The 57671-nt window shown below is 70.3% G+C and carries 51 protein-coding genes and 1 tRNA gene (1 of these 52 running past the window's edge); 25 read left to right on the top strand and 27 right to left on the bottom strand.

The window, feature by feature from the left end; genetic code table 11:
• On the top strand, nucleotides 1–133 hold the 3' portion of the coding sequence (locus tag ACFUPX_RS28235; protein WP_383328518.1) for a PAS domain-containing protein. The gene continues 4274 nt to the left of window position 1, outside the view; only the last 133 of its 4407 coding nucleotides appear in the window; the start codon falls outside the window, past its left edge; its stop codon occupies nucleotides 131–133.
• Between the two features lie 93 nt (nucleotides 134–226).
• Here ACFUPX_RS28235 and ACFUPX_RS28230 read toward each other — a convergent pair whose 3' ends face one another.
• The 9 genes from ACFUPX_RS28230 to ACFUPX_RS28190 form a co-directional block, all read right to left on the bottom strand.
• Nucleotides 227–1876: a long-chain fatty acid--CoA ligase gene (locus ACFUPX_RS28230; RefSeq protein WP_383328515.1), complete on the bottom strand. Its 1650-nt coding sequence runs from the start codon at nucleotides 1874–1876 to the stop codon at nucleotides 227–229.
• Between the two features lie 391 nt (nucleotides 1877–2267).
• Nucleotides 2268–2831 carry a SigE family RNA polymerase sigma factor gene (locus tag ACFUPX_RS28225; protein WP_383328512.1) on the bottom strand — a complete coding sequence of 188 codons (564 nt, stop codon included), beginning with the start codon at nucleotides 2829–2831 and terminating at the stop codon, nucleotides 2268–2270.
• 238 nt (nucleotides 2832–3069) lie between these two features.
• On the bottom strand, nucleotides 3070–3963 hold the full coding sequence (locus ACFUPX_RS28220) for a DUF1906 domain-containing protein (RefSeq protein WP_383328509.1): 894 nt from the start codon (nucleotides 3961–3963) through the stop codon (nucleotides 3070–3072).
• 51 nt (nucleotides 3964–4014) lie between these two features.
• A complete protein-coding gene (locus ACFUPX_RS28215; RefSeq protein ID WP_383328506.1) occupies nucleotides 4015–5181 on the bottom strand; it encodes a lipid-transfer protein in 1167 nt (388 codons plus the stop codon).
• Nucleotides 5178–5615: a MaoC family dehydratase gene (locus ACFUPX_RS28210; RefSeq protein ID WP_383328503.1), complete on the bottom strand. Its 438-nt coding sequence runs from the start codon at nucleotides 5613–5615 to the stop codon at nucleotides 5178–5180. The genes ACFUPX_RS28215 and ACFUPX_RS28210 overlap by 4 nt, the downstream gene beginning before the upstream one ends.
• 151 nt (nucleotides 5616–5766) lie before the next feature.
• Nucleotides 5767–6978: an acyl-CoA dehydrogenase family protein gene (locus ACFUPX_RS28205; RefSeq protein WP_383328500.1), complete on the bottom strand. Its 1212-nt coding sequence runs from the start codon at nucleotides 6976–6978 to the stop codon at nucleotides 5767–5769.
• Between the two features lies 1 nt (nucleotide 6979).
• Entirely contained in the window at nucleotides 6980–7888 is a 909-nt protein-coding gene (locus ACFUPX_RS28200; protein ID WP_383328497.1) for a bifunctional MaoC family dehydratase N-terminal/OB-fold nucleic acid binding domain-containing protein, read from the bottom strand.
• Nucleotides 7885–9183, bottom strand: a complete 1299-nt coding sequence (locus tag ACFUPX_RS28195; protein ID WP_383328494.1) for an acyl-CoA dehydrogenase family protein — start codon at nucleotides 9181–9183, stop codon at nucleotides 7885–7887. Before ACFUPX_RS28195 ends, ACFUPX_RS28200 begins: the two co-directional genes overlap by 4 nt.
• 218 nt (nucleotides 9184–9401) lie before the next feature.
• Nucleotides 9402–9713 carry a hypothetical protein gene (locus ACFUPX_RS28190; protein WP_383328491.1) on the bottom strand — a complete coding sequence of 104 codons (312 nt, stop codon included), beginning with the start codon at nucleotides 9711–9713 and terminating at the stop codon, nucleotides 9402–9404.
• Nucleotides 9714–10084: 371 nt separating this feature from the next.
• On the opposite strand from ACFUPX_RS28190, the gene ACFUPX_RS28185 reads away from it, so the two are divergent.
• Entirely contained in the window at nucleotides 10085–10957 is an 873-nt protein-coding gene (locus ACFUPX_RS28185; protein WP_383328488.1) for a bifunctional DNA primase/polymerase, read from the top strand.
• Between the two features lie 92 nt (nucleotides 10958–11049).
• On the opposite strand, the gene ACFUPX_RS28180 is transcribed toward ACFUPX_RS28185, so the two are convergent.
• From ACFUPX_RS28180 to ACFUPX_RS28165, 4 genes are all read right to left on the bottom strand, one after another.
• Complete coding sequence (locus ACFUPX_RS28180; protein ID WP_383328485.1) at nucleotides 11050–11694, bottom strand: sensor domain-containing protein; 645 nt, start codon at nucleotides 11692–11694, stop codon at nucleotides 11050–11052.
• A 295-nt stretch (nucleotides 11695–11989) separates the two neighbouring features.
• Nucleotides 11990–12226 carry a hypothetical protein gene (locus ACFUPX_RS28175; protein WP_383328482.1) on the bottom strand — a complete coding sequence of 79 codons (237 nt, stop codon included), beginning with the start codon at nucleotides 12224–12226 and terminating at the stop codon, nucleotides 11990–11992.
• Between the two features lie 209 nt (nucleotides 12227–12435).
• Nucleotides 12436–12520: transfer RNA gene (locus tag ACFUPX_RS28170), tRNA-Ser, on the bottom strand.
• Nucleotides 12521–12562: 42 nt separating this feature from the next.
• The gene (locus ACFUPX_RS28165) at nucleotides 12563–14014 is read right to left on the bottom strand and encodes a S1C family serine protease (RefSeq protein WP_383328479.1); all 1452 of its coding nucleotides are present in this window, start codon (nucleotides 14012–14014) and stop codon (nucleotides 12563–12565) included.
• A gap of 186 nt (nucleotides 14015–14200) precedes the next feature.
• Between ACFUPX_RS28165 and ACFUPX_RS28160 the strand changes: the two genes are divergently transcribed.
• The 3 genes from ACFUPX_RS28160 to ACFUPX_RS28150 all read left to right on the top strand — a co-directional run bounded on the left by ACFUPX_RS28160 (nucleotide 14201) and on the right by ACFUPX_RS28150 (nucleotide 16811).
• Complete coding sequence (locus tag ACFUPX_RS28160) at nucleotides 14201–15013, top strand: glycerophosphodiester phosphodiesterase (RefSeq protein WP_383328476.1); 813 nt, start codon at nucleotides 14201–14203, stop codon at nucleotides 15011–15013.
• A 62-nt stretch (nucleotides 15014–15075) separates the two neighbouring features.
• On the top strand, nucleotides 15076–15693 hold the full coding sequence (locus tag ACFUPX_RS28155) for an ATP-binding protein (protein ID WP_383328473.1): 618 nt from the start codon (nucleotides 15076–15078) through the stop codon (nucleotides 15691–15693).
• Nucleotides 15694–15845: 152 nt separating this feature from the next.
• Nucleotides 15846–16811, top strand: a complete 966-nt coding sequence (locus ACFUPX_RS28150; protein WP_383328470.1) for a DUF5926 family protein — start codon at nucleotides 15846–15848, stop codon at nucleotides 16809–16811.
• Nucleotides 16812–17015: 204 nt separating this feature from the next.
• On the opposite strand, the gene ACFUPX_RS28145 is transcribed toward ACFUPX_RS28150, so the two are convergent.
• A complete protein-coding gene (locus tag ACFUPX_RS28145; RefSeq protein WP_383328467.1) occupies nucleotides 17016–17585 on the bottom strand; it encodes a hypothetical protein in 570 nt (189 codons plus the stop codon).
• Between the two features lie 57 nt (nucleotides 17586–17642).
• Nucleotides 17643–18320: a bifunctional DNA primase/polymerase gene (locus tag ACFUPX_RS28140; RefSeq protein WP_383328464.1), complete on the bottom strand. Its 678-nt coding sequence runs from the start codon at nucleotides 18318–18320 to the stop codon at nucleotides 17643–17645.
• 547 nt (nucleotides 18321–18867) lie between these two features.
• Here ACFUPX_RS28140 and ACFUPX_RS28135 point away from each other — a divergent pair.
• Both ACFUPX_RS28135 and ACFUPX_RS28130 read left to right on the top strand, forming a co-directional pair.
• On the top strand, nucleotides 18868–20301 hold the full coding sequence (locus tag ACFUPX_RS28135) for a PP2C family protein-serine/threonine phosphatase (protein ID WP_383328461.1): 1434 nt from the start codon (nucleotides 18868–18870) through the stop codon (nucleotides 20299–20301).
• A 99-nt stretch (nucleotides 20302–20400) separates the two neighbouring features.
• Nucleotides 20401–21897, top strand: coding sequence for an aminopeptidase P family protein (locus tag ACFUPX_RS28130; RefSeq protein WP_383328458.1), 1497 nt, complete (start codon nucleotides 20401–20403; stop codon nucleotides 21895–21897).
• Between the two features lie 80 nt (nucleotides 21898–21977).
• On the opposite strand, the gene ACFUPX_RS28125 is transcribed toward ACFUPX_RS28130, so the two are convergent.
• Entirely contained in the window at nucleotides 21978–22511 is a 534-nt protein-coding gene (locus tag ACFUPX_RS28125; protein ID WP_383328455.1) for a carboxymuconolactone decarboxylase family protein, read from the bottom strand.
• Nucleotides 22512–22558: 47 nt separating this feature from the next.
• On the opposite strand from ACFUPX_RS28125, the gene ACFUPX_RS28120 reads away from it, so the two are divergent.
• Entirely contained in the window at nucleotides 22559–23995 is a 1437-nt protein-coding gene (locus ACFUPX_RS28120) for a PLP-dependent aminotransferase family protein (protein WP_383328452.1), read from the top strand.
• A 42-nt stretch (nucleotides 23996–24037) separates the two neighbouring features.
• Here ACFUPX_RS28120 and ACFUPX_RS28115 read toward each other — a convergent pair whose 3' ends face one another.
• Nucleotides 24038–24484 (bottom strand): ATP-binding protein, encoded by a 447-nt coding sequence (locus ACFUPX_RS28115; RefSeq protein WP_383328449.1) that lies wholly within the window; start codon nucleotides 24482–24484, stop codon nucleotides 24038–24040.
• Nucleotides 24485–24753: 269 nt separating this feature from the next.
• Between ACFUPX_RS28115 and ACFUPX_RS28110 the strand changes: the two genes are divergently transcribed.
• The 9 genes from ACFUPX_RS28110 (at nucleotide 24754) to ACFUPX_RS28070 (ending at nucleotide 34955) form a co-directional block, all read left to right on the top strand.
• Nucleotides 24754–25575, top strand: coding sequence for a hypothetical protein (locus tag ACFUPX_RS28110; RefSeq protein ID WP_383328446.1), 822 nt, complete (start codon nucleotides 24754–24756; stop codon nucleotides 25573–25575).
• Between the two features lie 189 nt (nucleotides 25576–25764).
• Nucleotides 25765–26496 carry a YcnI family protein gene (locus ACFUPX_RS28105; RefSeq protein WP_383328556.1) on the top strand — a complete coding sequence of 244 codons (732 nt, stop codon included), beginning with the start codon at nucleotides 25765–25767 and terminating at the stop codon, nucleotides 26494–26496.
• Between the two features lie 80 nt (nucleotides 26497–26576).
• On the top strand, nucleotides 26577–27230 hold the full coding sequence (locus ACFUPX_RS28100; protein ID WP_383328444.1) for an SCO family protein: 654 nt from the start codon (nucleotides 26577–26579) through the stop codon (nucleotides 27228–27230).
• Complete coding sequence (locus tag ACFUPX_RS28095; RefSeq protein WP_383328441.1) at nucleotides 27227–27706, top strand: copper chaperone PCu(A)C; 480 nt, start codon at nucleotides 27227–27229, stop codon at nucleotides 27704–27706. The genes ACFUPX_RS28100 and ACFUPX_RS28095 overlap by 4 nt, the downstream gene beginning before the upstream one ends.
• 14 nt (nucleotides 27707–27720) lie before the next feature.
• Entirely contained in the window at nucleotides 27721–29796 is a 2076-nt protein-coding gene (locus ACFUPX_RS28090) for a copper resistance CopC/CopD family protein (RefSeq protein WP_383328438.1), read from the top strand.
• Between the two features lie 11 nt (nucleotides 29797–29807).
• Entirely contained in the window at nucleotides 29808–31067 is a 1260-nt protein-coding gene (gene efeB, locus ACFUPX_RS28085; RefSeq protein WP_383328435.1) for an iron uptake transporter deferrochelatase/peroxidase subunit, read from the top strand.
• Nucleotides 31068–31256: 189 nt separating this feature from the next.
• The gene (gene pheA, locus ACFUPX_RS28080; RefSeq protein ID WP_383328432.1) at nucleotides 31257–32192 is read left to right on the top strand and encodes a prephenate dehydratase; all 936 of its coding nucleotides are present in this window, start codon (nucleotides 31257–31259) and stop codon (nucleotides 32190–32192) included.
• A gap of 652 nt (nucleotides 32193–32844) precedes the next feature.
• The gene (gene serS, locus ACFUPX_RS28075) at nucleotides 32845–34134 is read left to right on the top strand and encodes a serine--tRNA ligase (protein WP_383328429.1); all 1290 of its coding nucleotides are present in this window, start codon (nucleotides 32845–32847) and stop codon (nucleotides 34132–34134) included.
• Nucleotides 34131–34955, top strand: a complete 825-nt coding sequence (locus tag ACFUPX_RS28070) for an HAD family hydrolase (RefSeq protein ID WP_383328426.1) — start codon at nucleotides 34131–34133, stop codon at nucleotides 34953–34955. Before serS ends, ACFUPX_RS28070 begins: the two co-directional genes overlap by 4 nt.
• Before the next feature lie 309 nt (nucleotides 34956–35264).
• Here the strand turns inward: ACFUPX_RS28070 and ACFUPX_RS28065 are convergent, their stop codons facing one another.
• The 4 genes from ACFUPX_RS28065 to ACFUPX_RS28050 are packed head-to-tail and all read right to left on the bottom strand — an operon-like array spanning nucleotide 35265 to nucleotide 38806.
• Complete coding sequence (locus ACFUPX_RS28065; protein WP_383328423.1) at nucleotides 35265–35984, bottom strand: ABC transporter permease; 720 nt, start codon at nucleotides 35982–35984, stop codon at nucleotides 35265–35267.
• Nucleotides 35985–35995: 11 nt separating this feature from the next.
• Complete coding sequence (locus ACFUPX_RS28060) at nucleotides 35996–36907, bottom strand: ABC transporter ATP-binding protein (protein WP_383328420.1); 912 nt, start codon at nucleotides 36905–36907, stop codon at nucleotides 35996–35998.
• Nucleotides 36904–37809 (bottom strand): ABC transporter permease, encoded by a 906-nt coding sequence (locus tag ACFUPX_RS28055; RefSeq protein WP_383328417.1) that lies wholly within the window; start codon nucleotides 37807–37809, stop codon nucleotides 36904–36906. The genes ACFUPX_RS28060 and ACFUPX_RS28055 overlap by 4 nt, the downstream gene beginning before the upstream one ends.
• A complete protein-coding gene (locus ACFUPX_RS28050) occupies nucleotides 37799–38806 on the bottom strand; it encodes an ABC transporter ATP-binding protein (protein WP_383328553.1) in 1008 nt (335 codons plus the stop codon). Before ACFUPX_RS28050 ends, ACFUPX_RS28055 begins: the two co-directional genes overlap by 11 nt.
• A 254-nt stretch (nucleotides 38807–39060) precedes the next feature.
• Between ACFUPX_RS28050 and ACFUPX_RS28045 the strand changes: the two genes are divergently transcribed.
• From ACFUPX_RS28045 to ACFUPX_RS28015, 7 genes are all read left to right on the top strand, one after another.
• Nucleotides 39061–39912, top strand: coding sequence for a M24 family metallopeptidase (locus ACFUPX_RS28045; RefSeq protein ID WP_383328414.1), 852 nt, complete (start codon nucleotides 39061–39063; stop codon nucleotides 39910–39912).
• Entirely contained in the window at nucleotides 39909–41690 is a 1782-nt protein-coding gene (locus ACFUPX_RS28040; protein ID WP_383328411.1) for an SDR family oxidoreductase, read from the top strand. Before ACFUPX_RS28045 ends, ACFUPX_RS28040 begins: the two co-directional genes overlap by 4 nt.
• Before the next feature lie 44 nt (nucleotides 41691–41734).
• Nucleotides 41735–42655 carry a metal-dependent hydrolase gene (locus ACFUPX_RS28035; protein ID WP_383328550.1) on the top strand — a complete coding sequence of 307 codons (921 nt, stop codon included), beginning with the start codon at nucleotides 41735–41737 and terminating at the stop codon, nucleotides 42653–42655.
• 59 nt (nucleotides 42656–42714) lie between these two features.
• Nucleotides 42715–43668 (top strand): MerR family transcriptional regulator, encoded by a 954-nt coding sequence (locus ACFUPX_RS28030; protein ID WP_383328547.1) that lies wholly within the window; start codon nucleotides 42715–42717, stop codon nucleotides 43666–43668.
• 180 nt (nucleotides 43669–43848) lie between these two features.
• Nucleotides 43849–44397: an RNA 2'-phosphotransferase gene (locus ACFUPX_RS28025; protein ID WP_383328544.1), complete on the top strand. Its 549-nt coding sequence runs from the start codon at nucleotides 43849–43851 to the stop codon at nucleotides 44395–44397.
• Between the two features lie 65 nt (nucleotides 44398–44462).
• Entirely contained in the window at nucleotides 44463–45386 is a 924-nt protein-coding gene (locus ACFUPX_RS28020) for an LLM class flavin-dependent oxidoreductase (protein WP_383328408.1), read from the top strand.
• A gap of 61 nt (nucleotides 45387–45447) precedes the next feature.
• Complete coding sequence (locus ACFUPX_RS28015; protein ID WP_383328406.1) at nucleotides 45448–46350, top strand: Cof-type HAD-IIB family hydrolase; 903 nt, start codon at nucleotides 45448–45450, stop codon at nucleotides 46348–46350.
• On the opposite strand, the gene ACFUPX_RS28010 is transcribed toward ACFUPX_RS28015, so the two are convergent.
• The 6 genes from ACFUPX_RS28010 to hisC all read right to left on the bottom strand — a co-directional run bounded on the left by ACFUPX_RS28010 (nucleotide 46347) and on the right by hisC (nucleotide 57085).
• Entirely contained in the window at nucleotides 46347–47408 is a 1062-nt protein-coding gene (locus ACFUPX_RS28010; RefSeq protein ID WP_383328403.1) for a M23 family metallopeptidase, read from the bottom strand. The two genes, ACFUPX_RS28015 and ACFUPX_RS28010, sit on opposite strands and share 4 nt — an antisense overlap.
• 208 nt (nucleotides 47409–47616) lie before the next feature.
• A complete protein-coding gene (locus ACFUPX_RS28005) occupies nucleotides 47617–49353 on the bottom strand; it encodes a GAF domain-containing sensor histidine kinase (protein ID WP_383328400.1) in 1737 nt (578 codons plus the stop codon).
• A 103-nt stretch (nucleotides 49354–49456) separates the two neighbouring features.
• Nucleotides 49457–53083, bottom strand: a complete 3627-nt coding sequence (cydD, locus tag ACFUPX_RS28000) for a thiol reductant ABC exporter subunit CydD (RefSeq protein WP_383328398.1) — start codon at nucleotides 53081–53083, stop codon at nucleotides 49457–49459.
• Between the two features lie 142 nt (nucleotides 53084–53225).
• Nucleotides 53226–54230, bottom strand: coding sequence for a cytochrome d ubiquinol oxidase subunit II (gene cydB, locus ACFUPX_RS27995; protein ID WP_383328395.1), 1005 nt, complete (start codon nucleotides 54228–54230; stop codon nucleotides 53226–53228).
• A 14-nt stretch (nucleotides 54231–54244) separates the two neighbouring features.
• Entirely contained in the window at nucleotides 54245–55783 is a 1539-nt protein-coding gene (locus tag ACFUPX_RS27990; RefSeq protein ID WP_383328392.1) for a cytochrome ubiquinol oxidase subunit I, read from the bottom strand.
• 222 nt (nucleotides 55784–56005) lie between these two features.
• Complete coding sequence (gene hisC, locus ACFUPX_RS27985) at nucleotides 56006–57085, bottom strand: histidinol-phosphate transaminase (RefSeq protein WP_383328389.1); 1080 nt, start codon at nucleotides 57083–57085, stop codon at nucleotides 56006–56008.
• Between the two features lie 385 nt (nucleotides 57086–57470).
• Here hisC and ACFUPX_RS27980 point away from each other — a divergent pair.
• The coding region (locus ACFUPX_RS27980; RefSeq protein WP_383328386.1) for a LacI family DNA-binding transcriptional regulator at nucleotides 57471–57671 on the top strand (201 nt) is incomplete at its 3' end.

Genomic DNA, 57671 nt, shown 5'->3' with positions numbered 1-57671 from the left:
CGCCGCCGTCGACGAGACGGAGCTGCCGCGCCTCGCGGCGGGGGAGACGGTGCTGTTCCTCGCGGAGCGCTCGACGAGCGACGAGGTGCAGGGCCGGATCGTGGACCTGCTGGCGAAGATCGGCACGAATTAGAAGATCGGTACGAACTAGAAGATCGGTACGAACTGACTGACCGCATGGTGATGCGCCGCTCCCGTGGGAAGCGGCGCATCACGGTCACTTCTTTCAGAGCTTGGTGACGTCCAGGTCGCCGTCCGCGTACTGCCTGCGCAGCACCTTCTTGTCGAACTTGCCGACGCTCGTCTTGGGCACGGCCGGCACGATCGCCCAGCGCTCGGGCAGCTGCCACTTGGCGATGGAGCCCGCGAGGAAGTCACGCAGGGCCGCGTACTCGAGGCTCGCGCCCTCCTTCAACACGACCGTGGCGAGCGGGCGTTCGCCCCACTTGTCGTCGGGGACGGCGACGACCGCCGCCTCCGCGACATCCGGGTGAGCCATGATCGCGTTCTCCAGCTCGACGCTGGAGATCCACTCGCCGCCCGACTTGATGACGTCCTTGGCGCGGTCGGTGAGCGTGAGGAAGCCGTCGGGGGTGATCACGCCGACGTCGCCGGTCTTCAGCCAGCCGTCCGCGCTGAACTTGTCCTCGGGCTTGAGTGCCTCGCCGCCCGCGCCGCCGTAGTACGCGCCCGCGATCCACGGTCCGCGCACCTCGAGCTCACCGGCCGCCTCGCCGTCCCACGGCAGGTGCTCGCCGCCGGGGCCGACCAGGCGCGCCTCGACTCCGGTCGGGAAGCGGCCCTGGGTGAGGCGGTAGGCGAACTCCTCGTCCGTGCCGATGGACTTGGCCGGCGGGCGGGCGACCGTGCCGAGCGGGGAGGTCTCCGTCATGCCCCAGGCGTGGCAGACCCGCATGCCCAGCTTGTCGAACGCCTCCATGAGCGAGGGCGGGCAGGCCGAGCCGCCGATGGTGACCTGGCCCAGCGAGCTGACGTCGCGCGGCTTCGCGGTGAGTTCGGCGAGCAGGCCCTGCCAGATGGTGGGGACGGCGGCGGCGTGCGTGGGCCGCTCGGTCTCGATCATCTCGGCGAGCGGGGCGGGCTGGAGGAAACGGTCCGGCATCAGCATGTTCACGCCGGCCATCAGCGTCGCGTGCGGCAGGCCCCAGGCGTTGACGTGGAACTGCGGGACGACGACGAGCGTGGTGTCCGCGTCCGTCAGCCCCATCGACTCGCTCATGTTGACCTGCATCGAGTGCAGGTAGATGGAGCGGTGGGAGTAGACGACGCCCTTGGGGTCGCCGGTGGTGCCGGAGGTGTAGCACATGGCGGCGGCCGTACGCTCGTCCAGCTCGGGCCAGTCGTACGTCGTGGGCTTGGCGGCGAGCAGGTCCTCGTACTCGTGCACCCGCGCCTGGATCCCGGCCAGCGGCGAACGGTCGCCGGGCCCCGTGACCACCAAGTGCTCGACGGTCGGCAGCTGCGGGAGCAGGGGCGCGAGCAGCGGGATGAGGGAGCCGTTGACGATGATGACGCGGTCGGCCGCGTGGTTCACGATCCAGGTCAACTGGTCGGCGGGCAGCCGGAGATTGAGGGTGTGCAGGACGGCGCCCATACAGGGGACCGCGAAGTAGGCCTCGACGTGTTCGGCGTTGTTCCACATGAAGGTCGCTACGCGCTCGTCGCCGTCGACCCCGAGGTCCTCGCGCAGTGCGTGCGCCAGCTGGGCGGAGCGTTCGCCGATCTCACGGAAGCTGCGGCGCTGCGGAGCGGCCTCGCCGGTCCATGTGGTGACCTGCGACGACCCGTGCACGGTCGTCCCGTGCCGGAGGATGCGGGTGACGGTCAGTGGTACGTCCTGCATCGTGCTCAGCACGGCGTCCTCCCGGTGGGCGCGCGGCATTCATCCAGGGCGGCTCCCGGATGACCTACCTGGCAGTAGGGCTCGCCAGATTCTTGCCGCATACCGCACGGTATGTCACTAGTGCGGGAGAAGAAAGGTCCGGCAGAGCTGCGGCGATCACCGCGGCGGGGCGTGTGGCGGTCGCTGCGGCGGGCTCGCGGCGGTCACCGTGGCGGGGCGTGTGGCGGTCGCTGCGGCGGGCTTGGGGAGAGCATCTCGGCAGGGCGTGCGGCGGTCACTGCTGCGGGCTCGCGGCGGTCACCTGGCGGGGCGTGTGGCGGTCGCTGCGGCGGGTTTGGGGCGGTCACCGTGGCGGTCGCTGCGGCACGCTTGCGGCGGGTCACCGTGGCGGGGCGCGCGGAGATCACCGGACCGGTGTGAGTTCCGGGTCCTCGCGCAGCTTGCCGAGCGCACGCGAGACCGCGCTCTTGACGGTGCCGACGGACACCCCGAGCACCTCGGCCGTCTGCGCCTCGCTGAGGTCCTCGTAGTACCGCAGGACGACCATGGCCCGCTGCCGCGCGGGCAGCTTCATGATCGCGCGCCACATCGCGTCCCTGAGCACCTGCTGCTCCGCCGGATCCGCGACCGGCGTCGCGTCGGGCTCGGGCAGCTCGTCGCACGCGAACTCGTCGACCTTGCGCTTGCGCCACTGCGAGGTCCGGGTGTTCAGCAGGGCCCGGCGCACATAGCCGTCGAGCGCCCGGTGGTCCTGGATCCGGTCCCACGCGACATAGGTTTTGGTGAGGGCCGTCTGCAGCAGATCCTCGGCGTCGCTGGGATTCGCGGTCAGCGAGCGTGCGGTACGCAGCAACACGGGCTGACGTGCCCGTACGTACGACGCGAACGACGGATACGCCGAAGGACTCGCTGTCCGCGTCGCGGCCTTCGATGCGCTGGTGCACAAAGGCACCATGGATACGGTCATGGCTCCACGCTAGAAGCGCCCCCTACTTCAGCGGATCGGCCGCAGGTCCCTAAGCCGTGTCCGCCTCAGGTTGTACGCGGGGTGGTAACCCCACCTCCTGAAGGTGGAGGAGAGGGAGCGGACCCCTGAGGGTTCACCCCTGAGAAGGGCACGCCCGGCAGCGCTCGACCGTGCGGCCGGTGCGGCTTGGACTCGGCTTCGGGTCCTGCTCCGGTCCGGCCCCGGCCGACCCGCCGCCCTAGCTGATCCGGGCCACCGGCGCGTGCACGAGGTTCCGGTCGATCATCAGCGTGCGCCCGCCGTGCTTCTCCTTCACGTTCCCCGCGTACTGGTGAATACGCCGCGCAGGGTGCCACGCGCCCCGCCGGAGCACGGGCTCGCGGTACAGATGCGGCTTCGTGTGCCACCGCGCGAACCACATCACCGCCGGCAGATCCCGCACCCCCGCCCGCCGCGCCGCCTCCATGTGCCGTACGCCGGAACTCGCACTGCTGTAGAACCCCGGGACGTACCCCAGCCTGCGCACCTCACGGTCCCAGGCCCGCACGAACGCCAGCGTGGTGCCCGCGCACTTCTTCTTCCGGTAGGTGTACGCCTCCATGTCCAGATAGAGCGGGCTGAGCTTCCTCATCCCGAGCGCCTTCGCCTTCCGTACCGCGTCCCGCCCCTCCTTCGTCCCCTTTCGCCAGGGGTGCCGTCCGATGCGTACGTCCTTCTTGTGCTTCGCGGTGACACAGGGCGACTGCGAGCCGACGTACACCGGCAGCACCTTCCACCCCATCCCCCGCACCGAGCGCATCCAGCCCCGGGTCAGGTTCGGCTGGCGGTGGCACGCCCGGCCCCGGCCCGCGTAATACACGCCCACCGCTTGGTAGTCGGAGGACGACCAGCGGCGCATCGTGCCGACGGGCGGTGCGAGGCAGGTGTCGAAGGCCCACCCGCGGAAGGTCGAGATCCCCGCCGCCCAACCGGCCGCACGGCCCCCTGCCCCGGCCCCGCCGTCCCCGGGTCTGCCCACGGCCCCGCCCCCGCCCCCGGGTCTGGTCGCGGCGCCGGTCGGTGGCACCCCCACGGCCAGGGCGGCGAGGGCGACGGCGAGGACAAGTCCCATCATCAGTTTTCGGCAGCGCATACGCCGAGTGAAGGGCCCTGGGGCCGCGCCCCGTCCGGGACACGCGCGCGTTCAGCCGTCCGCCGCCAGAATCAACCCCGAAGTGGGGACACCGGTGCCCGCGGTGACGAGCGTGCGCGCGGCGCCCGGTATCTGGTTCACGGACGTGCCCCGCACCTGTCTGACCGCCTCCGCGATGCCGTTCATCCCGTGCAGATACGCCTCCCCGAGCTGCCCGCCGTGTGTGTTCAGCGGCAGCATCTCCTCGGCCACGAAGTCCGCCGCCTCCCCCGGCCCGCAGAAGCCGAACTCCTCCAGCTGCATCAGCACGAACGGCGTGAAGTGGTCGTAGAGAATCCCCACGTCGATGTCACCGGGCGCGAGACCGGAACTCCGCCACAACTGCCGTGCCACCACGCTCATCTCGGGCAGCCCGCTCAGATCGTCGCGGTAGAAGCTCGTCATCTGCTCCTGTGCCCGGCCCGCTCCTTGGGCCGCCGCCGTGATCACCGCCGGTGGGTTCGGCAGATCGCGGGCCCGCTCCACGCTCGTCACGACGATCGCCTGACCGCCGTCGGTCTCCTGGCAGCAGTCCAGGAGCCGCAGCGGCTCGACGATCCAGCGCGACGCGGCGTGGTCGGCGAGCGTGATCGGCTTCCCGTGGAAGTAGGCCGCGGGGTTGGTCGCCGCGTACTTCCGGTCGGTGACCGCCACGTGGCCGAAGGCATCGGGAGTGAGGCCGTAGGTGTGCAGATAACGCTGGGCCGCCATCGCCACCCAGGAGGCGGGGGTCAGCAAGCCGAACGGCAGGGACCAGCCGAGCGCCGCCCCCTCCGCCGACGGCTCCCGGTGCTGCACGCCCGAACCGAACCGCCGCCCGGAGCGCTCGTTGAACGCGCGGTAGCAGACGACGACTTCGGCCACTCCCGTCGCCACGGCGAGCGCCGCCTGCTGGACGGTCGCGCAGGCCGCGCCTCCGCCGTAGTGGACGCGTGAGAAGAACGTGAGCTCTCCGATCCCGGCCGCCTGCGCGACGGTGATCTCCGGGTTCGTGTCCATGGTGAACGTGACCATGCCGTCCACGTCGGCGGGGCCGAGCCCGGCGTCGTCGAGCGCGAGGCCCACCGCCTCCACGGCAAGTCTGAGCTCGCTGCGCCCCGAGTCCTTGGAGAACTCGGTGGCCCCGATCCCGACGACGGCCGCCTTCCCTCCCAGGTGATCACGCGTACGTGCGCTCATTCCGCACCCCCTGCCGACGCCCCGCCCGACGCCCCGCCCCACGCCCTGCCCGGGACCGGAACCGTGACCGTGACCGTGCCGGTGACGTGCTTGCCGATGCCGTTGGCCCCGACCACCTTCACCGTGGCCGTATCGCCGTCGACCTCCTGCACGGAACCGGTCAACACCATCGTGTCCCCCGGATAATTGGGCGCTCCCAGCCGGATCGCCACCTTGCGGAGGACCGCCCCGGAGCCGAAGTGATCCGTGATGTACCGGCCCACCAGGCCGTTCGTGGTCAGGATGTTCATGAAGATGTCGGGGGAGCCCTTCTCCTGGGCGGCCACCGCATCGTGGTGCACGTCCTGGTAGTCCCGCGACGCGATCGCGCCGGAGACGATCAGCGTGCGGGTCACCGGGATGGTGAGCTCCGGCAGCACGTCACCAACCCTCACACCGCCTCCCCCTGCCGCATTCCGCCTCACGTCCGCCCCTCCTCCCACCGGATACCGCCCCACGTCTCGCGCCTGCGCCACCGCGTCCGCCTCCGCCTGGCGCATACCGTCCCCCGTCATGTCTCTCCTCCCACGGCATCCCGACCGCCCGTCATGCCATCTCCTCCTGCGCGTTGTCCGCGTCCCGCGCACCGTCCCTGGCGTGCGGGTTGTCCCCGGCCCGCGCGTCGCACCCGTCCTGCACGCCCTGCGCGTCCCCCGACTCCCCCGCGTCCCCCGTGTCCCCCGCGATCAAGTCACCTATCTCCTCCAGGACTTCGCTCCCGCACCCCAGGTACGCGTCCAACTGCCGCCCCCACAGGAAGTGCCGGTGCACGGGGTGGTCCAGGTCGGCACCCATGCCGCCGTGCAGATGCTGGCCCGCGTGCACGACGCGCTTGCCGCCCTCCGAGGCCCACCACGCGGCCGTCAACGCATGCGTGCCGTACGGCAGCCCGGCGTCGCGCCGCCAGGCGGCCTCGTACGCCGTGACCCGTATCGCCTCGGTGTCCATATGGGCGTCGGCCGCCCGGAGTTGAACCCCCTGCTTGGCCGCGAGTGGCCGGCCGAACTGCTCCCGCTCGTTCGTGTGGGCCACCGCACGGGCCAGCGACCCCGCGCACACCCCGGCCTGCAACCCGGCGAAAGCGGTCCGCGCGCTCGCCAGGACGTCGTCGTACGCCCCTGCCCCTCCGATCAGCTCCCCGGGTGCCCCGTCCAGGACCAGCCGCCCCGCCGCCCAGGGGGCGGTCAAGTCGACGGGCTCCGTCTCCGCGTCCGCCACCCGCACCCTCCACAGGCTGTGGCCGCCGTCCGGCCCGGGTTCGCGCACCGCCACCAGGACCTCCGTGGCGTCCCGAAGCCATGGCACCCACGGCACGACCCCGGTCAGCGTCCCGGTCGCTGCCCCCTCCGGTGCCCCGCTCGATCCACCGCCCGGCCGCTCCTCCACGGCGGCCACCACGCCACCCCGCGCCGGAAACGCCCCCGTCGCGACCGCCGTCCCGTCCCGCAGCCCCGGCAGCAGGCGCCCCCGCTGCTCCTGCGTGCCGTGCGCCGCCACCGCGAGCAGCCCGTAGACACAGCTCGCCGCGAACGGCACCTGCGCCGTCACCCTTCCCTGCTCCTCGAGCAGCAGCACGAGCCCTAGCAGACCGACGTCCTCCACCGCACCCGGCAGCCCCGCCGCGCACAGCGCCTTCCACAGCTCGGCATCCGACCCGGTGCCCGCCGCCGAGAGCCGCTCCGGCGTGGACAGATCCCCGAAGATCTCCCCGGCGAGCTCACGTGCGGCCGCCTGCTCCTCCGTGGGGGTGAAGTCCATGTCAGACCTCGCCCCCCGCCATTGCCTCGACCGCCCGGAACACCGGGAGCTCCAGCTCCTTGTCCACCTGCTGGAATTCGAGCCGCACCGGCTGCCCGATCCGCACCTTGTCGCTGGGCACGCCCACCACGTTGCTGACCATGCGCACGCCCTCCGCCAGGTCGATGAGCGCGACGGCGTACGGGGGATCGAAGGCGGGGAAGGGCGGGTGGTGCATGACCACGTACGAGTAGACCGTGCCCTCGCCGCTCGCTTCGACCGTGTCCCATGCGAGCGAGCCGCACGCGTTGCAGCCGGGCAGCCAGGGGAAGCGCAGTGCCCGGCAGCCGCCGCAGCGCTGGATCAGGAGCTGGTGGCGGGCCACGCCTTCCCAGAACCCGGCGTTGTCCCGATTGATCACGGGGCGGGGCCTCTTGCCCTGCGGTTTCTGTCGCGCGGGCGCGTACTTGAGGATGCGGAAGCGATGCGTCCCCGCCGGCTCACCGCCCGCTCTGACGTCCATCCGGGTCGTGACGAAATGCCCCGTGCCCAGCTTGGTCGTCTTGCGCTCCGACACCGACTCGATGACCGCGTCGAAGGTGATCTCGTCCCCCGGCCGCAGCGGGCGCAGATACTCCTGCTCGCAGTCCGTGGCGACGACCGAGGTGTATCCCGCTCCGTCCAGGAGCTCGAACAGCTCGTCGTAGGCCGCCGAGCGCCCCTGGTGCCCGGAGAGCCCGCCCATCGTCCAGGCCTGGAGCATGGTCGGCGGCGCGATCGGGTCCGCGCCCGCATAAGCCGAGTTGGTGTCCCCCATGGCCTCGCACCAGTGGCGGATCATCGGCTCGTTGACCGGGTCCTTGCCCGCGCCCGACGTGGCGGCCGCCCGCCCCTCGAACACCTTCAGCGTCTCGTACGAAAGATCGGTCACCGCCGTCCCCTCCGCATCCCGAGCCGCATCGTCGCCACGATCTCCCGCTGCACCTCGCTCACCCCGCCCCCGAACGTATTGATCTGCGCCGCCCTGTTCATCCGCTCCAACTCCCCCTCACCGCCCGTGGCGAGCGCCAGGGACCCGGGCGAACCGGCCCGCACCAGCCCCGCCTCGCCCGTGACTTCCTGACATATTCGGTACACCTCCACGGCCGATTCGGTTCCCACGAATTTCACGCCGCTCGCGTCTCCCGGCGCCAGCACACCCGCCCCGACATCCCCTACCAAACGCCAGTTGAGCAGGCGCGTTGCGGCGAGCCGGGCCTGCGCTTCGGCCAGCCTGGAACGGATCCACGGAGCGTCAATCCGGCGCTCGCCCGTCACCGGATCGGGTGTGCGGGCGAAGGTGAGGGCCGCGTCGTAGAAATCCTCGGCCTGCATTCCGATCGCGGCGAGCGCCACCCGCTCGTGGTTGAGCTGGTTGGTGATGAGCCCCCAGCCGCCGTTCTCCTCGCCGACGAGGTTCGCGGCGGGCACACGGATCCCGTCGTAGTACGTCGCCGTCGTCGTCAGGCCGCCGACGGTCTCGATCGGCGTCCACGAGAACCCGGGCGCGGTGGTCGGCACGAGGATGATCGAGATGCCTTGATGCTTGGGGGCGTCGGGGTCCGTGCGGCAGGCCAGCCATATCCAGTCGGCGTTCTGGGCGTTCGACGTAAAGATCTTCTGCCCGTCGATGACCCAAGACCCATCGAGCCCCTCCGCCGCGCCAGGCCCTTCCGTCTCGCCGAGCCCCTCCGCCGCGCCAGGCCCTTCCGTCTCGCCGAGCCCCTCCGCCTCGCCGGACCTCTCCGCCGCGCCGGGCCCCTCCGCCTCGCGCACCGCCCGCGTACGCAGCGAGGCCAGGTCCGTCCCCGCCGACGGCTCGCTGTATCCGATCGCGAAGACGAGGTCACCGCTGAGGATGCGCGGCAGGAAGGAAGCCTTCTGCTCCTCGGTGCCGTACTTCATGAGGGTCGGCCCGACGGTGTTCAGAGTGACCATCGATACGGGCGCGCCCGCGCGATAGGCCTCGTCGAATAAGACGAACTGCTCGTCGGGGCCCCGCCCCTGCCCGCCGTACTCGACCGGCCAGCCGAGACCGAGCATCCCGTCGGCCCCGATGCGCCGCAGCAGTCGGCGCTGCCCCTCCACGTCGCCCCCTTCGGGCGGCCCTCCCGGCATCAGATCATGGAAGTACGCGCGCAGTTCGGCGCGCAGCTGCTGTTGGCGTTCGGTGGGGGCGAGGTGCACGGCGGCGGCCTCTCCTTCGCGTACGGGCGTCGCACCGACAATGGTTTCTGACTGTCCGTCAGAAACTGTCGTGGTGTCAAGAGATCACCCCGGATGCGAGGTCGGGGCAGATCGGCCGACCCCGGACACGCCTGCGCGGCGGTGCAGATGCACCGCCGCGCAGAACGCCACACACCCCATCGAGCCGGCCCCGGGAGCTGCCCCCGAGGGCCGTCACGTCACCAGAGGTTGGTGAAGTTGACGGCGAGGTTCTCGTTCGACTGGTCGATGGCCGTGAAGGCCGAGCCGTTCACCTGGGCGGTGTTGTTCTGGTTCGAGGCGCCTGAGCCGACGGCCTGCTGCTGCGACGTGGACGAGTTGCCGCTGTTGTTGCCGCCGACGCCGCTGCCGTTGACGGTCGCCACTCCCGCATTCGATCCGTCGTTCGCGAAGGCGCCGTTGTCGGCCATCGCGACACCCGAGAAGAGCGCGGCCGCCAGGGGCAGGGCTGCGGCGGCGGCGATGACGCGGGCGGTACGGATGCTTGCCATGTGAATTCCTCCAGAACGGGTGGTGCGCACCGGCGATGTACCGGAAGCACCTGAAGTACGGCTTGTTCCAAGGCGGTTGGCCTACCGCCCCAGGGGTTCTGCACGACGTCGCGACTCCAGAGTTGCCCACCGAATCCCCGGCGAACCACCCCGGAAGCCGCGATTCCCCCGCAAGCGTGAGTACAAGGCGATAAACGTGCCCGGCGCTCTCAAAGCCCCAGCTCAGCCCCCGAAGCCCCGCCCAAACCCAGGCGCCGCACGGGCTGAGGCGTTCCGCCGCTCCGTGAAGATCAGAGGTCGCGCCCGCGTGTCGCCCGCGCGCCGCGCACGCCCCTCTTCCTTTCTTCGAACGCTTGTACGAAAATGAAGCCATGGCCACCATCGACCGCCATGCCACAGCACTCGCACTCGCTCACGCCCTCTCCGCCGCCGAGCGCGGTCTCGCCGTCATCCCGCTCTCCCGCACCAAACTGCCGGCGCTCCGTTCCCCCCACCACGAGCAGCCCGAACCGACCCCCTGCCACGGCGAATGCGGGCGTCCCGGCCACGGCGTGTACGACGCGTCGACCGAGCCGCGCCGCATCCGCGCCCTCTTCGCCGCCGCCCCCTGGGCCACCGGCTACGGCATCGCGTGCGGGCTGCCGCCGCACCATCTGATCGGCATCGACCTGGACACCAAGTCCGGTACGGACGCTCCGGCGGCCCTGCGGGAACTCGCGCTGCGCCACCTGTTCACGATCCCGGCCACGGTCGTCGTGGCGACGCCGAGCGGTGGCCGTCACATCTGGCTCGCGGGACCGCCCGACGCCGTGATCCCCAACTCGGCGGGCCGCCTCGCCCCGGGCATCGACATCCGGGGAGCGGGCGGCTATCTCGTCGGCCCCGGTTCGCGCACCGAGTACGGCGTCTACAGCGCCGTGGCGGGCACCGCCCACCTCCCTCCGGCGCACTGCCCGCCCTCCCTCCTTCGCCTGCTCACACCTCCGCCCCGCATCCATCAACCCGCGCTCCCGCACGTGCCGGCCCCGGTGCAACGGGGCCAGGGCCTGGTCCAGTTCGTGCTCGCCGCACACGAGGGCCAGCGCAACACCCGCCTGTTCTGGGCCGCATGCCGCGCCTACGAGAACGGCATCGGCGAATCCCTGACCGACGACCTCGCCGATGCCGCGCTCCGGGTCGGCCTCACGGAGCGCGAGGCGCGCTCGACGATCGCGTCGGCGGCGCGGCTTACGGGACACGCGTAAGGCCCCAGAGGACGTCGTAAGGGGCGTCCGCAATGGCGGACGCCCCTTGCGACGCTGATGACGTGACGTGCTCCCCGACGGCTTCCCAGCCACTACCCGAGCATCGACCGCACCGCCGCACGGTCGATGTTCGTCAGGGCGCGGACCAGCTTCGGGGTGAGGAAGACGATGGCGAGGCCGAGCAGGGACGCCCCCGCGATCTGCACCGGCGACTCCAGGTAGAACGCGTGGCGCTCGCCGCCGGAGGTGTAGTCGAACACCCGGTATCCGGGCCAGTCCACGTAGCGCGGGAACACCCAGGAGTACGCCGGAAGGAGCGCGACCACCCAGCCGGTGACCAGGAAGGTCACGCTGAGGACGAAGGACGCCACCCGCGGCGGGAACATCACGACCTGGAAGAGCAGCGCCCGCCAGCCCGCGCCGTCCGAGAGCCGCGCCCGCATCCCCGCCCACGCACCCGCGTCCCGCGGCGTCCGCACGGCGGCGGGACCGGCGACCTCAAGCCCCAGCTGCGTCCGCGCCCGCCCCCGCTCGGCGGCCCCGAGCCCCTGCGCCCCGGCCAGTGCGGCCGCGAGGACCGGCAGTCCGAGCACGGTGACGAACAGGCCCATGCCCAGCGCGAACATCGTCACGGCGAAGGTGAAGCCCACGATGGCGATGGGGAGCGACGCCACGGTGTAGCCGATCTCCCGGTACGTGGAGGCGGCGAACGGCGCCCGCCACAAGCCCGGAGCCACCGGGGACTCCGCAGAGCCCGCAGAGCCCATAGAGCCCGCAGATGAAGGAGCGGTGGGAGCGGCGGCGTACGGCAGTGCGCTGGTGCTCATGACGGGCCTCGAATCTTTCGCGACGGGGAAGTGCCGGTGACGTGCCGGGGACGTGCCGTGCTGACGTCCTCTACGTTCGCGAATTCGAGCGGCCCGCGACATCCGGTGACCCGCCCTCTTGGGGGTGTCGCTGGCACCACCCCCTGGGCATGGGAAGGGGGTGCCTCTCCGTGAGAGACACCCCCTGGCCGGACGGGAAGAACCGTCAGCCGTTGTAGTTCGAGTCGAAGAGCCCGTCGAGAGCGGTCCCGTCGCGGTGCCCACCTTCCGCCTGACCGGCGGTGGTGATGCCGTAGGGGCCGCCCATGTTGGTGAAGGACTGACCCGCGTAGCGGCCCTCGGTCATGGTGGTGCTCGGACCGTCGGACGCGACGGCGGTGCCTGCTGCCAGGAACCCGGCGACGGTGGCGACGGCGAGGGCGGATGCGATGCGCTGCAACACGGTTATCTCCTTTTGGGGTGATTCCAGTGATCTTCTGCAGCGAAACGACACCTCACTTGGCCCGCGCCTTCTCCCAGGCTCGCCGAGCAGCGGCCACGTGGAGTACCAGGTTCATCCACGGTGATCCCCTCGCCCACGAGCGACCGCCGGCCCCCTGGAAAAGCGAGAGCCTCCGACCAATCCTGCTGGTCAGAGGCTCTCAATCACTGCGGTGGGTGTGGGATTTGAACCCACGGTGACTCTCGCCACGACGGTTTTCAAGACCGTTCCCTTAGGCCGCTCGGGCAACCCACCCCGCACCACCGCTCGCGGCGGTGCGGGGACAAGAGTAGCGGGTCAGCTCTCGCCCTTGCGCTGGCCCAGGACCACGTCGGCCTTGTGCTCCTTGCCGTCGCGTGTGTACGTGATCTGGACGGTGTCGCCGGGCTTGTGGGTCCAGATCTGGCCGATCAGGGTCGGGCCGCTGTCGATCACCGTGTCGTCCAGCTTCGTGATGACGTCGCCGGGCTTGAGGCCCGCCTTGTCCGCGGGGCCGTTCGGGGTGACCGCCTGCGAACCGCTCGCGCCCTCCCGGGAGATCGTGGCGCCGCCGGAGTTCTCCTCCAGGGCGACCGAGGCACCGATCACGGGGTAGACGGCCTGGCCGTTCTTGATCAGCTGCTGCGCGACGTTCTTCGCCTGGTTCACCGGGATCGCGAAGCCGAGGCCGATGGAGCCGGACTGGCCGCCACCGCCGCCGAGGCCGCCGCCGCTCTCCGCGGGCTTGATCGCCGAGTTGATGCCGATGACCGCGCCGCCCGCGTCGAGCAGCGGGCCGCCGGAGTTGCCGGGGTTGATGGAGGCGTCGGTCTGCAGGGCGCTCATGTACGAGCTCTTGCTGCTGGCGCCGTCGCTGGAGGTCACCGGGCGGTCCTTGGCGCTGACGATGCCGGTGGTGACCGTGTTCGAGAGGCCGAAGGGGGCGCCGATGGCGATCGTCGAGTCGCCGACGGCCACCTTGTCGGAGTTGGCCAGGGGGAGCGGCTTCAGGTTCGAGGGCGGGCTCTTGAGCTTGATGACCGCCACGTCATAACCCTCGGCACGCCCGACGACCTCGGCGTCGTACTTCTTGCCGTCCGAGAACGTCGCCGCGAGCTTCCCGCCGTCGGCCGCGGAGGCCACCACGTGGTTGTTCGTGAGGATGTGGCCCTGCTTGTCGTAGACGAAGCCGGTGCCCGTGCCGCCCTCTCCGTTGCCACCCTGGGCCTCGATGGTGACGACGCTGGGCAGCGCCTTGTTCGCGATGTCGGCGACCGTGCCGGGGTCGCGCTTGAGGTCGGCCGGGGTGTCCGACGCGGACACCGTGGTCGAGCCCGTGCTGTTGTCGTTCCGGTCTGCGGCCCAGAAGCCGATGCCGCCGCCGACACCGCCGGCGACCAGGGCGGCCACGAGCACCGCGGCGATCAGGCCACCACGCCGGCCCGCGGGCTTGGGTCCTTCCGGGTGCTGCGCCGCGTACGACGCGCCCCACCCGGAGCCCGAACCTCCACCCTGCGCGTACGAAGGAACCGCGGGCGGCGGCGGAGGCGGCCAGGCTCCGGCTCCGGAGGCGTGCGGGGGCGCACCCGCGGCGGCGCCGGAGTGCGCGGGAGCCTGATGCGCCGACGGATCATGCGATCCCGCCGCGGACGGCGCCGCGGGGTGGGGGGCGGGCGGAGCGGGCTCGGCGGAAGCTGCGGGATTCTCCACCGGCACAGGAGGCGCTGACGGGGCCGGGGGTACCTCGTTGCCCTCGTTCTCGGTGCTCACAGCTCTTCTCCTCGGTCCACGCTGTCGTTCTCGGTCACGGCCTGGCTGTGCCCAACTGTCCATGTGTCTGCAGTCAGCTTTTCCCATGGGCTGTCAGGGCACCATAAGCCGATCCTGTGGATCCGGCTCTGTGTGCGCCACCCCTTGGGCACACGTGCGGGTACCCCGTGATGGCACCATGACGCGGTGACCCTCGCACGACAGCACCAGATCCAGGTCGTCGCCCACCGCGGAGCCTCCGAAGACGCCCCCGAGCACACACTGGCCGCGTACAAGAGAGCGGTCGAGGACGGCGCCGACGCCCTCGAATGCGATGTACGCCTCACTGCGGACGGACACCTCGTCTGCGTCCACGACCGCCGCGTGAACCGCACGTCGAACGGCCGGGGAGCGGTGTCGGCCCTGGAGCTTGCCGACCTCGCCACGCTCGACTTCGGCTCCTGGAAGCGCCACCACGGCGAGGCCGACGAAGGCCCCGACTGGGAGGACACCTCCGTCCTCACCCTGGAGCGTCTCCTCGATCTTGTGGCCGAAAGTAACGCTTCGGGGCGCAACGTCCAGCTGGCCATCGAGACCAAGCACCCCACCCGCTGGGCGGGCCAGGTGGAGGAAAGGCTGCTCCTTCTACTGAAGCGCTTCGGTCTGGATTCGCCACCCGCCGACGGCCCCTCTCCCGTACGTGTCATGAGCTTCTCGGCGCGCTCCCTGCACCGGGTGCGGGCCGCGTCCCCCACCCTGCCGACGGTCTATCTGATGCAGTTCGTCTCGCCGCGCCACCGCGACGGCCGCCTTCCCGAAGGCGTTCGCATCGCTGGCCCGGGCATGCGGATCGTCCGTAACCACCCCGCCTACGTGGCCAAGCTCAAACGCGCGGGCCACCAGGTACACGTGTGGACCGTCAATGAACCCGAGGACGTGGAGCTCTGCGTCGAACTCGGCGTCGACGCCATCATCACCAATCGCCCCAAGCAGGTGCTGTCCCAGTTGGGCCGCCGCTAACCGTCACATCGACGGTTACGGGGTGTACACCGGCGCGTTCGGTCCGTATTCGATCGTTACGAGTGCGTCACCGCACAAGGAGTGGCCGGTTTCCGGTCCAGTCCATTGGGGCATTCACACCGTGGCGTGGGGCGAAGGAGGTCTCGGGGGTGGCGTTGGTGGTGGCACGGGAGGTGCCCGCGTCGTCGAGCATGGCCGTACCCCATGGCCCTGCGGGCGTGGGAGAAGCAAGGCACCGGATGCGCGATCAACTGCGCGGGAACGGGGTGCCGGAATCGGTCGTCGACGATGCCGTACTGATCCTTTCGGAATTGCTCAGCAACGCCTGTCGGCACGGCAGGCCGCTGGGCGAAGGAATGGTCGGCGACGGTGATGTCCGGGCCGCGTGGTGCGTGGACCCGACAGGCCGGCTGACGGTCGAGGTGACGGACGGCGGTGGCCCGACCCGTCCCGTTCCGGCCACGCCCTCGGTCACCGCGCACGGTGGCCGCGGGCTCAACATCATCACGGCACTCGCCGACGCGTGGGGCGTGCGTGACGACACCCACGGCGAGGTCACGGTCTGGGCCGCCGTACATGCGGGGCACCGTCACGAGGACTTCGCTACGCGCGTCGCGGCTCCCTCGGGCGCCGCGATACCCGACCTCGCGTACGCGGAGCCCTTCGACGACCTCGACTGACCCAGGTCGTGAACTCGACCGGACCCAGGTCGCGAACTCGGCTGACCCAGGCTGATTCCCGGCACCCCTCGGATGAGCGGCTAGGCTCGCGCCCGTACGCCCAAGACGTACGAAGAGCCACGCTGTAAAGCCGCATCCGGGAGACACCCAAGATGGCCAAGAAGCGCCCTCAGACCAAGGGCAAGCAGCCGCAGCCGACGGACGGGCAGGTCCCTGTCGTCGGTGCCCGCGAACCCTGCCCCTGCGGTTCGGGCCGCCGTTACAAGGCCTGTCACGGCCGGGCCGCCGCGCACGCGGTGACCGAGCTGGTGCACCGCCCCTTCGAAGGCCTGCCCGGCGAGGGCGACTGGGTGGCGCTGCGCGAGCTCGTCCCGGCGGCGACCGTCGAACTGCCCCTCAAGGGCGGGCTGCCCGAGGGCGTGCCCTCCGTCTCCCTGGCGACCGTCCTGCCGATGGCCTGGCCCGCGCTGCGCCGCGACGACGGCTCCGTCCTGCTCGGCCTGCAGAACGACACCGCGTCCGGCGACATCAGCCGCGACCTCGCCGACACCCTCCAGCGCGCCCTGACCGCCGAGCCCGGCTCCCCGGTCCAGGCACGCCGCGCCCCCGCCGACGGGCCGCGCCTCCAGGACGTCCTGGACCCCGAGGGCGCATTCGAGCCGATCGTGCACGCGGGCTTCGAATTCTGGGTGCCGGATTCGGAGAACGCCTCCACGGAGGTCTCCGCGTCCCTGGAGCGGGCGAACGCCGCCGCGATCCCGACCGTGAAGCTCTCCGGCGTGGACTCCGCGTACTGGTGCGAGACCCCGGACAAGAACCACCTGCGCTGGGTCATGCCGCACCCCGAGGAGCGACTCCTCGACGCGCTCTCCCGGCTGCACGCGGCCGGTAAGTCGAGCCTCGGCGAAGGGACCCGCCTGGTCGGTTCCTTCCGTGCGCACGGCCTGACGGTGCCGGTGTGGGATCTGCCGAGCGGAATGGGCGCCGAGGACATCGAGAAGCCCGCCGCCGAGTTCGCCGAGCGGCTCGCGACGGCGCTCGACAGCGATGCCCCGCTCACGCCGGAGGAGCGCCGGGCGCGCGGCGGTCTCACCAACCGCCAGGTGACGCTGAGCTGACCCACCAGTCAGTCGGAGGGAAGGGGTGACTCCTGTCACAACTCCCCGTCGTCGCAGGTAAATCCCTGTCTGGATATCCGAGATCGAATTTGCCCAGAGCAGATCTCTTGTTACCGTTCAGGTAGCCCGGTTGCTGGTGCATCCCCCGTCGCCAGCAACCGGGCGCTTCCATGTCAGGCCTGATGTCCGGCCTGACCTGCGCGCTCAACTGGCCTTCGGCCGCCCGGAGTTGCTCCCGGAGCGCAGGAGCAACGGTCCGCCACTCCCGTCGGCGAACTCCACGACCGCCGAATACGCATCGGCATTCCCCGCCGTACGCTCCCGCGGTGTCTCGCACGCCCCCGGCTCGTCCGCCGCGCCCACCGCGCAATGCATCTCGACGGTGCGCCCGCCCGGACCCATGACGGTCAGTACGGCGCTCAGCTCATCACCGGTCGTGTTGCGGTAGTAAGTGCGCCCCCAGGTGTCGCGCCCCTCGGCCAGGACGCACGTCTGGGCTTCGATGCCGTTGGGGGAGGCGAGTTCGGGACCGCACCGGGAAGACCGGCCGTCCGAAGTCGCGCCCTTCGTAGAGGACCGTTTCGAATTCACGTCCTCCGTAGAGGGCTGTTTCGCGTCACGATCCGGCGCCGCCCCCGATGCCGCGTCCGCGGACCGCTCCGACGGCTTGGCCTCGGCGTCACCGTCGCCCACGGGCCCCGCGGCCGCGCCGGCGAGCGGCAGGAGAGCCGTGATGGCCACGACGCCCATGAGCGCGATCAGGCGGGGGTTCATGGGCCCTGACTTTAACGACGTTTGGTGGGCGCCCGGCTCGCCGCGCGCCCATTTCCCCTACAACTCGGGCGCGCTCACACCCGTACGAGTGAGCGCGTCGACCACCGCGTCCACCACGGCCTCGACATCGGGCACCCACGGCGCCGCCGAGCCGGGCAGCGGGGCCCGCTCCCAGTGCACCGGGCCCTGCCCCGTCTCCGAGGGCGGAAGGGCGATGTATCCGCCCTCTCCGTGAAAGCGCAATGAGCCCGGTACGTAGTCCTTGGCGTACAGCAGTTCGCCCAACTGCTCCATGGAGTACGGCGCGACGAGGAGGAAGAGACGGGCGGGGGTCGCCACGACCGGGCCGAGCCTGATGCCCATCTGGTCGAGCGCGGCCAGGGCACGCGCGCCCGCGATCGCGGGCAGGCTGACGGCGCAGGGGGCGCTCGCGCCGGTGGCGAGCACGATGGGCGCGTCCGGGCGGTTCGTCCACCACCAGTGCACCATGCGCTCGTCGGTCGTCGCGGTCAGCAGACCGGGGTCGAGGGGATGAGCTCCTGGCACCGTGCAGTCGGGGTCGGGGCAGGCGCAGCGGGTGCCGTCTCGCCGGTCGAGTCCGACACCCGGCACCACCGGCCACTTCCATGCGGTCGCAAAGGTCAGGGCCGCGCCGATCAGACCAGGACTCTGGTCAGACTTCCTGCCGATGAGCCTGGACAGGAGCCTGCGTCGCCTTCCGAGGATCTCGCGCATGAGCGCTCGTTCCTTTCCGTTTACACGCCGAGGAACACGGCGGGCCACATCACACCATGTGTGGATCACTTCGCTGTGCGTAGAACTGGCGCATCACACCCCAGCCTGCGGCATGGGGAACCCCTAGGGGCCGAGCGTTAGCGTGGCGTGGGGTGGCGGTGCCTGGCGTTTGCTGTCCCGCGTACTTACGTACTTGATCGCCGCCTCCCCCACGGGAGGATGGGGCACGGTCGTCGTGAGTTAAGACGCCCGGTTCCGTCACCAGGTTCCGGGCTGATCTCAACTGCCCCTGGTCATCACCGAGTACGTACCCATCACGGCCGCTGTGACGCGCCTCCCGTGCCTGACGGCCTGGGAGGGCCCCTTGTTGAACAATCCCAGTCGATCGCAATAGAACGTCGCCTCAAGCACTTTTGAGCCAAGTTACCAAGATCGCCAAAGCGCCCCAGAATTCCCACGGACACCAGGAATCCCGGCTGGACAATGCTGGACATCCCCTCATCAGTGCGTGTAGATGTGGAGAACATTGCTAGCGGCGCAGAATGACATGGGGGTTTGCGATGCTATTGAGCAATACGCACCGGCCGGAAAGCCGTCAGCCATGAACGCTCCGCACCTCCCGAAAGTGGCCGGAATCGATTCAACTGTTCCGCCACAAGACCACACTGTCGCGCCAGCCCCACAGGCCCAAGGCGCCCCGACCCTCATGATCCAGGACCGGCTCGCGGGCTGGGTCTCCGATCTGACCACCTTGCAGGAGCTCACCGAACGCCTGGCCCGCACCGCCACGCTCGACGAAGCACTGCACGAACTGCTGCGCGCCGGAGCCGCCCTGGTCGGCGCCCGCCGCGGTCTGCTCGTCCTGGAGCCCGCAGACGGCCTCGGACCCGACACCACCGTCGGCCTCGGCCTCGCCCGCGCCGACCTCGGCCACATCGAGACGGTGCCCCGCGCCGCCACCGCCTGCGGGCGGCTCCTGGACGCGCCGCCCGCGCCGCCCGGCTCCGAGACCGAGATCGTCAACGCCGATCTGCTCGCCGACAGCAGCCTCGACCCCCGCCACCGCGAGGTGGCCACCCGTCTCGGCTACGGCGCGAGCTACGCGCTGCCCCTGTCCACCGAGGCGGCGGGCCGGATCGGCGCCGCGGTCTGGCTGTACGACGAGGCGGCGGAGCCCGGCGAGCGACAGCGGCACCTCGTGGGCCTCTACACACGCCAGGCGGCCGAACACCTGGCGCGGCTGATCGAGCTGGACCGCGCCCGCACGACGGAGGCCACCCTGCGCGAGGAGCTGCTGCCCTCGCGCCTGCCGCGGGTCGCCGGAGTGCGGCTCGCCGCCCGGCACCGCACCTCCGCGCGTGGGGGCGGCGACTGGTTCGACGCGCTGCCGCTGCCCGATGCCGCGCTCGGTCTCGCGGTCGGGTCCGTCACCGGGTCCGGGCCCAGCGCCGTCGCCGCGATGGGGCGCCTGCGGGCCTCCTTGCGGGCGTACGCCGTGATGGAGGGCGAGGACCCCGTCGCCGTCCTGTCCGATCTGGAGCTGCTGCTTCGGCTCACCGAGCCCGCGCGGTCGGCGACGGCGCTCTTCGCGTACTGCGAGCCCGCCCAGCGCAAGATCATCCTGGCCGGGGCGGGACACAGCCCGCCCCTGGTGATCGGTGAGCGGCGCACGGAGTTCGTGGAGACCTCGCTCTCGGCGCCGCTGGGGATGCTCGCCTGCTGGGAGGCGCCGAGCGTGGAGTTCAAGACGGAGCCGGGAGAAACGGTGCTTCTCTATACGGACGGGCTGCTGCACCGCACCGGCGACCCGATGGACCGGGCCTTCGCGCGGCTGCACGCGGCGGCCGCGAGCGTGCCGAAAGCGGTGCGCGACGACCCGGACGCGCTCGCCGACCACGTCCTTCGGACCGTGCTCCCGGACGGGCTCGACGCGGTCGACAGCGACGAGGACGTGGTTCTCCTCGCGGCCCGTTTCGAGTGACCCCCGCAATACGCCATGTAATGGGCCTTCCGGCTCTGGGCCCCCTTCCGTACGCCCGTACGATGGAGGGTGCCCAGTGTCGTACATAGGAGGCAGATCGTGTCGGAGGAGCTCATTCCGGAGAACCCGGAGAACCCGGAAGACCTGGAGATCGAGTCCGAGGAAGAGCCGATCAAGCAGCGCAAGAACGGCTTGTACCCGGGCGTCTCAGACGAGCTCGCCGAGAACATGAAGTCCGGCTGGGCCGACACGGAGCTGCACGACCTGCGGCCGATCGCCCAGGCCGAGCACACCGCCGCCCGCCGTGCCGCGCTCTCCGCGCGCTTCCCGGGCGAGCGTCTGGTGATCCCCGCGGGCAATCTCAAGACCCGCTCGAACGACACGGAGTACGCCTTCCGCTCCTCCGTCGAGTACGCGTACCTGACCGGCAACCAGACCGAGGACGGCGTCCTCGTCCTGGAGCCGAGCGACTTCGCGGACGGCACGAGCGGCCACGACGCCACCATCTACCTGCTGCCGCGCTCCGACCGCGAGAACGGCGAGTTCTGGCTGGACGGCCAGGGCGAGCTGTGGGTCGGCCGCCGCCACTCCCTCACCGAGGCGGAGACGCTCTACGGCATCCCGGCCTCCGACGTGCGCGAGCTCGCCGGACAGCTGCGCGAGGCGACCGGCTCCGTCCGTGTCGTGCGCGGCTTCGACGCGGGCATCGAGGCCGCGCTGACCGACAAGGTCACCGCCGAGCGCGACGAGGAGCTGCGCGTCTTCCTCTCCGAGGCCCGTCTGGTCAAGGACGAGTTCGAGGTCGGCGAGCTGCAGAAGGCGTGCGATGCGACCGCCCGTGGCTTCGAGGACGTCGTCCGCGTCCTGGACAAGGCCGAGGCGACCAGCGAGCGCTACATCGAGGGCACGTTCTTCCTGCGCGCCCGCGTCGACGGCAACGACATCGGCTACGGCTCGATCTGCGCCGCCGGCCCGCACGCCACGACGCTGCACTGGGTGCGCAACGACGGCGCCGTGCGCTCCGGAGAGCTGCTGCTGCTCGACGCCGGTGTGGAGACGCACACGTACTACACCGCCGACGTGACGCGGACGCTGCCGATCAACGGCCGCTTCGACGAGCTGCAGCGGAAGATCTACGACGCCGTGTACGAGGCCCAGGAGGCCGGCATCGCGGCGGTGCAGCCCGGCGGCAAGTACCGCGACTTCCACGACGCGGCGCAGCGCGTGCTCGCCGAGAAGCTCGTGGAGTGGGGCCTCGTCGAGGGCCCGGTCGAGCGCGTCCTTGAGCTGGGTCTCCAGCGTCGCTGGACCCTGCACGGCACCGGTCACATGCTCGGCATGGACGTCCACGACTGCGCTGCCGCGCGCCGCGAGACGTACGCCGACGGTGTCCTTGAGCCGGGCATGTGCCTGACCGTCGAGCCCGGTCTGTACTTCCAGGCGGACGACCTGACGGTTCCGCAGGAGTACCGCGGCATCGGCGTGCGGATCGAGGACGACATCCTCGTGACGGCCGACGGCAACAAGAACCTGTCGGCGGCCCTGCCGCGGCGGGCCGACGACGTCGAGGCGTGGATGGCCGAGCTCAAGGGCTGAGCTGCTTCTTAAAGAGCTGCTTCTTAAAGAAGGGGCCGGGCATCCTGCGGGTGCCCGGCCCCTTCGCGCTCTCACGGGGCCTAGCGCTCATCCTCGCCCGCCACCTTGGCGGTGCTCAGGGCGATGCGGTTCCAGGTGTTGATGGTGAAGATCAGGGCCAGTACGTGGCCCAGCTCCGTCTCGTCGAACTGCGCCGCCGCGCGGGCGTAGACGTCGTCCGGGATGCCGCCCTGGTGGACGAGCGTGACGGACTCGGTCAGGTCGAGGGCCGCCTGCTCCTTGTCCGTGAAGAAGTTCCTGGCCTCGCGCCATACGCCGACCATGTGCAGCCGCGCCTCGTCCTCGCCCGCCTTGCGCGCGTCGGAGGTGTGCATGTGGAGGCAGTACGCGCAGCCGTTGAGCAGCGATGCGCGGATCTGGATCAGCTCGACCAGGGCCGGGTCGAGTCCTTCGCGGGCGGCGGCGTCGAGTCCGATGACCGCCTTGAAGGCCTTGGGGGCGGCCTTGGCGAAGTTGAGGCGGGGGGTGTGCGTGTGGGGCGGCGCGGAGGTCCGAGCGGCGGTCTGACCGGCAGTCTGCGTGGTGGTCTGCGTGGCGTTCTCGTTGTTCGTCATGACCATGAACCTACGGGTCGCAAAGACCTCGGTTAGGGTGCATTCTCATGCCGGAATCATGGGTCAATTTGGCCGAGCGCATCGGGAGTGACCTGCACCTGGAGCTCTCCGGGGCAGGAGGCCGCCGCGCCGTCCTCATCCGCGCGCTGCGTGACGCCGTGCGCGAGGGACGGCTCGCTCCGGGGACGCGGCTTCCGCCCTACCGCTCCCTCGCCGCCGATCTGGGCATCGCCCGCAATACCGTCGCCGACGCCTACGCCGAGCTCGTCGCCGAGGGCTGGCTGACCGCGCGGCAGGGGTCCGGCACGCGGGTGGCCGACCGGGCGGCGCCTCCCGCGCGCACCCGTGTCCCCAAGCGGGCGCCCACCCGGCCCGCGGCGCCGGCCCCACCCGCGCACGACCTGCGCCAGGGTCAGCCCGACGCCGCATCCTTCCCGCGCACCGCCTGGCTCGCCGCGGCCAGGCGCGCCCTCAACTCCGCGCCGAACGAGGCCTTCGGGCCGGGTGACCCGCAGGGGCGCGTCGAGCTGCGCCGGGCGCTCGCCGGCTATCTGGGGCGCGCCCGCGGGGTGCGTACCGACCCGGAGCGGATCGTGGTGTGCTCCGGGTTCGCGCACGGCCTGCGGCTGCTGTTCGGCAGCGGGGGAGGCGGGATGCTGCGGGGGACGCTTGCCGTGGAGTCGTACGGCCTCGGCTTCCATCGCTCGATCCTCGCGACCGCGGGCGTACGGACGATCCCGCTCGGCCTCGACGAAAAGGGCGCCAGGGTCGAGGAACTGACCGGGAGTCAGCGAGTCAGAGGTGTGCTGCTCACGCCCGCACACCAGTTCCCCACCGGTGGCCCCTTGCACCCGGCCAGGCGCGCCACGGTCGTCGACTGGGCGCGCACCAGCGGCGGCCTCATCCTCGAGGACGACTACGACGGCGAGTTCCGTTACGACCGGGAGCCGGTCGGCGCCCTACAGGGCCTTGATTCCGAACACGTCGTCTACATGGGCTCGGTCAGCAAGAGCCTCTCTCCGGGGGTGCGCCTGGGGTGGCTCGTCCTGCCCGAACACCTCATCGACGGGGTGCTCGCGGCGAAGGGCGAACGAGAGGCGTGGGCCAGTGTCGTCGATCAGCTCACGCTCGCCGACCTCATCGATTCCGGCCACTACGACCGGCACGTCCGCCGCATGCGCCAGCGTTACCGCCACCGCCGCGACCAGCTCGTCGACGCCCTCGCCACGCACGCCCCGCACATCAGCCCGACCGGAGTCGCCGCGGGCCTGCACGCCGTCCTGCGGCTGCCGCCCGGCACCGAACAGTCCACGGCGAAGGCGGCCGCCTGGCAGGGCCTCGCGCTGGAGGGCCTCGCCGAGTTCCGCCACCCGGAGGCCACGATGCCGACGCCCGACGGCCTGGTCGTCGGCTACTCCACGCCGCCGGAGCATGCCTACGGAGCGGCCCTGGAGGCCCTGTGCAGGGCGCTGCCGCCCGCCTGAACGGAAGGGAGCCCCTGGGGTGCCCGCCGCGCCAGAAGGCCCTCAGGCCGTGACGAGGGGCGCGTCCTCACGCCACTTGAGGATCTTGTCGAAGCTGATCACCGCGCCACCCCTGCCCCCCGGCCTCGGGCCGAAGTGCACATGGTCGGCGAGCTCCTGGATGAGGTAGAGACCCCGTCCGTGCTCGGCGGTGTCGGACACGGGCTGCGCGACGGGGACGAATCCCGGTCCCGAATCGGCCACTTCGATGCGGCACTTCTCGCCGTCCAGGAACGCCGTCACCCGATAGGCCCCGGCCGCTCCCTCGGGAGGCACCGTCGCCCCGCCGTGCTCCACCGCGTTGGCGCAGGCCTCACTGAGAGCCACCGACAGGTCGTACGAGACGTCGGGATCCACGCCCGCCGTCTCCATCGTGCCCATCAGCAGGCGGCGGGCCAGTGGGACGCTCGCAGCTTCGCGCCGCAAATGGAGAGACCACCACATGCTCATGCTCCAGCCTCCTGGCCGCGGCTCGACATACCGATACGTATTGCCGTAAGCGCCCGTGTATAAGCGCGCAGTTGACGTGATGCCGCCCATACGGCCGACGCGCGGACGGCCTTTGACGGTGTAGACACGCCCCTCACATGCCACTTTCGAGCTTCCTCAAAGCCACCCATTCGGTGCCGATGGGCATCGACCGGCACCCATCGGCATCCATGGGAGCTTGTGGACCTGCCGTATGCGGCGGGTAAGCCCAGTGCAATGATGTTCCGGCCATGACTGCCCCCCACCAGCGCGACGCGCGCGCCGGAGTCGACCTCCGGCTGCTGAGAGCCTCGGTGTTCGCCGTGCTCTGCGTCGTGCTGTCCGCCGGGGGCCATGCGCTCGCTTCCTGCGCCGCCGTCCCGCTGTGGACGCTGGGCGTCGGATTCCTCGCCGTTCTCGCCGTCGCGGCGCCGCTCGCCGGGCGTGAGCGCTCGCTGCCAGGCATCGCCGCCACACTCGCTGCCGGGCAGGTGGGCCTGCACGCGCTCTTCGGAGTCGGGCAGCACGGCGGCACGACGGTGGCGACCGCCGACACCTCCCTCGTGGAGCGGGCCGCGCGCCTGGTCTGCGGGGCGGGCGCGGCCACGCTCAGTCCCGCCCAGGCCCACCGGATCCTGTCGACGTCGGGCGTGGAACCGGGCGGTGGGGCCGCGGGCCACGCCGTCCATCACAGCTCCCCGGCCATGGCGGCGGACTCGGCGATGGACTCGATGTCCCTGCTTCCGTCGCTTCCGATGCTCCTGGGGCACGTACTCGCCGCCGTCGCCGCCGGATGGCTGCTGCGCCGCGGCGACATCGCGCTGCTCCGGCTCGTGCGGCTTTCGGCACACGGGGCGTATGGAGTCGCCGAGGGGGCGCTCATGCGTTCCCTGCGCGGGGCGCTCGCTCTCGTGCGCGCCCTTCGCGCCGGACTTCCCGGGGCGGCGGGCGCGGATCCGCGCGCACCTCGTACAGCGTTCTTCGGCCCGTCGAAGCCCCACACCACCGCGCTCCAGCACACGGTCATCAGGCGAGGCCCGCCGGCCGGCGCCACACTCGCACTCGCTGCCTGACGCGACGCACTCCTACCGCAGCACTACGGAGAGGTGCATCACGCCCGGCGGCATCCACGCGCGCGTGCCCGCTCGGTTCGTCGCCGCGCGCACTCTCCCGGATCACCGCTGCCGACCCGTCGGCGCTGCTGATCATCACCGCTGAAAGTGGAGTGTTCCGCCATGTCTGTTCTGTCCGCGCTGTCCGCCGTGAAGGCTTCCCGCGTCTCCGTCGTCGGTGGCGTCGCCGCCTCCGCCGTCCTGCTGCTCTCCGTCCCCGCCTTCGCGCACGTCAGCGTCACGGCCGAGGGCGAGGCCGCCAAGGGCGGCTACGCGACGGTCAACTTCAAGGTGCCGAACGAGATGGACGACGCCTCGACCAACAAGCTCGAGGTCTCCTTCCCCGAGGACCACCCGCTCGCCTCCGTCATGACGCAGCCCGTACCCGGCTGGACCGCGAAGGTCACCAAGACGAAGCTCGACAAGCCGCTCGAGATGCACGGCGAGAAGATCGACGAGGCCGTCTCCAAGGTCACGTGGACCGCCGACGGCAAGGGCGTCCAGCCGGGCACCTTCCAGAAGTTCCCGCTCTCCCTCGGCGCGCTGCCCGAGGACGCCGACGAGCTCGTCTTCAAGGCCGTCCAGACGTACGACAACAAGGAAGTCGTCCGCTGGATCGAGCCGCAGCAGAAGGGCCAGGAGGAGCCGGAGCACCCGGCGCCCGCCCTCGCGCTGACCGCCGCGTCCGAGGACGGCCACGGCGCCGCCGCCTCGCACGACGACGCCAAGGATGACGCGAAGTCGGACGACAAGAGCGAGTCCGCCGCCTCCTCCGACAGCAGTGACTCCACCGCCCGCGTCCTTGGCGTCGTCGGCATCGTCGTCGGCGCCGCCGGTGTCGCGTTCGGCGTGCTCGCCGGCCGTCGGCGCGTCAACAGCTGAGCCACCCTTCGGGCCGCATCGGGGGCGTTTCACCGGCCCCCGGTGCGCCCGGGCCACCCTCACATCTGGGACATTTTCGTATGCGCAAGAAGAAGAAGCTGCTGGCCGCCGCCATGCTGGCCGCGGCAACCCTCACCCTGTCCGCCTGCGGCGGCGGTGACGACGGCAAGAAGCCTGTTGCGGACGTCTCCGTCGAGTCCGGCGGCGACAAGGCCGCGACCGTTCTCGACAAGCCGTTCGAGAAGCCGGACCTCGTCCTCACGGACACGCACGGCAAGAAGTTCGACCTGCGCGAGCGGACCAAGGGCAAGCCGACGCTCCTGTACTTCGGCTACACCAAGTGCCCGGACGTCTGCCCCCTGACGATGAGCAACATCTCCGTCGCCAAGAAGCAGCTGCCCAAGGCCGAACGGGACAACCTCCAGGTCGTCTTCGTGACCACCGACCCCGAGCGCGACACCCCCGCCACCCTCGGCAAGTGGCTCAGGGCGCAGGACACCGCCTTCATCGGTCTGACCGGCAAGTTCGACACCATTCAGGCCGGTGCCCGCACCCTCGGCATCAGCATCGAGCCCTCCAAGAAGGAGAAGGGCAAGATCGTCTCGATGCACGGCACGCAGGTCATCGCGTTCTCGCCGAAGACCGACGCCGGGTACGTCCTGTGGGGCAAGGACGCCACCGTGGACGACTACACCAAGGACCTCCCCAAGATCGTCAAGGGAGCGACCCCGTGAACCGCCGCACACTCGTCGGCGGGGCCGTGGCGCTGACCGCGGGGCTCGCCCTCGCGGGCTGCGCGGACTCCTCCGCCGACAAGGCATCGGACAAGCCCGAGCTCAAGGTCGCCGGTGCCTTCATGCCCGTACCCGCCATGGATGACATGGCCTCCGGGTTCTTCACCGTCACGAACAAGGGCGCCGCCGACAAGCTCACGTCGGTGACCAGTTCCATCGCCGAACACGTCACGCTGCACAGCACCAAGAACAACGCGATGAAGGAGCAGAAGTCGTTCGACGTACCCGAGAACGGCGAGCTCGACTTCGCGCGGGGCGGCAACCACGTCATGTTCGAGGCGCTCAAGCACAAGCCGAAACAGGGCGACAAAGTCGCGGTGACGCTGCACTTCGAGAAGTCGGATCCCGTCGAGATCGAGGTTCCGGTGAAGGCAGCCACGTATAACCCCAAGTCCGGCAAGCACGCGTCACACTGAGGGACTGATCGCTGATGCAGACCATCGCTCCCCGCTGTGGAGCTCGCTCCGGGGCCGCCGCCCGCTTCGGGATAACCCCCGGCGTCGGACGGCTCCTGCTCGTCGTCGCCGTCTTCCTCGGCGCCCTGCTGGCCACGGCGGCCCCCGCCTCCGCCCATGCCGCGCTGACGGGCAGCGACCCCAAGCAGGGGGCGGTGGTCGACACGGCGCCCACCCGGGTGTCGCTCACCTTCTCCGAGAAGGTCGCCATGTCCGACGGCTCCGTACGGGTGCTCGACCCGGCCGGCAAGCGCGTCGACACCGGCAAGACCAGTGACCTCGGGTCCAACACGTACGGCGTGAGCCTGCACAAGGGGCTGCCCGACGGCACCTTCACGGTCGCCTACCAAGTCGTCTCCGCCGACAGCCACCCCATCTCCGGGGCCTACACCTTCTCCGTGGGCGCACCGTCCGACACCAAGGTCGCGCTGCCGGACCAGGAAGTGGGCGGCGGATTCGTCGGCGGGCTCTACGGCTTCGCGCGCTACCTCTCGTACGCCGGATTCATCCTCGTCGTCGGCGGCGCGGCCTTCGTGCTCGGCTGCTGGCCGCGCGGCGCCGGTGTGCGGCCCGTGCAGCGCCTCGTGGTGTCCGGCTGGGTCACGCTCACCGCGTCCACGCTCGTCATGCTGCTGCTGCGCGCGCCCTACACCGGGTCGGGGAAGATCGCCGACGCCTTCGACATGGCCAAGCTCGGCGACGTACTCCAGACGAAGACGGGAGCCGCGCTGGTCTCCCGTCTGCTGCTGCTCGCCGCCGCCGCGCTCTTCATCGCGGTGCTCTTCGGTGCGTACGAGAAGCGGACCGACCCCAAGGAGCGCAAGGACCTGACCTTCGGGCTCGCGATCGGCGGAGGCGTCGTCGCCGTCGGGCTCGGCGCGACCTGGGCCATGGCCGAGCACGCGTCGACCGGCATCCAGGCCGGTCTGGCGATGCCCGTGGACGTCGTGCACCTGCTCGCCGTCGCCGCCTGGCTCGGCGGGCTCGCGGCGCTCGTCGTCGCCCTCTTCTTCGCGCCGTCGGTCGAGGCCGGGGCGGTGAAACGCTTCTCCCGGGTCGCGTTCTGCAGCGTCGTCGCCCTCGCCGCGACCGGGCTCTACCAGTCGTGGCGGCAGGTCGGCTCGTGGTCGGCGCTCACCGGTACGTGGTACGGACAGCTGCTCCTCATCAAGGTCGGCCTGGTGGTCGTCCTCGTCGGCATCGCCGCCATCTCCCGTCGCTGGACGGCGCGGATCGCGGGCCAGGCGGGCGACATGGCTCCCGAGGCCGCCGCGGCGACCGTCGTCGAGAAGCGCGCCGAGAAGCGTGCGGAGAAAGCAGAGAAGGCGGAGAAGGCTGGGAAGGCGGGGAAGGCGGGGAAGAACGCCGCGGCCGAGCGCGTGGAGAAGAAGCCGGTGACGGTGCCCGCCGGGGCCGCCAAGACCTCCGGAGGGGACTCCAAGACCTCCGGAGGGGACTCCAAGGCCTCCGGAGGGGACTCCAAGCGCTCCGCCCAACTGGCCCGCCAGCAGGCCGCCATGAGCACCGCCCGCGAGAAGCGGATCCGCGACGCGGACCCCAACCGGTCCGGCCTGCGCCGCTCCGTGCTCGCCGAGGCGGGCGTAGCCGTCGTCCTGCTCGCCGTCACCACGGTCCTCACCTCCACCGAGCCCGGACGCACGGAGGAGGAAGCGGCCGCTTCGAAGACGGCCGCCGCCGCTCAGCGGTCAGGACCGCTCACCCTCAAGATCCCCTTCGACACCGGCTCCGCCGACGGCAAGGGCACCTTGCAGCTCGACCTGGACCCGGGCCGCACCGGCAGCAACGAGATGCACGTCTTCGTGAAGCGGCCGAACGGCAGCGCCTTCGACATTCCCGAGGTGAAGGTCTCCTTCACCCTCAAGTCGAAGGACCTCGGCCCACTGCCCGTCGCGCCCGACCACATCGCCACCGGACACTGGAGCTCGAACGGGGTGCAGATTCCGATGGCGGGCAACTGGAAGATCGCGGTGACCGTGCGAACCTCCGACATCGACCAAGTGACCGTGAACAAGAACGTGCAGATCGGCTGAACGGAACCACCATGGCGGACAACGGGATTTCGAGGCGGCGGCTGCTCGGCACCGCCGGCGCCACCGGTCTCGCGCTCGGCGCGGCGGGCGGCGCGGCCGGATATGCCGCGGCACCCTCGGACACTCCCGAGAAGGCGGCCTCGCTGGCTTCCCTTGGCGCGGACACGGTCATGTTTCACGGGAAACATCAGCCGGGCATCACCACGCCCGTCCAGTCACGCGGCCATCTGGTCGCCTTCGATCTCGCGGCGGGCGCGGGCCGCAAGGAGGCGGCGGCCCTGCTGCGCCGCTGGTCGGCGACTGCCGAGAGGCTGATGGCGGGCAAGGCCGTGGAGGGCGAGGACACGGATGTCGCCCGGGACGCGGGTCCTTCGTCCCTGACCGTCACCTTCGGTTTCGGCCACAGCTTCTTCGGGCGCACCGGCCTGGAGAAGCAGCGCCCTTCGGCGCTCGACCCGCTGCCGGACTTCTCCTCCGACCACCTCGACAAGGCACGCAGCGACGGCGACCTGTGGGTGCAGATCGGCGCGAACGACCCCCTCGTCGCCTTCCACGCGCTGCGCGCGCTCCAGAAGGAGGCGGGTGACGCGGCACGGGTGCGCTGGCAGATGAACGGCTTCAACCGCTCGCCCGGCGCGACCGCCCAGCCGATGACGACCCGCAACCTGATGGGCCAGATCGACGGCACGAACAACCCGAAGCCGTCCGAGGACGACTTCGACCGGCGGATCTATGTGCCCGCCGCGGGGTCCTCGGACGCCGCGGAAGCCGCAGGGAGTCCGGCCTGGATGGCGGGTGGCTCCTACGTCGTCGTACGCCGTATCCGGATGCTCCTCGACGACTGGGAGAAGCTCGGCCTGCGGGACCAGGAGGCGGTCATCGGGCGCCACAAGTCGGACGGCTCACCACTGACCGGCGGTACGGAGAGCACCGAGCCGAAGCTGGAGAAGGCGGGCGCGGACGGCGAGTACGTCATCGCCCTCAACGCCCACTCCCGCATCACCCGGCCCGACCAGAACGGGGGCTCCGCGATGCTGCGCCGCCCGTTCTCGTACCACGACGGCTTCGGCAAGGACGGGGAGCCGGACGCGGGCCTGCTCTTCGTGTGCTGGCAGGCCGACCCGCTCCGCGGCTTCGTGCCGGTGCAGCGCAAGCTCGACCGGGGGGACGCGCTGTCGGACTTCATCCGGCACGAGGCGAGCGGCCTCTTCGCGGTGCCGGGCGGGGCGGCGAAGGGCGAGTACGTGGGGCAGCGGCTGCTGGAGGCGTAGGGCCTCGGGCCTTCTCTACGCGGGCGGGCGCCCCCACGTACGCCGCTGAGCGCCTTTCGTGCGCCGGGCGGGCGCCCGTGGTGGTGCGCGGGAGCGGGCGCCGCTCGGTGACACACGCGGGTCCGTGGGGCCCGTGCCGCTCCGTGAGACGCGTGAGCCATGCCACGTACGGGCCATTAGGGTGACGGTATGTCGGCGATGCGCTACACCTATCTCGGCCCCGAGGGCACCTTCACCGAAGCCGCCCTCCGTACGCTCCCGGAAGCGGCCACCAGGGAGCTCGTCCCGATGGTGTCCGTGCCGGCCGCGCTCGACGCGGTCCGCAACGGCGACGCGGCGGCCGCGCTGGTGCCGATCGAGAACTCCGTCGAGGGCGGTGTCACGACCACCGTCGACGAGCTCGCCAAGGGCGAGCCCCTGATGATCTACCGCGAGGTCGTGCTGCCGATCGCCTTCGCGCTGCTCGTGCGGCCCGGTACGCAGCTCAAGGACATCAAGACGGTGACCGGCCACCCCGTGGCCCAGCCGCAGGTCCGCAACTGGCTCGCGGCGAACCTCCCGGACGCCCTGTGGGAGTCGGCGGCATCGAACGCGGACGGCGCCCGCCTCGTCCAGGAGGGGCGTTTCGACGCGGCCTTCGCGGGCGAGTTCGCGGCGGCGACATACGGACTCGAGCCGCTGGTCAGCGAGATCCACGACGCGGCGACCGCCGAGACCCGCTTCGTCCTGGTCGGCCGCCCGGCCCGCCCCGCGGCGCCGACCGGCGCGGACAAGACCTCGGTGGTCATCTGGCTCGGCGACGACCACCCCGGCGCCCTGCTCGAACTGCTCCAGGAGTTCGCCGTGCGCGGGGTCAACCTGATGCGGATCGAATCGCGGCCCACGGGTCAGCGCATCGGCAACTACTGCTTCTCCATGGACGCCGAGGGCCACATCACGGACCGCCGCGTGGGCGAGGCACTGATGGGCCTCAAGCGGATCTGCCCGCAGGTGCGCTTCCTCGGGTCCTACCCGCGGGCGGGCGTGGCGCCCGGTGACGTTCGGCCGCTGCGGCCAGGGACCACCGATGGCGATTTCCTTGCGGCGTCGGACTGGCTGACGCAGCGCCAGGACGGTCGGTTCTGAGCGGTCCCGCCTGCTGTTCCGAGCGGCCCTGCCCGCTGGTTCCGAGCGGTCTTACCTGCTGATTTACGTTGTCCACAAAGTTATCCACAGGCCCCCTTCTCGACCTGGGGACAAGTCGACAACGAAGCACGACATGGTCGACAAATCGGCCTACACCCCACAAGTCCGTCCACAGTCGCGCACGTCACCCCTCGTCCACTCTTTTCCATTGATCAACTCTTTGGAGCGAACCATTTCCACTCGAAAGTGGGTGTGAGGGTGGTTTGGGACGGGAATCCTTCGTCGCGCATGCGGCTTTCGGAACGATCTCTTCCGGCGTCCACAGATCTTTCGCACAGCCTGTGGATAACTTTTCCGGAAGAGATATTCCTGTGGACAACCCGGGCCTCAAGTCCCGCTCCCCACAAGGGGATCGGGTCAAGGGGGCGAGTCCCCTCTGCCCCATTTCGGGGAATGGGGCCCATTTCATTGACCCGGAACCCGCTACTCCGGCACAGGTCGCGGCAGGTGCGGACCGGCTGCGCGGCGACCATCCGGTGGCTCATTTCCGTCGCGCCACCTTCGGGAATTCCCATTCCGGCAAATAGGGCATAACACTACAGAGTGGAATATCGAGTCGTGAGCCGGAACTGCTCGACGGTAGCCTGGTGGGGTGATTGACCTTCGCCTGCTCCGTGAGGACCCCGACCGTGTTCGCGCCTCCCAGCGCGCCCGTGGAGAGGACGTCGCGCTCGTCGACCTCCTGCTCTCCGCCGACGAGCGGCGCAGGTCGTCCGGGCTCCGCTTCGACGAGCTCCGTTCCGAGCAGAAGGCGCTCGGCAAGCTCATCCCCAAGGCCTCGGGTGACGAGAAGGCCGAGCTCCTGAAGAAGGCCGGCGAGCTCTCCGCCGCCGTCAAGGCGGCCAACGCCGCACAGGACGAGGCCGACGAGGAGACCAAGCGCCTCCTGGGGCAGCTGGGCAACCTCGTGCACCCGGACGTCCCGGTCGGCGGCGAGGAGGACTTCGTCGTCCTCGACACGATCGGCACCCCTCGCGACTTCGCGGCCGAGGGCTTCGAGCCCAAGGATCACCTGGAGCTCGGCGAGTCGCTCGGCGCCATCGACGTCGAGCGCGGCGCGAAGGTCTCAGGATCGCGCTTCTACTACCTGACCGGTATCGGCGCCCTGCTCGAACTGGCCCTGGTGAACGCGGCGATCGCGCAGGCGACGGAGGCCGGGTTCATCCCGATGCTGACGCCCGCCCTGGTACGCCCGCGCGCCATGGAGGGCACGGGCTTCCTCGGCCAGGCCGCCGAGAACGTCTACCACCTGGAGAAGGACGACTACTACCTGGTCGGCACCTCCGAGGTCGCGCTCGCCGGTTACCACATGGACGAGATCATCGACGCCGACAAGCTGCCCCTGCGGTACGCGGGCTTCTCGCCCTGCTTCCGCCGTGAGGCCGGCACGTACGGCAAGGACACCCGCGGCATCTTCCGCGTGCACCAGTTCGACAAGGTCGAGATGTTCTCGTACGTCGACCCGGCGGACGCGGAGAACGAGCACCAGCGGCTCCTGGAGTGGGAGAAGCAGTGGCTGACCGGCCTCGGCCTGCCGTTCCAGGTGATCGACGTCGCCACGGGTGACCTGGGCTCGTCGGCTTCGCGCAAGTTCGACTGCGAGGCGTGGATCCCGACGCAGGGCAAGTACCGCGAGCTGACCTCCGCGTCGAACTGCGACAGCTTCCAGTCCCGCCGCCTGTCGATCCGGATGCGCGACGAGAGCAACGGCAAGAAGGTGACGCAGCCGCTCGCGACGCTGAACGGCACGCTCTGCGCCGTCCCGCGCACGATCGTCGCCCTCCTGGAGAACCACCAGCAGGCCGACGGCTCCGTATGGGTGCCCGAGGTGCTGCGTCCGTACCTGGGGGGACGAGAGATCTTGGAGCCCATCAACAAGTGAGCCACCCTGCTCCTGCCACGCCGTCCTTCCCGTACAAGCTGGTCGCGACCGACCTCGACGGAACGCTCCTGCGCTCCGACGACACGGTCTCGGCGCGCACGCGCGACGCGCTCACCGCGGCCACCGCGGCGGGCGCCGCGCACATCATCGTCACCGGTCGTGCCGTGCCGTGGACCCGTCACATCCTGGACGATCTGGGCTATGACGGCCTGGCGGTGTGCGGGCAGGGCGCGCAGGTCTACCACGCGGGCGAGCACCGGCTGCTCACGTCGGTCACGCTCGACCGGCAGCTGGCCGGGATCGCCCTCGCCAAGATAGAGGCGGAGATCGGCCCGCTGGCGCTGGCCGCGAGCCGTGACGGCCTGGACGGCGAGGTGATCGTGGGTCCTGGGTACGTGGTGCAGGAGGGCCCGCTGCCCGCCGTCCCGTTCACGGATGTCGCCGAGCTGTGGGCGGCTCCGCTGAACAAGGTGTACGTCCAGCACCCGGGCCTGAGCGACGACGAGCTGGCCTCGGTGGCGCGTCAGGTGGCGGGCGGTCTGGTCGGCGTGACGATGGCCGGCGAAGGCATCGTCGAACTGCTTCCCCTCGGTCTCTCCAAGGCCACGGGCCTGTCCCTCGCGGCCCGCCGCCTGGGCGCGAAGGCCGCGGACACGATCGCTTTCGGGGACATGCCCAACGACATCCCGATGTTCGGCTGGGCGGCGCACGGCGTGGCGATGGCCAACGCCCACGAGGAACTCAAGTCGGTGGCGGACGAGGTGACGACGTCGAACGAGGACGACGGCATCGCGGCGGTCCTTGAGCGGTTCCTGGCCTGAGAGGGCTGATCCGACGCACTACGGGAGCCGGGCACCGAGGGATTCGGTGCCCGGCTCCGGTGCGACGTCGGGTGGGCGGCCCGCGCAGCGAAGTGCGCGCTCGAAGCGGCCGCCCCGGGCAACTCCCCCGCGGGCGGGGCTCTACGGAGTGAGTAACTACTCCGGGGCCTGCCGCGGGCTGCCCTGCCGGGAACTCGACGGACTGCTGATGGACACGTCGGCTCCTCTCCCGGTAAGCGGGCGCCAGGGTCGTGGCGCGGTGACACCCACTACTGTGCCCGCGCCCCCGATCGCCCGCCACTGAATTGATTACTCCTCCCCGGCCAGCGTCAGCGACCGCAGCTTCTGCCCGGCGTACCACGTGGCCAGGACCGTGACGCCGACGAGCAGCACCGTGGCCACCGGGAGGCCGACGTCCGAGGTGACCAGGTCGCCGCCCGCGGTCTTCTGGGCGACGGCGAGCGACCACTGCTGGACGCTGAGCGTGCGCGCCCCGGCGACCAGCGACCCGAAGAGCGCTTCCCACACAAGGGCGTAGACGAGTCCGAAGACGACGGCGTGCCGGGTGATGGTGCCCAGGAGCAGGAAGAGCGCGGCGTACGCGATCGAGGCGACCAGGGCGGCGATGGTGTAAGCCACCGCGATCTGCTGGCCGTTGCCGTTAAGGATCATGCCCGCGATGAAGGTCGGGACCGCGGAGAAGGCCATGGTCACGGCGATGGCGACGGTGAGTTTGGTGATGATGATCGTGGGGCGCTTGATCGGCTTGGAGAGGAGATAGACGACGGACCCGTCGTCGATCTCGGGGCCGATGGCTCCGGTGCCCGCGATGACGCCGATGATCGGCACCATCGTGGCCAGCGCGAAGCCGCCGAGGAGGTCGGAGGCGACCTGGTCGTCGGGGCCGCTGAATCCGCGGACCGCGGCGGAGATGACGATCAGCAGGACGGGCAGGGCGAAGAGGATCAGAGCCCGGCGGCGGCCGAGCAGGGCCCGGTAGGTGAGCCGGGCGACAGTGGGGTCGTACACGATGGCTCCCTTCAGGCCGCGACGAGATAGGAGAAGACCGACTCGAGCGACTCGTCCGAGGGCGAGACCGTGAGGAGCCGGATGTCGTGATCGCGGGCGATGCGTGGCAACAGGGCGGTGAAGCGCCCGAAGTCGATGGCTTGGATGCGCAGGACGCCTTCCTTGAGGTCGACTTCGATTCCTGCCGTCGACGGGTCTGCGATCAGGGCGGCGGCCAGGGCGCGGTCGTCGCTGGAACGCACCAGGTAGCGGTGCGGCCGGTCGGTCATCAGGCGGCGGATCTTGCGGAAGTCGCCGCTTGCCGCGTGCCGTCCCGCCACGATCACCTCGATGTGCGAGGCGAGCTGCTCGACCTCTTCGAGGATGTGCGAGGAGAACAGGACCGTGCGGCCCTCGTCCCCCATGCGTCGCAGCAGTTCCATCAGCTGCATCCGCTGACGGGGGTCCATGCCGTTGAACGGCTCGTCGAGCAGGAGCACGGACGGTTCGTGGACGAGGGCGGACGCCATCTTCACGCGCTGGCGCATGCCCTTGCTGTACGTGGAGATCTTGCGGTCCTGCGCGTACTCCATCTCGACCGTGGCGAGGGCTTTGTGCGCGGCCCGCTCGTCCAGGCCGTGCAACTCGGCGTTGGCGACGACGAATTCGCGGCCGGTGAGGAAGTCGTACATGCCCTCGCGCTCGGGGACGATGCCGATGTCCTTGTAGATCTGTTCGTTGCGCCAGATCGGCTTGGCGTCGAGGGTGACGCTGCCGGTGGAGGGGGCGAGGAAGCCGCCCATCATGTTGATGAGGGTGGACTTTCCCGCGCCGTTCGGGCCGAGGAGACCGGTCACCCCCGGGCCGACGTTCATCGTGATGTCGTTGACCGCCACCACGTTGCCGAACCAGCGTGAGGTGTGGTCGATGTTGATGGCGCTCACAGCCCGACCTTTCGGTAGCGGCGCAGCAGTGCGCCGTAGCAGCCCGCGATGAGGGCGAGGACGACGATCACGTAGACCACGCCCGTGCCGGACGAGGGGCCTTCCCCTCCGGGGAAGGCGGAGGTCGCGCCGAGGAAGGCGGTCTGTACGCCGTCGATGAGCGTGATCGGCGAGAAGAGGCCGAGCCAGGCGATGGCGTCGGTGCTGCCCTGTTCGTAGGCGATGGCCTGGACCGTGGACACCGCTCCGTAGCTGATGGTCAGTACGGCGATGACGGCGGCGATCCCGAAGCCGCGGCGGGGTGTGATCGCCGAGACGATGAGCGCGATGCCGGAGAAGAGGAGCGAGAGCAGCGCCACGGAGACGAGCCCCTGGCCGAAGCCCTTCGTCTGGTCCGCGAAGTCGAGCTTGGCGAGCAGTGCCCCCACGTAGAGGACGAGCAGCGGTGCGGCCGTAAGGACGAAGAGGGCCGAGGCCATCGCCGCGAACTTGGCGCGTACGTAGTCGCTGTGCTCGATGGGGCGGGAGAAGTAGAGGGGGACGGTCTTGAAGCGCAGGTCGCGCGAGACCGTCTGGGGGGCCTGGGCGGCGAGATAGAGACTGATCACGGCCTGCAGCACGATCGCGTAGCGGGTGTAGTCGAGGGGGAGGTCGTTGGCCTTGGTGGTCACGGCGACCGCCACCATGATCGCTGCGGGGACGCACATCACCGCGAAGAGGATCATGGGCAGGACCTTGGACTTGGCCGAGCGGCCGAGGCCGTACGCCCCGCGCAGGCTCTGGGAGAAGAGCGAGCGGCGGGCGTAGGCGCGGCCCAGGCGCGGGCCGTCGTAGTTGCGATAGCCGATGTTGTGGATCTGGCTCTGTTCGCCGGCGTGTGCCGGGGGCTGCTCAACCGCCATGGCGGACCGCCTCCTTCCGCTCTTGCTCGTCGGACTGCTGGGACTGCCCGGACGGCTCGGGCTGTTCGGTCTGCTCGGACTGGAAGACCTCTGCGATGTGGTGCCTGCGCTGTTCCATCCGGACCAGGCCCAGGCCCAGGTCGGCGACGAGATCGCGGACCAGGTCGTACGTCTCCTCGCCCGTCGCTTCGAGCAGCACGGTGTGCCCGGCGCCGGGCAGGCCGCTGCCCTCGTGGGTGGAGACCCCGCGGCCCTGCAGCGCCTCGCGGAACACCTTTGTGCCGTCGGGGTGTTCGTCGGTGTCCGTCACCTCGACGGCCAGCGTCGTGGTGGTCTGGGTGAAGTCGGTGGTGGAGCTGGACCGCAGGAGCTTGCCACCGTCGATGACGACGACGTGGTCGCAGGTGCGCTCCAGCTCGCCGAGCAGGTGCGAGGTGACCAGGACGGAGATGCCGAAGTCCGTGTGGACGCGGCGGATGAGGCCGAGCATCTCGTCGCGGCCCACGGGGTCCAGGCCGTTGGTCGGTTCGTCAAGGAAGACCAGGTCGGGGTCGTGGACGAGGGCCTGCGCGAGCTTCACGCGCTGCTTCATGCCCGTCGAATAGCCCCCGATGGGGCGATAGCGCTCCTCGTAGAGACCGACGTGCCGCAGGGTGTCCGCGGTGCGCTCGCGGGCCGCGGTGGGCGGCAGCCCCGACATGCGCGCCATGTGGACGACGAACTCGGTGGCCGACACGTCGGGCGGCAGACAGTCGTGCTCGGGCATATAGCCGACGCGCTCACGGATCTGGCCGCCATGGGTGGCGACGTCGAGGCCGAGCACAGCGGCGGTGCCCTCCGTGGCGGGGGACAGACCCAGCAGGATCTTGATCAGTGTGGACTTGCCGGCTCCATTGGCTCCGACGAGTCCGGTTACACCGGGCCCGATATCCATGGAGAGCCGGTCAAGAGCGGTCACCCTCGGGAACCGCTTGCTCAGGCTTTCGGTCGCGATCACAGTCACGTTTCGAAGGTAGTGGCGCAGGCCACATCGAGCGTCAGACCAGGGTGCTGTCCTCGTATCACTCTCGGGTATTACGGGCCCGTAAGGGTCGTCCTGAGGTCGACCCCTGGGGGACAGCCCTTGGTCTACCCCGGAGTCCGGCCCGGCTCGTGCGCAGCTCTTGACGTAGCCGCTGAGCATTGTCACATTCATCAGTGTCAAGTTACGAACGCGTACTGCGATGGACCGGACACGGACGGGACGGTGGCATGACCTCAGCAGTGGCAGGCGAACTCTCCGCGGAACTGCGGGGGTTCAGGGAAGTGCAGACCCTCGCGTATGAATGCGCGGAGGCGGTCGCGGCGCAGCTCAAGCCGGGCGTGACCGAGCGCGAGGCGGCGCGGATGCAGCGTGAGTGGCTGCGGGAGCGGGGCGTGCGGGACTGGTTCCACCTGCCCTTCGCCTGGTTCGGGGACCGCACGGCGTTCGTGAACTTCCGGATACCGCTGCAGTTCTTCCCCACCAACCGCCGACTGGAGCCGGGGATGCCCTTCATCCTCGACATGGCCCCGGTCTACAAGGGATACACGGCGGACATCGGCTACTCGGGCTGTCTGGGCCTGAACCCCCTGCACGACAAGCTGCTCTCCGACCTGGAGGCGCACCGCGAGCTGCTCCTGCGCGAGGTGCGCGAGCGGCGCACGCTGCGCGGGATCTACGAGGACGTGGACCGGCTCATGGTCCGCCAGGGCTATGCGAACCGCCATCGCGCGTATCCCTTCGGCGTCATCGCGCACAAGATCGACCGGGTCAAGGAGCGCCGCAGGTCGCCGCATGTCTTCGGCTTCGGCACGCAGTCCCTCAAGGGCCTGGCGAGCGACGCGATCCATGGCCACCGGGACGGCTGGTCCCCGCTGTGGTCGCCGTACAAATTCTCCGACCACCCACCCCGGCCGGGGCTCTGGGCGGTCGAACCGCACCTCGGATTCAGGGGTACGGGCGCGAAGTTCGAGGAGATCCTGGTCGTCACCGACTCCAAGGATCCCGAGCAGAGCGCTTTCTGGCTGGACGACGATCTGCCGCATGTGCGGCGCTGGGCTGAGGAGAGGGCCGCCGCATGACCGCGCAAGGAATCACCAAGGGGATCGAAGGCGCCCGCGAGCGCTGGGTGCGTACGGGCGGAGTGGAGCTGTGCGTCGCCGAGCTGGGCGACCCGACGCAGCCCACGGTGCTGCTCGTACACGGCTATCCGGACTCCAAGGAAGTGTGGTCGCAGGTCGCCGAGCGCCTCGCCGACCGCTTCCATGTCGTGCTCTACGACGTGCGCGGCCACGGCAGGTCGACGGCTCCGCAGCCGCTGCGCGGCGGCTTCACCCTGGAGAAGCTGACCGACGACTTCGTGGCCGTCGCCGATGCGGTGAGCCCGGACAAGCCGGTGCATCTGGTCGGCCACGACTGGGGTTCGGTGCAGGCCTGGGAGTTCGTCACGGTCAAGCGCACCGAGGGGCGCATCGCGTCCTTCACGTCGATGTCGGGGCCCTCGCTCGACCACTTCGGGCACTGGATCAAGAAGCGGATGACCCGGCCCACGCCGCGCAAGGTCGGCCAGCTCCTCGGCCAGGGCGCCAAGTCCTGGTACGTGTACATGCTGCACACGCCGGTGCTCCCCGAGCTCGCCTGGCGCGGCCCCCTCGGCAAGCAGTGGCCGAAGATCCTCCAGCGCATGGAGAAGGTACCTGCCGGCGACTACCCGACCTCGTCGCTGCCGTCGGACGCCGCGCACGGAGCATGGCTCTACCGCGACAACGTCCGCGCGCGGATGCGCAGGCCCCGCGCCGACGCCTACGCGCACGCACCCGTGCAGCTCATCACGCCGTCCGGCGACGTGTTCCTTTCGGAGCGGCTCTATGACGAGCTGGAGCAGTGGGCCCCTGAGCTGGTGCGCCGCAGCATCCCGGCCAAGCACTGGGTGCCCCGCACCCGGCCGGACCAACTGGCCGCCTGGATCACCGACTTCGTCACCAGCAATGAGGACGGCGTGCCCGTGAACGACAGCGCGGCCACGGGGAAGCACGCCGATCGCTTCGGCGGTCAGCTGGTCCTGGTCACGGGCGCGGGCAGCGGCATCGGCCGGGCCATCGCCTTCGCTTTCGCCGAGGCGGGCGCGCGCGTGGTGGCCGTCGACCGGGACGCGGAGAGCGCGGCGCGCACGGCGGAGATGGCCCGCCTGGTCGGGGCTCCCGAGGCCTGGGGCGAGACGGTCGACGTGACCGACGAGCAGGCCATGGAGAAGCTCGCCGAGAAGGTCGCCAGGGAGTACGGCGTCGTCGACGTCCTGGTGAACAACGCGGGGATCGGTCTCTCCGGCTCATTCCTCGACACGAGCACCGAGGACTGGAAGAAGGTCCTCGACGTCAATCTGTGGGGCGTGATCCACGGCTGCCGGCTCTTCGGCAAGCAGATGGCCGAGCGCGGCCAGGGCGGCCACATCGTCAACACCGCGTCCGCGGCGGCATTCCAGCCGTCCAAGGCCCTGCCCGCCTACAGCACCTCCAAGGCGGCGGTCCTGATGCTGAGCGAGTGCCTGCGCGCGGAGCTGGCGGGCAAGGGCATCGGGGTCTCCGCGATATGCCCGGGGCTCGTGAACACGAACATCACGTCGACCGCCCGCTTCGCCGGGGTCGACGCCGAGGAGGAGAAGCGCCGCCAGAAGAAGGCCTCTCGCCTGTACGGCCTGCGGAACTACCCGCCGGAGAAGGTCGCCGACGCGATCCTGCGCGCGGTCGTCAAGAACCAGGCCGTGGTCCCGGTCACCCCGGAGGCCCGTGGCGCCCACCTCATGTCCCGCTTCACGCCCAAGGCCCTGCGTGCGATCGCCCGATTGGAGCCGCCGCTGTGAGCACGGAGAAGAGCACTGACACGAGCACCGGCACGAGCGCCGACCTGAGCACCGGCACGAGTGCCGGGGAGCACTACGCGATCGTTCCGCGCCGGGTTTCGTTCGACTGGGAACAGACCCCGCTGCACTGGATACCGGACGAGCCCACCGCCACCCACGTCATCAACGTGCTGCATCTGCTTCTCCCGGCGGGGGAGCGGTGGTTCGTGAAGGTCTTCAAGGAGGGCCTGCCCCTGGTCACCGATCCGGTGCTGCTGGGGGACGTCAAGGGGTTCATGGGCCAGGAGGCCACGCACAGCGTGCAGCATGCGCACGTGCTCGACCACCTGGCGGCGCAGCGGCTCGACACCGGCGCGTTCACCAAGTACGTCGACCTCCTCTTCGAGAAGCTCCTCGGTGAGAATCCTCCGTTGGGGGCTCCGATACCGACGCAGGAGTGGCTGCGCTTCCGTCTCGCGGTCGTGGCGGCGATCGAGCAGTTCACGGCGGTCCTGGGGAACTGGGTGCTGCATGCCGAGGGCCTGGACCACGCGGACGCCGACGAGGTCATGCTCGATCTGCTGCGCTGGCACGGCGCGGAGGAGGTCGAGCACCGCTCGGTCGCCTTCGACATGTACGAGCACTGCGGCGGCGACGGCCTGTCCCGCTATGCCCGCCGCATCGCGGGCATGACGGTCACCGCGCCCGTGATGCTCTACCTGTGGATCTGGGGCACCGCCTACTTGATGCGCAGGGACCCCCAGCTCGCGGGCCGCCTTCGCTACTCCCTGACCGAGCACAACAAGGCGGTCAGGAAGGGCCTGCTGCCCACCTGGCGGGAGCTCGGTACGGCCATACCCCGCTACCTGCGGCGGTCGTACCATCCCTCGCAGGAAGGCTCGCTGCGCAAGGCCGTCGAATATCTGGCGGTGTCACCCGCGGCTCGGGCCGCGGCCGCTGCGGTCGGCCGAGCGGCCATCGCCTAGCACGAGGGTTTACGGAGGCGGGGAGCGTGGACGAGCAGTCGGGCGCGGGACGGGGGCCGGTGGATCACCACGGCACCGAGCCCAGGCCGGTGGAGTACCGCATCGAGGACCTGGCGCACCACAGCGGCGCCACGGTCCGCACGATCCGCGCCTACCAGGACCGCGGCCTGCTCCCCCGGCCCGAGCGGCGCGGCCGGGCCAACGTGTACGGCGACGCGCACCTGGCCCGGTTGAGACAGATCGCCGATCTGCTCGACAGGGGTTACACCCTGGCCTCCATCAAGGAGCTCCTGGAGGCCTGGGACGCGGGCCGGGGGCTCAGCGGCGTCCTGGGCCTCGCCGCCGAGGTCGAGGGGCCGTGGACGGACGAGAAGGCCGACCGGATGACCCGGGCGGAGCTGGACGCGGCGTTCGGCGGCGACCCCGACGAGGCGGCGGTGGCCGACGCGGTCGCGCTCGGCGTGCTGGAGCCCATGCCGGGCCGGGACGACGAATTCCTGGTGCCGAGTCCTCAAGAGCTGGCGGTGGCGGTGGAGTTGCATGCCGCCGGTGTTCCGTTGTCCGCGATCTCGGGCCATTTGCGGGAGTTGAGGGGGCAGGTCGAGCACATAGCGTCCCGTTTCCTGGAGTTCACGACCGAGCATGTCTTCGCGCGCTATCTCGGGCACAACCCACCGAGCGAGGCGGACGCGGCGGAAGCCGCCGCTCTCGTGCGACGCCTGAGGCCGCTCGCCCAGCAATCGGTCGATGCCGAACTGGCGCGCGCGATGCGTCTGTTCGCCACCCGCCACCTTCAGCAGCACCTCGCGCACGGACAACCCGCCCAACGCACGGATGAGCCGCTTCCGGTGGCACTTCCGGCATCGACAATGCAGGCCGTCGAGGCGCTCGTTGGGTGGGAGAGCGCTGCCGCGTTCATCGCCGCGGCAGCCGAACGAGAAGTACAGGCCAGGACATTGGATGCACTTGCCGCAAGTCATGCCAAAAGTGGAGTTGTTGACCAAAAGGCGTGAATAGTTTGGGCGTTGTCCACAGAATCGCCAATTCCCCTGTGGATAACTGGACTTGGCTGTGGATCAAACCTGTGGACGAAAAGTGATGGATGAAAAGTCGGTGGACGAAAATCAAGTGCGGGAAGAACGGTTCGGGGCGAGGCTGAATGGATGAATAGAGAACCCCCCTCCACCGAAGCAATGGACGAGCGACGCACCGTGAAGGTGTCGAAATACCTCTCCAAGCACCTGCGTCACGAGCCCGAGCGCATCGGACTCACGCTGGACGAGAGCGGCTGGACGGACATCGACGCCCTCATCGCCGCGGCGACGGCACACGGCTTCCGCTTCACCCGTGCCGAGCTGGAGCACGTGGTGGCCGTGAACGACAAACAGCGCTTCGCCGTTCAGGGCGGCCGGATCCGCGCCAGCCAGGGCCACTCCATCGACGTCGACCTCAACCTGCCTACGGCGACCCCGCCCGCCTATCTCTTCCACGGCACGGTGGCCCGCAACATGGCCGCGATCCGCGCCGAAGGCCTGCGGCCCATGAACCGCCATGCCGTGCATCTCTCACCCGACCGCGAGACCGCCACCCGCGTCGGCGCCCGCCGCGGCCGGCCCGTCGTGCTCTCCGTCGACGCGGGCGCCCTGCACCGCGACGGACAGGTGTTCCAGGTCAGCGCCAACGGCGTATGGCTCACCGCCGCCGTGCCCCCGGGTTACATCCGCTTCCCGGACCAGCACTGACCCCCTGGCTGAGCAGCGGGTTCAGCTGAAAGCCGGACCGGCCCGCGGGGCATACGCTCTGATACATGAGTTTGCGTCTGAGCACCGTGATCCTGCCTGTCCGCCGCTGGCACGAGGGCGGCAAGGAGCGTTGGCAGCGGGCCGAGGAACTCGGCTTCCACACCGCGTACACCTACGACCACCTCTCCTGGCGGACCTTCCGGGACGGTCCCTGGTTCGGCGCGGTGCCGACCCTGACCGCCGCCGCGGCCGCCACCGACCGGCTGCGCCTCGGCACTCTGGTCACCTCGCCGAACTTCCGGCACCCGGTGACCCTCGCCAAGGACCTGATCACGCTGGACGACGTGTCCGACGGCCGCATCACCCTCGGCATCGGCGCGGGCGGCAACGGCTTCGACGCCACCGCGCTGCTCAAGTCCGGTGAAGAACCCTGGACCCCGCGCGAGCGGGCCGACCACTTCGGCGAGTTCCTGCCCCTGCTCGACCGCCTTCTTACCGAAGACGTCGTTTCGTACGAGGGCGAGTACTACTCGGCGTCCGAGGTGCGGAACATCCCGGGCTGCGTCCAGCGCCCCCGGCTCCCCTTCGCGGTGGCCGCCACCGGACCGCGCGGCCTGAAGCTCGCCGCGCGCCACGGACAGGCGTGGGTGACCACGGGCGACCCGAAGCTGTTCGAGAACGGCACCCCGGAGCAGTCACTTCAAGCCATCCGCGGGCAGGCCGAGAAACTGGCCACGGCGTGCGACGCGATCGGCCGTGACGTCGCCGAGCTCGACAAGATCCTGCTTACCGGATTCACCCCGGGCGGTCCCCTGGACTCCTTCGACGCGTTCGTGGACTTCGCCGGCAACCACGCTGAGCTGGGCTTCAACGAGATCGTTCTGCACTGGCCGCTGCCGGGGACCGCGTTCGAGGCCGACGAGAAGATCTTCGAGCGGATCGCCACGGAGGCCCTCGTCCAGCTGGGAGGCGGCACAGCAGAGGTGTAAAGGCACTCAGATGTGCGCCCCAGCGCACGCCCGTGCACGTATGTGCGGGACAATCGATGGCGTGACCTCAGCTACCCCACGGCCCAAGCCCCCGGCCGCCCCCGTCCCCCACCGGCCCAAGGCCCGGCTGATCGCCACGGACCTGGACGGCACCCTGCTGCGTGACGACAAGTCCGTGTCCGACCGCACCGTCGCGGCACTGGCCGCCGCCGAACGGGCCGGGATCGAGGTCTTCTTCGTCACCGGCCGCCCGGCCCGCTGGATGGACGTCGTCAGCTCCCACGTCCACGGCCACGGCCTCGCCATCTGCGGGAACGGCGCCGCCGTGGTCGATCTGCACGACGGATCGGGCGGCCATCGCTTCGTGAAGGTGCGGGAGCTGCGGCGCGCGGACGCACTCGACGTCGTCCGCCTCCTGCGCGCGGCGGCCCCCGGCACGTCCTTCGCGGTCGAGCGGACCGGCGGACTGCACCACGAGCCGACGTACCCGCCCCTGCACCTGGAGCCCGGCGAGCGCATCGCCCCCGCGGAGAAGCTCCTCGCCGAGGACTCCGACAACGCCACCCAGCCCATCCTGAAGGTCCTCGCCTTCCACCCCGAGATCGCGCCCGACGACTTCCTCGTCATGGCCCGCGCGGCCGTGCGCGGACAGGCCGAGATCACCCGGTCGAGCCCTAGCGCCCTCCTGGAGATCAGCGGCCCCGGCGTCTCCAAGGCCAGCACCTTGGAACTGTGCTGCGCCGAGCGCGGCATCACGCCCGCGGAGGTCGTCGCCTTCGGGGACATGCCCAACGACATCGAGATGCTCACCTGGGCGGGTACGTCGTACGCGATGGGCAACGCGCACCCGGACGTGCTCGCCGCCGCATCGGGACGCACGGTCGCCAACAACGAGGACGGCGTCGCGGTCGTCATCGAGCGGATCCTGAGCGAGCAGCAGGACGAAGACCAAGCAGCCCGCTAGAGCGACACTCCCCGCTCGTCCAGCCACTCGGCCGGATCCACCCCGGACCCCAGATACGGCGTGAGCCGCACCTCGAAGTGCAGGTGCGGCCCCGTCGAGTTGCCGGTGGTGCCCGCCTGCCCGACCCACTGCCCGGGATCCACCCGGTCCCCCTGGTCGACGGTGACGGCGGCCAGATGCGCGTACTGCGTGTAGTAGCCGCCCTTGTGCTTCACCAGGACCTCGATGCCGAAGCCTCCCCCGCACGACACGGACACCACCCGGCCCGCTCCGACCGCCCGTACCGGCGCCCCGATGCCGACCGCGAAGTCCTGCCCGGTGTGCCGGTGCGACCACCGCGCACCCGCGCTGTCGAAGCCCGCCGACAGTTCGTAGGTCTCCACGGGCGTCACCCACGCGCGCGTGGAGTCCGTCTCCGGCTGGTCCAGGCGTACGGCGCCCCTGCACTGCCCGGCGGCGACCGACCGGTCGGCCTCGCCCTGCAGCGTCCACCGCGCCGTCTCCAGCTTGCTCTCGATCCCGCGCTTCAGCTTCGTGAGGCGCTCGTTGCGCCGGTCCAGGCTGCGTCTGGCCCGGTCCGCCGTGCGCTTGGCGTCCGCGAGCCTGGCGGCGGCCCGCTGGGTCTTGGTGACGGCGTTGGTGACGGCGAGGTCCGCCTGCCACAGCAGCCGCTGACCTCGCATCAGCTCTTCGGGGCTGTCGGCGAGCAGGAGTTGAGCGGTCTGGGGGAGGCCGCCGCCGCTGCGGTACTGGGCGCTGGCCATCCGGCCGAGGTCTCCGTGCAGCACATCGACCGCGTGCCGCTCCTTGGTGAGGAGCCGGTCCAGCTTCCGGACCTTCGCGTGCTGCACCTCGGCGGCACGCTGCCCCGCTTCGTAGCGCACGGTCGCCGCGGACGCCTCCTCGTAGAGCCGGGCCACCTCGGCGCTCGTGCCCGGCCCGTCGTCCGGCTCGTCGGAGGCGTCCGTGGCGTCGGCGGGCGTGGGGCACAGGAGCGCGCACAGCAGTACCGACACGGTGAAGAGCGGGTGGTGGGTACGGCGGTGGCTCAAGCGCATGTCAGGGATCGTTGCCCTGCCCCCGTCGCCGGGTCCTGCCCGACTCGTACACCCGGGGCACCCGATGCCCCGAACGGACCACTGCCGTACGCCCGAACAGGGCTCCCGGGGAGGCCGGTTCACCATCGCCGCCCCCGTAGAGGGCCGGTTCAGTAACGCCCTCCCCGTAGAGGGCCGGTTCAAAAACGGCTCCCCGTAGAGGGCCGCTTCAGTACGGCGCCTGCCACACCACCGTCGTACCGCCGCCGTCCTCCCCGATGCCGGACCCGTACCAACTGTCCCCGCCGAGCGACTCCGCACGCCTCTTGAGGTTCTTCAGGCCGCTGCGTCTGCCGCCCCGCGCGATGCCCACCCCGTCGTCCGACACCGTCAGGCGCACGCCCTGCTGACCGTCGGGGAGGGCCACCGTCCCGTCGACGACGACGTCGATGCGGTCGGCGCCCGCGTGCCGGAAGGCGTTGGACAGCGCCTCCCGAAGGGCCGCGATGAGGTTCTTGCCGGTGAGCTCGCCGACCACCGTGTCCACGGGGCCCACGAAGTGGTGCGAGGGCTTGAAGCCGAGCGGCACCGCGGCCATGTTGATCTCGCGCAGGACACGCGTACGCAGACCGGAGGGAGCCTCGGCCGGGCCCTGCTGCAAGGCGAAGATCGCCGTCCGGATCTCCTGGATCGTCACGTCGAGCTCGTCGACGGCCTTGCCCACACCCGTCTGCACCTCGGGCACGACGGACCTGCGCTGGGCGCTCTCCAGCATCATCCCGGTGGCGAACAGCCGCTGGATGACGAGGTCGTGCAGGTCCCGCGCGATCCGGTCGCGGTCCTCGTACACCGCGAGCCGTTCACGGTCGCGCTGGGCCTCGGCCATCATCAGCGCGAGCGCGGCCTGCGAGGCGAACTGGGTGGCGAGGGTCCGCTCGGTCTCGCTGAACGGCCGTGCGCCACGCGCGCGTGGCGTGACGAGCGTCCCCACGACACGGCCGTCGCTCTGCAGCGGCAGCATCATGACGGGACCGTACCCACGGGCGAGGTCGGTCATGACGCGCGGATCCGTGGCCGCGTCGTCGAGGAACACGGAGTCCCCGGCGAGCAGGTCGGTGATGATCCGGCTCTCCGGGGGGATGATCACGCCGAGCATCCCGGAGGGTTCGTCCGAGGAGACGGCGACGATCTCCATGCCTCCCTCGTCGTCGGGCAGGAGCACGATCCCGGCGGCCGAGTCGGCGAGATGGCGCGCCTGTTCGGCGACCACGGCCAGCGCTTCCTCCGCGTCACTCCCCGAGAGCAGCGCCGTGGTGACCGCCACGGAGCCATCGATCCAGCGCTCACGCTGCATGGCGGCCTCGTAGAGGCGGGCGTTGCCGATGGCGATGCCCGCCTCCGTGGCGAGCACGCGGACCATGTGGACGTCGTACTCGTTGAAGTCGCCGCCGCCCCGCTTCTCGGTCAGATAGAGGTTGCCGAAGATCTCGCCCTGGACGCGGATGGGAACGCCGAGGAAGGTCCGCATCGGCGGGTGATGGGCGGGAAAGCCGCACGAGCGCGGGTCGGCCGACAGATCCGCGAGGCGCAGGGTCTCCGGATGGTGGATGAGGGCGCCGAGCAGCCCTTTGTGTCCGTCGGGCAGGTGCCCGATCCGCTTGGCGGTCTCCTCGCCGATGCCGAAGTAGACGAAGTCGGAGAGCCCCTTGCCGTCTTCGGAGACGACTCCGATCGCCGCGTAGTGGGCATCCGCGAGCTCGGCCGCCGTCTCGCAGATGCGGTCGAGCGTGGTGTGCAGTTCGAGTCCGGCGCCGACGGAGCGCATCGCCTCGAGGAGTTGCGGCACGCGTGCGGTCAGCTCGGGGGAGAGCCCCTGGAGGCCGCGGGTCGCCTGCTTCGCCGCCTGGATCGGGTCCGATGTGCCGTCGGGTGGCGGAGAGGCGGCGGAGGCCGAGGGGGCTGACATGCCTTTGAGAGTAGTTAGTCCTATTTGGCGAGGAAAGTCGGCGCCGCTGTCCGGCAAGGGCTCCACCCTCACACCACGCGCCCGCAGCCCCGTCCCGGCGCCCCTACCCGGCCGCCCTCACCAGCAGATCCGCCGCCCGCTCCCTCTCCAGCATGCGCCGCAGCGGCCCCTCCACCACCACGAGATCCGCGTAGGCCCCGCGCTGCACCACCTGGCCCGCGTCCAGGACGATCACCTCGTCCACCGCGTCGAGCCCGGCGAGCCGGTGCGTAATGAGCAGGGTCGTACGCCCCGCCGTGGCGGCGAGGAGATCGTCGGTGAGGGCGTCCGCGGTCGGCAGGTCGAGGTGCTCGGCCGGCTCGTCGAGGACGAGGACGGGGAAGTCGGCGAGCAGCGCGCGGGCCAAGGCGATGCGCTGCCGCTGGCCGCCCGAGAGCCGGGCCCCGTGCTCGCCGACCAGGGTGTCGAGCCCCTCGGGGAGCGAGTCGGTCCACTCCCGCAGCCGGGCCCGCGCGAGGGCGCCCCGCAGTTCGTCGTCGCTCGCGCCCTTGCGCGCGATGAGCAGGTTCTCGCGTACGGAGCTGTCGAAGACGTGCGCGTCCTGCGCGCAGAGGCCGACGAGTTCGCGCACGGTGTCGCCGTCCAGCGTGGCCGCGTCCGTGCCGCCCAGGCTGTACGTTCCTTCGCTCGCCCCCAGGAAGCGCAGCAGCACCTGGGCGAGCGTCGTCTTGCCGGAACCCGACGGACCGACCACCGCGATGCGCCGCCCGCGCTCCAGCGTCAGACCGACGCCGTCGAGAGCATCCCGTTCCTGCCCCTCGTACCGGGCGTGCAGCCCCTCGACACGCAGCGGGAAGGGCGTCTGCGGGCGCTGTGCCGGGACGGCGGGCTCGGGTACGGGTTCGGGGGCGTCGAGGACCTCGTAGACGCGCTCGGCGCTCTTCCTGACCCGCTGGCGGTACTGCACGGCGAGGGGCAGTCCGGTGACCGCCTCGAAGGCGGCGAGCGGGGTCAGGATGACGACGGCGAGCGCGACGCCGCTGAGCCGCCCGTCGTGCACCGCGGGTACGCCGACGAGTGCGGCGGCGACCACGGTGAGACCGGTGGCGAGCGCGCCGAGACCGTCGCCGAGCGCGGTGGCCGTGGCGGTCCTGGACGCGATCCGGGTCAGGTCGGCGTCGGCTTCCTTCGCCTTGGCCGTACGCCGGGTCAGCGCGCCGGCGACCGTCAACTCGGCGGTGCCGGTGAGGAGATCGGCCACGCGGGTGGCGAGCACCCCGCGCGCGGGGGCGAGCTTGCGCTCCGCCCTGCGGGCGACGGCCCCGGAGAGCAGCGGTACGCCCACCCCGGCGAGCAGCAGACCGGCGGCGAGGACCGCGCCCGCCTCCGGCAGCAGCCAGGCGGTGAAGCCGACGGCTCCCGCGCCCACGACGGCCGCGGACGACGCGGGCAGCAGCCAGCGCAGCCAGTAGTCCTGCAAGGCGTCCACGTCGGCGACGAGGCGGGAGAGGAGGTCCCCGCGGCGGGTCTTCCTGAGCCCGGCCGGGGCGAGCCGCTCCAGGCGCCGGTAGACGGCCACGCGGGTGTCGGCCAGCATGCGCAGGACCGCTTCGTGCGAGACGAGGCGCTCCGCGTAGCGGAAGACGGCGCGGCCCATCCCGAAGGCACGCGTGGCCGTCACGGCGATCATCAGGTACATCACCGGGGGCTGCTCGGACGCCCGGCTGATCAGCCACCCGGAGGTGGCCATGAGCCCTACGGAGCTGCCGATGGCGAGGGAGCCCAGCAGAAGGGCGAGCGCGAGCTTGCCCTTGCGTGCCTGTGCGGCATCCCGCACCCGGGCAAGGACATCGGCCTTCCGCCGGGGACTCTCCGCCGCGGCCACCGAGGTACCCGGCACCTCCAACGAGGCACCCGGCACATCCGAGGACGCACCCGAAAGCCCCGAGGGCGCGTCGTCCGCCGCCCGGCTGCCCGGCACCACCACGTCGCCCAGCGGCTCGGCAGCCGCCGTCCGCGCTAGGGCCGGTACGTTCGGCTCGGCAGCCGCCCTCCGCGCGAGGGCCGGTACGTTCGGCTCCGGCTGGCGGCCACGATCGGCCGAGGCCTCCAGCCGCACGACCCGGTCCGCGACACCCAGCAACGCGGGCCGGTGCACGATCAGGAGCACGGTCCGCCCCACGGCCAACCGCCGGACCGCCTCGACGACCCCCGCCTCGGTCTCGCCGTCCAGAGCCGCGGTCGGCTCGTCCAGGAGCACCACAGGCCGGTCGGCGAGAAACGCCCGCGCCAGCGCGAGCCGCTGCCGCTGACCGGCGGAGAGCCCGGCCCCGTCCTCACCGAGCAGCGTCTCCACACCGCCCGGCAGCGCGGAGACGAACTCCCAGGCGCCCGCCGACCGCAGCGCGTCCCGCACCGAGGCGTCGTCCGCGTCGGGCCGCGCCAGACGTACGTTCTCCGCGATGGAACCCGCGTACAGGTGCGGCCGCTGCGGCACCCAGGCGATCCGCTCCCGCCACCGCTCCGGTGCGACCTCGGCCAGGTCCACGCCCCCGACGCACACCCGCCCGTCGGCAGGCTCGACGAACCCGAGGATCACGTCCAGGAGCGTCGACTTGCCCACTCCGCTGGGCCCGACCAGAGCCACGGTCTCGCCGGACTCCACCGTGAACGACACCCCGGAGACCGCGTCCGACGTCCGCCCCGGATACCGGACCGTCACGCCCTCCACGCTCAGCGCACCGTCCGGCGCCGCACCCGTCCCGGCGGCCCGCACCGGAGCCTCCAGAACCTCGAAGATCTCCTCGGCGGCCGAGAGCCCCTCCGCCGCCGCGTGGTACTGCGCACCGACCTGGCGCAGCGGCAGATAGGCCTCGGGCGCCAGGATCAGGATCACCAGACCCACGTACAGATCCATGTCGCCGTGGACGAGCCGCATCCCGATCGTGACCGCGACCAGCGCCACCGACAGCGTCGCGAGCAGCTCCAGGGCGAACGACGACAGGAAGGCGATGCGCAACGTCCGCATCGTCGCCTGCCGGTACTCGCCCGTGATCTGCCGGATCGACTCCGCCTGCGCCTTCGCGCGTCCGAACACCTTCAGGGTCGGCAGACCCGCCACCACGTCCAGGAAGTGCCCCGACAGGCGGGAGAGGAGCCGCCACTGACGGTCCATCCGGTTCTGGGTCGCCATGCCGATCAGGATCATGAAGACCGGGATCAGCGGCAGCGTCACGACGATGATCGCCGCGGACACCCAGTCCTCGGTGACGATCCTCGCGAGCACCGCCACCGGCACCACCACCGCGAGCCCCAACTGCGGCAGATAGCGCGAGAAGTAGTCGTCGAGTGCGTCCACGCCCCGCGTGGCCAGCGACACCAGCGATCCCGTCCGCTGCCCGCTCAACCAGCCCGGACCCAGCTGCCCCGCCCGCTCGAGCAGCCGTCCCCGCAGCTCCGACTTGACCGCCGCGCTCGCCCGGTGTGCGGCGAGCTCGGTCAGCCAGGCGACCAGCGCGCGCCCCGCCGCGACCACCGCGAGCAGGACGAACGGCGTCCCCAGGTCACCGAGGGCGAGCCCCTTCTGGAAGGCCCCGACCACGATCTCGGCGATCAGCATCGCCTGGGCGACGACGAGGCCTGCCCCGGCGATACCGAGGACCACCACCGCGATCAGGAAGAACCGAGTGGCACGGGCGTACCGGAGCAGACGCGGGTCGATCGGTTTCACGTGAAACACACCCTCCGAAGAAACCGAGGAACGGGAAATCAGTGGCCGAGATCAGCAAGCGGACGCCTCAGTGCGTCGCCAGGAATCAGTGTGCCGCCAGGAGCTCACTGTGCCGCCAGGCGATCAGTGTGCCGCCAGGAACTCAGTGCGCGGAATCCGCGATGTGCTGCGTCCCGATCCGCTTGCGGAACACCCAGTAGGTCCACGACTGGTAGAGCAGCACGATCGGCGTCGCGATGCCCGCGCACCAGGTCATGATCTTCAGCGTGTAGGGGCTCGACGAGGCGTTGGTGACCGTGAGGTTCCACTCCTCGTTCAGCGACGACGGCATGACGTTCGGGAAGAGCGTCAGGAAGAGCATCGCGACGGCGGCGGCGATCGTGATGCCCGACAGCGCGAACGACCAGCCCTCGCGCCCCATCTTGATCGCCCCGATGGCGCCGACCAGCGCGACCACGGCCACGACCATCGCGACCATGCTCTTGCCGTCGCCGTTGTCCGCCTGCGTCCAGATCAGGAACCCGAGCGCAAGGACAGCGGTCACCAGACCGAGCCCCAGCGCGAGCTTCCGGGCCCGCACCCGGATGTCGCCCACCGTCTTGAGCGAGGCGAACACCGCGCCGTGGAAGGTGAACAGCGTCAGGGTGACCAGGCCGCCCAGGATCGCGTACGGGTTGAGCAGGTCCCAGAAGGTGCCCACGTACTCCTTGTGGGCGTCGATCTTGACGCCGCGCGTGATGTTGGCGAAGGCCACGCCCCACATCACCGCCGGGATCAGCGAGGTCCAGAAGATGGCCTGCTCCCAGTTGCGCTGCCACTTCTCCTCGGGCCGCTTCGCCCGGTACTCGAAGGCGACACCGCGCACGATCAGGCAGAGCAGGATGATCAACAGCGGCAGGTAGAAGCCGGAGAAGAGCGTCGCGTACCACTCGGGGAAGGCCGCGAAGGTCGCGCCGCCCGCCGTGAGCAGCCACACCTCGTTGCCGTCCCAGACGGGACCGATGGTGTTGATGAGGACCCGCTTCTCGGTCCGGTCGCGGGCGAGCAGCTTGGTGAGGACGCCGATCCCGAAGTCGAAGCCCTCCAGGAAGAAGTAGCCGATCCACAGGACGGCGATCAGCACGAACCAGACGTCGTGAAGTTCCATATCGATCAACTCCCTCAGTACGAGAAGGCCATGGGCCGGTCGGCGTCTTCATCACTGTCCGAGCCCGATCCGGCTCCCGGACCGCCGATCTTGGTGGGCGGGTTGAGGTCGGCCTCGGTGAGCTCGGGCGGCCCCTGCTTGACGTACTTGAGCAGCAACTTCACCTCGATCACGGCGAGGATCGCGTAGACCGCGGTGAACACGACCAGCGAGGTGATCACTTCACCCTGCGAAACCCCCGGCGAGACCCCGTCCCTGGTCTTCAGGACGCCGTAGACCACCCAGGGCTGACGCCCGGTCTCGGTGAAGATCCAGCCCCAGGCGGTGCCGATGAGGGGGAAGATCAGCGTCCACTGGGAGAGCCGCCACCACCAATTGCCGAGCTTCGGCGTCAGCTCCCTGTTCTTGGTGAGCATCAGCTTGGGCACGTCGTCCTCGCCCGTGCGGTGCTCCGGAGCGAGCCAGAACTTCCTCCGCGTGAGGTAGAGCCCGGCGGTGCACAGGATCATGGAGACCCCGCCGAAGCCGATCATCCAGCGGTAGGACCAGTAGGCGGTGGGGATGTTGGGCCGGTAGTCGCCGGGCCCGTACTTCTCCTGCGCTTCCTTGTTCAGGTCGTTGATGCCGGGGATCTCGGCGCTGAAGTTGTTCTTGGCGAGGAAGGACAGTATTCCGGGGATCTCGATGGCCACGTCGTTGTGCCCCTTGGACACATCGCCGTACGCGAAGAGCGAGAACGGCGCCGGCTTCTGCGACTCCCACAGGGCCTCGGCGGCCGACATCTTCATCGGCTGCTGCTCGTACATGACCTTGCCGAGGGTGTCGGCGCTGACCACGGTGAGCAGGGTGCCGACGAACGCGGTCACCAGGCCGAGCCGCATCGACATCCGCATGGTGCGGATGTGCTGCTTCTTACGGAGGTGGAAGATCGCGATGCCGGTCATGAACGCGCCGCCGACCAGGACGGCCGCCGAGATGACGTGGAAGAAGTTGACCAGCGTCGTCTCCTGGAAGAGCACCTTCGAGAACTCGGTGAGCTCCGCGCGCTTGGTGCCGTCCCGGTCCACGATCTTGTAGCCGACCGGGTGCTGCATAAAGGCGTTGGCGGCGATGATGAAGTACGCCGACGCGATGGTCCCGGCGGAGACGATCCAGATCGTGGCGCAGTGCAGCTTCTTGGGGAGCTTGTCCCAGCCGAAGATCCACAGGCCGATGAAGGTCGACTCGAAGAAGAACGCGATGAGGGCTTCGAAGGCGAGCGGGGCCCCGAAGATGTCACCGACGAAGCGCGAGTAGTCGGACCAGTTCATGCCGAACTGGAACTCCTGGACGATGCCGGTGACGACGCCCATCGCGATGTTGATCAGGAACAGCTTTCCCCAGAACTTGGTCGCCCTGAGGTAGTGCTCCTTGCCCGTGCGCACCCAGGCCGTCTCCAGGATCGCCGTGAGGGCGGCCAGCGAGATCGTCAGGGGGACGAACAGGAAGTGGTAGACGGTGGTGATGCCGAACTGCCATCGCGCCAATGTCTCGGGCGCCAGAGCCAGATCCACGTCGACTTCTCCTTACGGCCGTGATCACATCGGCAGTTTGCCCCTTTAATCCCACTTACCTTGGGACTAACCGGGACACGCTTGTGAACGCGTTCACATTCACAAGCATTATGTCGTACCGGTTCCGAGCAGGGACAGGGGGTCCCCCTTACTGAAGGGAACCTCACACGGACACGGCGAAGGGGGCCGAGGGCAGCGTCCCCGGCCCCCTTCGTCACGGCACTACAGCTCCTTGCGGAACGCCTCCGCCACCTGAAGGAAGATGTCGTTGGCCTCGGTCTCGCCGATCGTGGCCCGCATCCCCTCGCCCGCGAACGGCCGCACGACCACACCGGCCTTCTCGCACGCCGCCGCGAAGTCGGTCGTACGCTCCCCGAGCCGCAGCCACACGAAGTTCGCCTGCGTCTCGGGCACCGTCCAGCCCTGCCCGCGCAGCGTCTCGACCACCCGCGTGCGCTCGGAGACCAAGGAGCCGACCCGGCCCATCAGCTCGTCCTCGGCCCGCAGCGAGGCCACCGCGGCGTCCTGCGCGAGCTGGCTCACCCCGAAGGGCACCGCCGTCTTGCGCAGGGCGGCCGCCACCGGCTCGTGGGCGATCGCGAAGCCGATGCGCAGGCCGGCGAGGCCGTACGCCTTGGAGAACGTACGCAGCACGGCGACGTTCGGACGGTCGCGGTAGAGCTCGACGCCGTCCGGCACCTCGGCGTCCCGGTTGAACTCGCGGTAGGCCTCGTCGAGGACCACCAGGATGTCGCTCGGCACCCGGTCGAGGAAGCGCTCGAGCTCGGCCCTGCGCACCACCGTGCCGGTCGGGTTGTTCGGGTTGCAGACGAAGATCAGCCGCGTCCGGTCGGTGATGGCCTCGGCCATCGCGTCCAGGTCGTGGACGTCCCCCGGCGTCAGCGGCACCTTCACCGACGTGGCACCGCTCACCTGCGTGATGATCGGGTACGCCTCGAAGGAGCGCCAGGGGTAGATGACCTCGTCCCCCGGGCCCGCCGTGGCCTGGACCAGCTGCTGCGCGACGCCGACGGAACCGGTGCCCGTCGCCACGTGCGACACCGGCACCCCGAAGCGCTCGGCGAGCTCACTCATCAGGCCGGTGCACGCCATGTCCGGGTAGCGGTTGAACGTGCCCGCGCTGGCGAGCACGCTCTCCATGACGCCCGGCAGGGGCGGGTAGGGGTTCTCGTTCGATGACAGTTTGTAGGCCACCGGACCATCGGCAGCGGCAGGCTTCCCCGGCTTGTAGGTGGGGATACCCTCCAGCTCGGCACGCAGCCTCGGGCTCGTCTCGCTCACCGCAGTCCTCCTCTTGAACACCTGAAAACCTGGACACCCTGACTTCAATACTCCTCACCTTATGAGGATTCAGCTCTGCTGCGAATGGGTCAGGGGTATTGGTTCCGGCAGGCGCACGGCGAGGGGGGAGCGCTCCCTGCCCCAGCGCGCGCCGGTGGCTCACTCCGTGGCGCGCATCACCCGTGAAGGTGAGTTGAGACCTCTTCGAGACCTCGCTCATTTGGCAGGCCCGTACGCGACGACAATGGACCGTCTGCCTCTACACCCACCAACTCCCTTGCAATCCAAGGTCGTTGACCCGATTTGGCCATGCAGAAACGTGCCTGTCAACGAGTGAATATGCGTCCGCACTACCCACCCTCATGAGCCCTACTATCGGCTCGCCATGACAGCAGCAGGGAACCACCAGGTGAGCCGAGCGGAGACCGCCCGCCGGGGCAACCGGCAGAGTCGAGCGGGCATCAGAGACGTCGCCGCCGCCGCCGGTGTCTCCATCACGACTGTCTCCGACGCTCTTAACGGCAAAGGGCGGCTCCCGGACGCCACCCGACGCCATGTCCGCGAGGTCGCCGAACGGCTGGGCTAT

Origin of the sequence: Streptomyces sp. NPDC057302, assembly GCF_042667685.1 — a bacterium.
Classification (GTDB): Bacteria; Actinomycetota; Actinomycetes; order Streptomycetales; family Streptomycetaceae; genus Streptomyces.
Note: the sequence above shows the minus strand (reverse complement) of the source record. Positions and strands in the feature narration are given on the sequence as shown.

Bases quoted from the DNA above. Each gene is read 5' to 3' on its own strand.
- ACFUPX_RS28225 (WP_383328512.1), bottom strand. From the start codon at position 2,831: ATGACCGTATCCATGGTGCCTTTGTGCACCAGCGCATCGAAGGCCGCG.
- ACFUPX_RS28220 (WP_383328509.1), bottom strand. From the start codon at position 3,963: ATGCGCTGCCGAAAACTGATGATGGGACTTGTCCTCGCCGTCGCCCTC.
- ACFUPX_RS28215 (WP_383328506.1), bottom strand. From the start codon at position 5,181: ATGAGCGCACGTACGCGTGATCACCTGGGAGGGAAGGCGGCCGTCGTC.
- ACFUPX_RS28205 (WP_383328500.1), bottom strand. From the start codon at position 6,978: ATGGACTTCACCCCCACGGAGGAGCAGGCGGCCGCACGTGAGCTCGCC.
- ACFUPX_RS28190 (WP_383328491.1), bottom strand. From the start codon at position 9,713: ATGGCAAGCATCCGTACCGCCCGCGTCATCGCCGCCGCCGCAGCCCTG.
- ACFUPX_RS28185 (WP_383328488.1), top strand. From the start codon at position 10,085: ATGGCCACCATCGACCGCCATGCCACAGCACTCGCACTCGCTCACGCC.
- ACFUPX_RS28150 (WP_383328470.1), top strand. From the start codon at position 15,846: ATGGCCAAGAAGCGCCCTCAGACCAAGGGCAAGCAGCCGCAGCCGACG.
- ACFUPX_RS28145 (WP_383328467.1), bottom strand. From the start codon at position 17,585: ATGAACCCCCGCCTGATCGCGCTCATGGGCGTCGTGGCCATCACGGCT.
- ACFUPX_RS28140 (WP_383328464.1), bottom strand. From the start codon at position 18,320: ATGCGCGAGATCCTCGGAAGGCGACGCAGGCTCCTGTCCAGGCTCATC.
- ACFUPX_RS28135 (WP_383328461.1), top strand. From the start codon at position 18,868: ATGGGGGTTTGCGATGCTATTGAGCAATACGCACCGGCCGGAAAGCCG.
- ACFUPX_RS28125 (WP_383328455.1), bottom strand. From the start codon at position 22,511: ATGACGAACAACGAGAACGCCACGCAGACCACCACGCAGACTGCCGGT.
- ACFUPX_RS28120 (WP_383328452.1), top strand. From the start codon at position 22,559: ATGCCGGAATCATGGGTCAATTTGGCCGAGCGCATCGGGAGTGACCTG.
- ACFUPX_RS28115 (WP_383328449.1), bottom strand. From the start codon at position 24,484: ATGAGCATGTGGTGGTCTCTCCATTTGCGGCGCGAAGCTGCGAGCGTC.
- ACFUPX_RS28110 (WP_383328446.1), top strand. From the start codon at position 24,754: ATGACTGCCCCCCACCAGCGCGACGCGCGCGCCGGAGTCGACCTCCGG.
- ACFUPX_RS28100 (WP_383328444.1), top strand. From the start codon at position 26,577: ATGCGCAAGAAGAAGAAGCTGCTGGCCGCCGCCATGCTGGCCGCGGCA.
- ACFUPX_RS28090 (WP_383328438.1), top strand. From the start codon at position 27,721: ATGCAGACCATCGCTCCCCGCTGTGGAGCTCGCTCCGGGGCCGCCGCC.
- efeB (WP_383328435.1), top strand. From the start codon at position 29,808: ATGGCGGACAACGGGATTTCGAGGCGGCGGCTGCTCGGCACCGCCGGC.
- pheA (WP_383328432.1), top strand. From the start codon at position 31,257: ATGTCGGCGATGCGCTACACCTATCTCGGCCCCGAGGGCACCTTCACC.
- ACFUPX_RS28055 (WP_383328417.1), bottom strand. From the start codon at position 37,809: ATGGCGGTTGAGCAGCCCCCGGCACACGCCGGCGAACAGAGCCAGATC.
- ACFUPX_RS28045 (WP_383328414.1), top strand. From the start codon at position 39,061: ATGACCTCAGCAGTGGCAGGCGAACTCTCCGCGGAACTGCGGGGGTTC.
- ACFUPX_RS28040 (WP_383328411.1), top strand. From the start codon at position 39,909: ATGACCGCGCAAGGAATCACCAAGGGGATCGAAGGCGCCCGCGAGCGC.
- ACFUPX_RS28025 (WP_383328544.1), top strand. From the start codon at position 43,849: ATGGACGAGCGACGCACCGTGAAGGTGTCGAAATACCTCTCCAAGCAC.
- ACFUPX_RS28020 (WP_383328408.1), top strand. From the start codon at position 44,463: ATGAGTTTGCGTCTGAGCACCGTGATCCTGCCTGTCCGCCGCTGGCAC.
- ACFUPX_RS28010 (WP_383328403.1), bottom strand. From the start codon at position 47,408: ATGCGCTTGAGCCACCGCCGTACCCACCACCCGCTCTTCACCGTGTCG.
- ACFUPX_RS28005 (WP_383328400.1), bottom strand. From the start codon at position 49,353: ATGTCAGCCCCCTCGGCCTCCGCCGCCTCTCCGCCACCCGACGGCACA.
- cydB (WP_383328395.1), bottom strand. From the start codon at position 54,230: ATGGAACTTCACGACGTCTGGTTCGTGCTGATCGCCGTCCTGTGGATC.